Source organism: Celeribacter halophilus, from assembly GCF_018860305.1.
Classification (GTDB): Bacteria; Pseudomonadota; Alphaproteobacteria; order Rhodobacterales; family Rhodobacteraceae; genus Celeribacter; species Celeribacter halophilus_A.
Genome location: NZ_JAHKPE010000031.1, coordinates 338792 through 394180, shown reverse-complemented (window position 1 = coordinate 394180; position 55389 = coordinate 338792). Strand labels below are relative to the sequence as shown.

Sequence of the window (55389 nt, the reverse complement as noted above, 5' to 3'; positions counted from 1 at the left end):
CTTAAAACCCGCGCACCCGAGAACAAAAGAGATCACCATGAGCGCAGAGGCGCCGCAGTTCCAGTTGAAATTTGCCGAGACCCCGGCGGACCTGCGCGCAGCGCAGCGGCTGCGCTATCGGGTTTTTGTCGAGGAATTGGGCTCGGACGGGGCTTTGGTGGATCATGAGGCCGAGCTTGAGGCCGACCGGTTCGATCCGGATTACCAGCATCTCATGTTGATTGATCCGGCGCGCTCCGAAGATCCTCTGGAGCAGTGCATCGGCGTTTACCGGCTTTTGACCGGAGAGAAGGCCGCAGAACTGGGGCATTTCTACTCCGAAGGCGAATATGACCTGACGCCGCTCAAGACGTCAGGCAAGCGTTTGCTGGAGCTGGGCCGGTCCTGTGTGGCGCGAGAATATCGCGGCGGGCCTGCGCTGTTTCACATGTGGGCGGGGCTGGCGAAATATGTGATCGAAGAGGGCTATGACGTTTTGTTCGGCACGGCTTCGTTCTTTGGGGCCGATGTGTCGCGCCATGCCGAGGCATTGTCGCTTTTGCATCACCGCCATCTCGCGCCGGTCGAATTGCGCGCCCGTGCCCTGCCGGAGCATTTCCAGAGCATGAATCTGGTCGCGGAAGACCAGATCGACCGCAAACGCGCCATGTTGGCGATCCCGCCGCTGATCAAAGCCTATCTGCGGATGGGCGGCACGGTGGGCGAGGGGGCCTTTGTGGATACGGCCTTCAACACCGTGGATGTGTTGCTGATTCTCGACACGGATATGATTTCGGAGCGTCAGCGGGCGCTTTACGGCAAGGGTCTTGTGAGGAATGCCAAATGAGCGGTCCTCTTTGGGACAGCCGCATTCCCCCGCCTGATCCCGCACCGGTGCGCTGGGGCACATGGCGGATGATCCGTCGGGGCCTGCCGATTGTGCTGATGATCCTGATCTGCATGATTCTGATGCTCGCCACCCGTGTGGTCGAGCGCTTGTTTTACGGGCCGCGCCGACCGTGGACCTCTTTTTTCCCGCGCTTTGTGTCCCGCAATGCGCTGCGCCTTATGGGGATGGGGCTAACGGTCATAGGCAAGCCGATGCAGCACCACGGTGCGGTTGTGGCGAACCATTCGACATGGCTTGATATTTTCGTCCTCAATGCGGTGCAGCGTGTGTTCTTTGTCTCCAAGGCGGAGGTCGCAGGCTGGACCGGTATTGGCGCGATGGCCAAGGCGGCAGGGACCGTGTTCATCAATCGCGACCGCAAAGAGGCCGCCGAACAGAAACGCCTGTTCGAGGAGCGGCTGAAACTCGGCCACAAGCTGTTGTTCTTCCCCGAAGGCACCTCTTCGGACAGTCTGCGGGTCCTGCCGTTCAAACCGACGCTTTTTGCCGCCTTCTTCGCGCCGGAATTGCGCGACGAGGTCTGGATCCAGCCTGTCACCACCCGCTACATCGCGCCGGAGGGGCAGGATGTCCGGTTCTACGGCTGGTGGGGCGATATGGAGTTCGCGGGCTCTTTGGTGCAGGTGTTGAAAGCCAGCCCGCAAGGGCGGGTCGAGGTGATTTTCCACGATCCGATTGCGGTGAAAGATGTGAAAGATCGCAAGGAAATGGCAGCGCGCTGCGAGGCGGCTGTGCGTTCAGGGCTACCGGAAATTCCGGCGGCTTATGTGGATGTGTGAAGCGGATTTGCAAGGGCCGCCCCTGAGGGCGGCGCTATTATCCCATCGCGGCGATCAGATCGTCTAGGGCTTTGACCGGATCATCGCTGGACCAGATTTCCTCGCCTACGGCAAAGAAATCGGTGACGGGAGCCAAATCCTTCACGATCTCAACCGAGAGCGCGCCTTCGGCCACCACCGGCACTTCAATCATCAGCGACCACCACTCGAACAGATCACGCGGCGCTTTGGTGCCGTCGCCAAGCTCGGTGTCGCCCACGGGACCGAAGGCCACATAATCCGCGCCAGCCTCGCCCGCGGTCATGCCGTCATGTTTCGACGCGCCGCAATAGGCTCCGACAATGGCGTCATCTCCCAATAGTTTGCGCACCTTGCGGATCGAGCGCGCCCCGTCGGTGAGATGCACCCCGTCCAGCCCGTGCCGTTCCGCCAGCGCTACATGGTGTTCGATGACAATGGCCACATCGCGGGCATGGCAGACCTCGCGGCAGGCATCAGCCGCCTTGCCCAGAATATATTCGTCCTTGGAGGCCAGCGCGAGACGCACACAGGCCACCTCATGCGCGTCCAGCACCGAGGCCAGCGCGGTCGGGAAGGTCTCGACATCAAAGGCACTCGGGGTCAGCAGGTAAATTTGTGGCAGTTCTTGTTCCGGCTCGGACATCTCTTGTTCCCTCAAATCGGCTTTCGCCTCCTATAGCGTCTTTGGCGGGCGGGGCAAAGCCTTGCTCGCAGGAACAAATGCCGCTAAATCCTTTCGCAATTCACTTGCGGCACAAGTTGACTGTGGAAGGCCAGTTCCATCAATACGTTGTGTTGCATCTCCCGAATCCTGTGGCTCGGGTTGTTCGTGAAACGCTTTAATCGGCTGCAAGGCTGAAAGGAAACGCCCCATGTCCAATGCTCCGACCGATCCGCGCCCCACGGGGCCTACGCCTGCCATCATTCTGGTGCGCCCGCAGATGGGCGAGAATATCGGCGGTGCGGCGCGTGCGATGTGGAATTTCGGTCTCGACCGGATGCGGATCATCGCCCCGCGTGACGGCTGGCCCAATCAGAAAGCCGTGGCGATGGCGTCGGGGGCCGGACGGCTTCTGGACGAGGCGGGGCTGTTCGACACGGTGCGCGAGGCGGTGGCCGATTGTGATTTTGTCTTTGCCACGACTGCCCGTATGCGCGGGATCACCAAACCGGTGATGACGCCGGAGCGTGCGATGGAGCACGCGCGTGCCTTGGTGGGCGAGGGCAAGAAGGTCGGCGTGATGTTCGGGCCGGAGCGGGCAGGGCTTGAGAACGAAGATGTGGTGGAGGCCAATGCCATTGTCACCGTACCGGTGAACCCGCTTTTTGCTTCTTTGAACCTCGCGCAGGCGGTGTTGCTGATGTCCTATGAATGGGGGCGGCAGACCACGGACACGCCGCCGGAGGTGATGGAAATGGCCAAAACCGAGTGGGCCGGTCATGTCGAGGTCGAAAAACTTGGCGACCATTACGAAGATATGATGGATCAGGCGGGGTTCTTCTTTCCCGAGCACAAGGCCGAGAATATGAAACTCAACCTGCGCAACCTCTGGTCGCGTATGCCGTTGACGCGCGCCGATGTGCAGATGCTGCACGGGGTGATGCGTCAGATGAAACGCTGGAAAGAGCGCGGATAACCCGTGGCGCGTTCAGCCTGAACCACAGCTTTTCCTCCGCGCTCTCCCATGTGCCTACGCTCATGTGCCTGCCGCTTACGGGCGGTGCGGCTTGTCGCTATGTTGCGCCGGAGCAGACTTCTGCGCCTGAGGGGCCGAGTCGGTCAGGTAGTTGGCGAAGACCCACAACAGCTTGCCTGCGTCGGTTTTGACCTGTGCCCAGTCGCCCTGACGCTTCACCACGCTCAGTTTTGTTCCCGGTTGGAAAGCGGCGATCTTGCCGAATTTCGTGCCCGGACCGGAGCGGGCATTCAGGGTGACGCCGGGTTTGACATAGAAGGCGCTCTGCGTCTGTTGTTGGGCGGCGGGCTTGTTTTGCGCGAAACCGGCCACAGGGGCGGAGACAAGCAGGCCGCTCAGAGCCGCTGCGAACAGGGATTTCGGGATGAATTTCATAATGTGTCCTTTCTGCTCGGACAGGCTTGATCTGCCTGTCTTCAGGAGGTGATACGCAAGAGCCGGCGCTTTCTGTCTCAGGGGATGCAAAAAACTGCGTGAATAGAGGTGTCACGAGCGGATTTGCGCGGTGATCCGGCTTGCCCTTGCCGCTTTGCCTGCCTAGGTTTCAGCGCGATGGCAACGAAGGGGCGGCAGATGGCGCAAAAACGCAGCATTTTCGAAGAGGTGGGCACAAACGAGGTGTCCAAACCCGCACCCAAAGGCGGGCTGATCGAAAAGGGCAGAAAAGGCGCACGCAAAGGCATCCGTGCCTGGCTTGTGGTGATTTTCGCACTGGTCATGACCATGATCGCCGTGGGCGGGCTGACACGTTTGACGGACAGCGGTCTGTCGATCACCGAATGGAAACCCGTCACGGGCGCTGTGCCGCCGATGAACGAGGCCGCTTGGGTCGCGGAATTCGAGAAATACCAGCAGATCCCCGAATATGTCTTGCAGAATGAAGGCATGAGCCTTTCGGAATTCAAATCCATCTACTGGTGGGAATGGGGCCATCGCCAGTTGGGCCGCGTGATTGGTATGGTCTGGGCTTTGGGCTACGCAGGGTTTGCGCTGGCCAGAAAAGTGCCGACCGGTTGGCACAAGCGCCTGCTTTTTATCGGCGTGCTGGGCGGGCTTCAGGGCGCGATCGGCTGGTGGATGGTGTCATCGGGGCTTGTGGGAGAGCGGCTTGATGTGGCCTCCTATCGTCTGGCGACCCATCTGGGGCTGGCCTTTGTCATTCTGGGCTTTATCGCTTGGTATGTGTTCCTCTTGGGCCGTTCCGAGGCGGAGCTGCTGCAAGCGCGTCGCAACAAGGATGCGAAACTGTTCAGCATGTCCACGGGAATGCTGCATTTCGCCTTTCTGCAAATCCTGCTGGGTGCTTTGGTGGCGGGGATTGATGCCGGACGCGGCTATACCGACTGGCCGCTGATGGGCGGGCAGGTGTTGCCGCCAGATCCGTTCTACATCGACCCTCTGTGGCGCAACTTCTTTGAAAACCCCGCTTTGGTGCAATTTATCCACCGCGTTGCCGGTTATCTTCTGTTTGCGTTCGGTGTTGTGACATGGCTCAAGGGGCGCAAATCGGCCAACAAGGCCACGGCGGGTGCGTTTAACCTGATGGGGGCCTTGCTCTTTTTGCAAGTGGTTCTGGGCATTGTCACTGTGCTCCACGGTGCCCCTCTGGCACTGGGGCTTGCGCACCAGCTTGGGGCTGTTGCGCTCTTTGTCGCCATTTCCCGCGCCCGCTTCCTGAGCCAGTTTCCGAAAACCCAATCGGTCCGGGAGGGCCTGTGATGTCTGCATTTGATGATCTGATGATGTTCACCCGCGAGACCGAGGCGCTCGGCGCCATTATGGGGCGTCTCAACTGGGATCAGGAAACCATGATGCCGCGCGGTGCGGCCGAGCAGCGCGGGGAGGAATTTGCCGCGCTGGAATCAGTGCTACACGCCCGCAAGACCGACGCGAGGATCGGGGGCTGGCTGGAGCAGATTGATGCGGAGGCATTGGATGAGGTCTCCCGCGCGCAACTGCGCCATATCCGGCGCTCCTATGAGCGCAACACGAAAGTGCCCGCGCGCCTCGCGGCCGAACTGGCCAAGGTGACCTCTGTGGCTCAAGGCATCTGGGCAGAGGCCCGTGCCCGCGATGATTTCGCGCATTTCGCACCGACCTTCAAAGAGGTCGTCCGCCTGCGCCGCGAAGAAGCGGCGGCCTTGAAAGAGGGCACGGATTACGACCTCTGGGACGCGCTGCATCAGGATTACGAGCCCGGCTCCACAGGTGCACAGCTTGATGCCATGTTCGGTGCGCTACGCCCGCGACTTGTGGCGCTGCGGGACAAGATCATGGGAGCCGATCAGCCCAAGGGCCTCTCCGGTACCTATGACGAGGCCAAGCAAATGGTCCTGACCGAGGGGCTCGCCGCCGCCTTCGGCTATGATTTCGCCTATGGCCGGATCGACAAGGCGGTACACCCGTTCTCAAGCGGCTCGGGCCTTGATGTGCGGATCACCACCCGCACCAACCCTGAAGACCCGCTTAATTCGATCTACTCGACGATCCACGAGACGGGGCATGCGTGCTACGAGCAGAACATCTCCCGCGACTACCTGTTGACGCCTCTGGGCGAGGGCGTCTCCATGGGCGTGCATGAGAGCCAGTCGCGGATTTACGAGAACCAGCTTGGCCGCTCGCGCGCCTTCACCGAATATCTCTACGGGGAGATGCGCGAGACCTTCGGCGAGATCGGCGTGAACAGTGCCGAAGACTTCTACGCTGCGGTCAACCGCCTGACTCCGGGCTATATCCGCACCGAGAGCGACGAGGTGCAGTATAACCTGCATGTGCTGTTGCGCTTCGATCTGGAGCGCCAGATCATCGGCGGGTCTTTGGACATCGACGATCTGCCCGAAGCATGGGACAGCCGGTTCGAAGCGGATTTCGGCGTCAAGGTGGACAAGGTCTCCAACGGCTGCCTTCAGGATGTGCACTGGCCCGTGGGGCTTTTCGGTTATTTCCCGACCTATTCCTTGGGCAATGTCTATGCCGGATGCCTGCACAAGGCGCTGCGTGCCGAGGTTTCCGATCTGGATGCGCAACTGGCCAAGGGTGACACATCGGCCGCGACCAGTTGGCTCAAGGACAACCTGCAACAGTTCGGCGGGCTCAGAGAGCCGCGTGACACGATTGTGCATGCCTGTGGCTTTGAACCCTCAGAAGCGCCGCTTCTCGACTATCTCGAAGAAAAATTCGCGGGCATTTACGGATTTTGAGTATTTATGGCAGCAAAGGAGACGCCGCGACCACTGGCGGGAAACGCGGGGTTTCCTTGGCTGTTGAAACACTTAAAGAGCGCCGCGCATGGTGAACCACGGTTCGCATTTGGCGCGGATATAAGGCCAGAGGGCCGGACAGCCGCGTGCGATCTTGACGCCGATCCGGCTGTCGAGTTGGTGCAGTTTCACATCATAGGTGCGCCATGAACCGCCATCATCGGCGAGGTTGTGCAGCACAGGCTGGCAGCGGTCGATGGATTTGGCATAGATGGCGGTCGGGGTTTGGGCGGCTTCGAATTCGTCCCAGATTGCACGGAAGCTTCGCGCCTGAGCATCGGGCAAAAGTCCGAAAAGCCGGTCTGCCGCGCGTTGTTCGGCGTCTTCCTGCGCTTTCATGGCTTCGGGTGTGACGGCGCCGTGAATGGGCGTGTCGCCTGCGTCCACTTCGACAATGTCATGCAGCAGAAGCATTTTGATCGCCAGAGACAGATCGACATCGGCGCCAGCGTGGTCGGCCAGTGTCAGGGCGTAGAGCATGATGTGCCAGCTGTGTTCGCCGGTGTTTTCCTTGCGCGAGCCATCGGCGATCGGGGTGGCACGGTAGACCGATTTGAGCCGGTCCGCCTCGCACCAGAAGGCAAAGCGTCTGGCCAGATCGCCTTGCGGCATTTCGCCTGCGAAAGCGGCTTTGGTGAAGTCGAACAGGTCCGGCAGGATGTCTTTGGTCTTCACCGCGCGGCCACGGCGCAGGTTGCCAGCGACGATTTCACGTTCTTCCTCAAGCTGTACGGGCGCGCCGATGCTTTGCAGGGCGGGGGCGAGGTAGTCGACCGCTTTGGCAAAACGTGCGGTCTCTGTTTCCATCGCCTCGAATTCGTCCCATGTGGCGCGGAACCGTGTGGCGAGGTCTTCGGGCAGAAGGCCGTAGATGCGCTCTGCGGCTGCGGCTTCGCGCGCGGCAATGTCCTCGGTGTCGTAGAGGATATGGATCGGGTGGTCGCCCGCGTCCACTTCGACGATATCATGGAGCATGAGCATTTCGATGGCGCGGTCGAGATCGGTGCCTTCAGAGGCCAGAGGGGCCATCAGAAACGCCAGAAGACAGGCGTGCCAGCTATGTTCGGCGGAGTTTTCGAACCGCGAGCGATCCATGAGCTGATTGGCGCGCTCCACCGTCTTGAGCCGGTCCGCCTCCATCAGGAAGGCATATTGGGCGTCAAGGCGGGGGGAGGCGGTATCTTTTGGCATGGGCTCAGTATTCTATGTCATCTTCGGAGCCGGGTGGCGGGGCGGAGGCCGCCTGTCCGGCTTTGGCTTCGGCAATGCGTTTTCGCAGGTATTCTCTTGCGCGCGCCTCGGAAAGGCGCACGCGGGCGGCGGTGAGGAAGGCTTCCTGCGTGGTGACGGAAGAGGCCCCGATCACGCGGGCCACGTCCTGAATCAATTCCTCGCTGCCGACGATGTCCAGCGCTGCGATGGTTTCTTTCGCCAGATCGTCGGCGAGATCTTCCATGATCCCCATGAGGCGGCGCTCCCTGGTTTATCGTGTCGTTTCGGTCAGGCGACGGCGGACATACTGGTCGACCGAGCCGATCATCTCTTCCATATAAGGGTCTTCGAAGAAGTGTCCCGCACCTTCGATTTCCTGATGGGTGATGGTGATCCCCTTTTGCTCGTGCAGTTTGTTCACAAGCGTATGGGTGTCCTTCGGCGGCGCGACACGGTCGGCGGTGCCGTTGATGATCAGCCCCGAAGAGGGGCAGGGTGCAAGGAAGGAGAAGTCATACATATTGGCCGGCGGTGCGACCGAGATGAAGCCGGTGATCTCCGGACGGCGCATCAGCAGTTGCATGCCGATCCACGCGCCAAAGGAGAAGCCCGCAACCCAGCAATGTTTCGCATTCGGGTTCAGCGACTGGAGATAATCCAGCGCGGAGGCTGCATCCGACAATTCGCCGACGCCTTGGTCGTATTCGCCCTGAGAGCGGCCCACGCCACGGAAATTGAACCGCAGCACGGTGAAGCCCATGTTGTGGAAGGCATAGTGCAGGTTATAGACCACGCGGTTGTTCATCGTGCCGCCGAATTGCGGGTGAGGATGAAGAATAATGGCGATGGGGGCGTCTTTTTTCGGCTGCGGATGGTAGCGGCCTTCGAGCCGACCCTCGGGGCCGGGAAAAATCACTTCGGGCATAGTCGTCCCTGTCTCCTCATGTCGCAGCGACCCTGTAGGGCTATAGGTCGCGGCGGTCTTTGTCTGGCAGGCCCCTGTGAAAAGCGGTCTGCATTCATATGATCGCGGATGGCCTTTATAGTTGACGAATTCTCTCGCCTAATTTAGAAACGTTCTAAATTGACCGAACTCAAGGCCGACGCGTGTGGTATGGAGGTAAGGCTCCCGCGTGCGCACGTCAATGTTTTTGCGTTTGTTTTTCTGTGTTCCGGTGACGGAATCACGCAAAGCACTGTAAGGGCAGGGGCGAAGTGTCGAAAAGCGCGTGGTTTGGCCGGTGGTTTGCCGGAAGCCGCAAAGGAGAACGCAGATGAAACTGTCTACTAAAGGGCGTTACGCCATGGTGGCGCTGGCTGATCTGGCGCTGCAAAAGGAAGGAAGCCTGTTGTCTTTGGCCGATATTGCCAAGCGGCAGGATATTTCGCTGCCCTATCTCGAACAGCTTTTTGTCAAATTGCGTCGTGCCGAACTGGTGTCGTCCGTGCGGGGACCGGGGGGCGGTTACAAGCTTGCCAAACCTGCCTCCGAGATTCGGGTTTCCGACATTATGGAGGCTGTGGACGAGACGGTGTCAGCCATGCACACGGGCGCGGGCGCATCCGGCGGGATTTCCGGTTCGCGGGCGCAGAGCATGACCAACCGCCTGTGGGAAGGTCTTTCCGCGCATGTCTATGTGTTCCTGCATCAGACCCGCCTGTCGGATGTGGTGAAGAACGAATTGCGGCCCTGTCCGGCGGTGCCGAACATTTTCGCCGTTGTGGATGACGAGTGATCCGCTCTTTTTGAGCATTTGAACAGCAAAGGACATCCCGTGAATACCTCCCGCATATATCTCGACTGGAACGCCACCGCGCCGCTGTGTCAGGCTGCGCGAGAGGCGATGATTGCGGCGATGGACGTGGTCGGGAATCCGTCTTCGGTGCATGGCGAGGGCCGTGCGGCGAAAGGGTTGATGGAGCGCGCACGGGCGCAGGTGGCCGAGGCTTTCGGGGCGCAGGGTGCGGATATTGTCTTTACCTCCGGCGCGACCGAGGCGGCGGCTTTGGCGCTGTCGGGGCGTGGATTGCACTGTGCACAGATCGAGCATGAGGCCGTGTCGTCATGGTGTGCTGTCGATTTGCCTGTGGATCGTGCGGGGCGGGTGACGGTTGCGGAGCCGCAAAACAGCGCGCTTCAGTTGGCCAATTCGGAGACCGGAATTCTGCAAGACCTGCCCGAAGGGCTGGCGGTCTGTGACGCGACGCAAGGGTTCGGGAAAATCCCGCTGGCGTTCAACTGGTTGGGCTGCGATATGGCGCTCGTGTCGGCGCACAAGCTGGGCGGGCCGAAAGGCGTGGGCGCTTTGGTGCTCAAGCAGGGGCTGGATGTCGAGGCCGGTATCAAGGGTGGTGGTCAGGAGATGGGGCGCAGAAGTGGCACCGAGAACCTGATCTGCATCGCGGGGTTCGGCGCGGCCGCCGAGATGGCGGCGAAACGTCTGGCGGACGGGCTTTGGGACGAGGTTGCACAAAAACGCGATTATCTCGAATCCCTGATTGCCAACGAGATCGAAGACCCCATCTTTGTGGGGAAGGGTGAAAAACGTTTGCCCAATACGACGAGCCTGATCACGCCCGGCTGGAAGGGCGAGACACAGGTGATGCAGATGGACCTTGCGGGGTTCGCGGTCTCTGCGGGCTCGGCCTGTTCCTCGGGTAAGGTCAGGGCCTCGAAAGTGCTGACCGCGATGGGATATGCCGAAGACGAGGCGGCAAGTGCGCTTCGGGTGTCGATCGGCCCCGAGGTGACGAAAGAAGAATTGGAGCGGTTCGCCACGGCTTGGCTGTCCGCACATGCGCGGTGGAAGAAACGCGCAGCATAAGATGAGGGCCAAACGGGCCCCGCAACGCACATGAGGGGCGCGAGCCTCCAAGACTACGGTAAGGAGTGATCCCATGGTGGATGACGTACAGTTGAAAGATCAGGTCAAGGAAGGCGTCGAGGAAGAAACCGTTGCCGCCGTTCAGGCACTGGCTGGCAAGTATAAATACGGCTGGGACACGGAAATCGAGATGGACTACGCGCCCAAAGGCCTGTCCGAAGATATCGTGCGTCTGATTTCCGCCAAGAACGGAGAGCCGGAATGGATGCTGGAATGGCGTCTGGAGGCCTATCGCCGCTGGGTCACAATGGAAGAGCCCGACTGGGCGATGATCGATTATCCCGAGATCGATTTTCAGGACCAGTATTACTATGCGCGTCCGAAGAGCATGGAAGAAAAGCCCAAGTCTCTGGACGAGGTGGATCCGAAACTTCTGGCGACCTATGAAAAGCTCGGCATTTCGCTGAAAGAGCAGATGATCCTTGCCGGTGTCGAAGGCGCGGGCGAGGTGCCTGCGGACGGGGACAATTCCGAGCGCAAGGTGGCGGTTGATGCGGTGTTTGACTCCGTCTCTGTCGGCACGACCTTCAAGGCTGAGCTGGAAAAGGCCGGCGTTATTTTCTGTTCGATCTCGGAAGCGATCAAAGAGCATCCCGAACTTGTGAAGAAATACCTCGCCTCCGTGGTGCCGGTCTCTGACAATTATTATGCGACGCTCAACTCGGCGGTGTTTTCCGACGGGTCGTTCGTCTACATTCCGCCGAACACGCGTTGCCCGATGGAATTGTCCACCTATTTCCGTATCAATGCGGAGAACACCGGCCAGTTCGAGCGCACGCTGATCATCGCGGACAAGGGGTCCTATGTCTCCTACCTCGAAGGCTGCACCGCGCCGCAACGTGACGTGGCCCAGCTTCACGCCGCAGTCGTCGAGATCGTGATCGAGGAAGACGCCGAGGTGAAATATTCCACGGTGCAAAACTGGTTCCCCGGTGACGAAGAGGGCAAGGGTGGCATCTACAACTTTGTCACCAAACGCGCCGATTGTCGCGGTGACCGCTCCAAGGTGATGTGGACGCAGGTGGAAACCGGCTCAAGCGTGACGTGGAAATACCCGTCCTGCATCCTGCGCGGGGATGACAGTCAGGGTGAATTCTATTCCATCGCTATCACCAACCACCACCAGCAGGCCGATACCGGCACGAAGATGATCCATCTGGGCAAGAACACCCGTTCGCGGATCGTCTCCAAAGGTATCTCGGCTGGCGTGGCGCAGAACACCTATCGCGGTCAGGTCTCCATGCACCCGAAGGCGAAAAACTCGCGCAACTATACGCAATGCGACAGCTTGCTGATCGGCGACAAATGCGGGGCGCATACGGTGCCTTACATCGAGGTGAAGAACAATTCCTCGCGTGTGGAACATGAGGCCACCACTTCGAAAGTGGATGACGAGCAAATGTTCTACTGTCGCCAGCGTGGCATGGACGAGGAAGAGGCCGTGGCGCTGATCGTCAACGGCTTTGCCAAGGAGGTGCTGCAAGCCCTGCCGATGGAATTCGCTATGGAAGCGCAGCAGCTTGTGGCGATTTCTCTGGAAGGGTCGGTTGGCTGATGGCCGGTCCTTGGAAAGGCAAAGGAGATCAAACGATGATCACCACCACCACGCCTTCGGTCGAAGGGCATAAAATCACCACCTATCATGGCATCGTCACCGGCGAGGCCATTATGGGTGCCAATATCGTGCGCGATCTCTTTGCGCAGGTGACCGACATCATCGGCGGGCGCTCCAACGCCTATGAGTCGAAACTCGCCGAAGGGCGGGACACGGCGCTCAGCGAGATGCAGGACAAGGCGCGGGCCATGGGCGCGAATGCGGTCGTGGGGATTGATCTGGATTACGAGGTGATCGGCCAGATGCTTATGGTGTCGGCCTCCGGCACCGCTGTGACGGTGGAGTAAGCAGATGCGTTTCGATCTCTTCCCCATGTTTCTCGCCAGTTCCGCCGGTATCGGCCTTGGTGTCTTTATCGGCGTGTTCATCGGTCTTCTGATGCGTGTGAAGGCGGGCAAGCGGGAAGGGTTGATCATGAACTCTGTCGCGGCGACGTCCTTTCTCGCTTCTGTTGCGGCGCTGGTGCTTTCCGCGCTGATCAAACTCGTGAGCTATTCCGGCTGACATGACCTTGCAAGACGCACATATCGCTTTTGGCTCTCAGGGGCCTGAACTGACCTTCCCCGCGGAGGTCAGGGCGTTTCTGTGCGCGCAATATGATGCGGCGGATGTGATCGTGGAATATGGCTCCGGCGGCTCGACCGCATACGGGGCGGCGCAGGCGGGCAAGACGCTGTATTCCGTTGAAGGCGACAAGGCGTGGCACAAGGCCATGCAGGCGCATTTTGACAGCCATCCGCCCAAGGCCGATCTGCATCTGATCCATGCGGATATTGGCGAGACGGGAGAATGGTCATGGCCCAAGGGCAATGGCAAATGGTTCCGCTATCCGGATTATTGCTTTGGCGTCTGGCAGCGTGAAGACCTCAAATCCCCTGATCTGGTGTTGATTGACGGGCGGTTCCGCACGGGCTGTTTCTTCGCCACGATGACGTCGATCACACGCCCTACGCGGGTTCTGGTCGACGATTTTGTGGGCCGCGAGGACAAATACGGGTTGATGACGGAATTTGTGACCCCGACCGCTTTCCACGGACGGATGGCGCAGTTCGATCTGGAACCGGTCACCACATTGCCTGCGGACAAGCTCTACAGCCTGCTCAAAGCGTTTCAGGGGAAAGCATAATGATGTTCGCCGTCCCCTCCACGCAGAACCTGCCCGATTTTTGCCATGTTTCCTTGGTAAACGGAATGCTTACAAAGTGTTTTAACGGGTATTGGCATGGATCAGAGCCAGGATTTTGTAAGCCGTATGCATCGCGCCTCACGGAGGTCGCGCAAAGGGATCGACGTGGTCGGACCCGCGCAGACACGCACACACGCACGCAACCAGAGGCTCGCCGAGATCCTCGAACGGCATCGCGCAGAGGGCGTGCATCGTGGTCGCTACGAGGAACCGCATCTGAAGATCACACGGGTCGTCTCCTATGTGATGGCCTTCGCTATGGGCGGGCTTGCGGCGATGATCGCACGGGTCTTGCGCTATCAGATTTCCGGCGCGGAGCTTCAGGCCACAGGGGATATGGACTTTGTGATCGACGTGGTCTTTGCCATTTCGATTGCCTTTCTCCTGCGCGAGATCGTGTCACTGTCCGCCGTCAAGCGGATGGGCACACAGCTTGCCGGAATTTTGCTCGCCATCATGACCATGCACAATATGGTCCATGCGATGCCGGAGACCTTCTCGCGTCTGTTCTCGGCGCAATGGGTCGAACATGTCACCGCGACCACGGAACCGAAGACGCTCTATTTTCGCGGGCACAGCTATCACATCTGAACGGCGCGTCTGCGGCGCGGCGTTTGGCTGACGTAAGGTCAGCGGGTTTGGGCGCAAGAATGCCCATGCCGTGCCATGATCTTTCCCAATTTGCCGACCAATCTGCCTTTGACGACAAGGGGATGGAAAGGCAGGGACAAGATGCATCACCAGCACGCGCAATTTGCCGACAGGATCAAGCGGATCGAGGCGGGAGGGGAGAACACCTTTGCGACGGTCTACACGGGGCTTCAGGATGTGAACACGCCGAAGGGCAAGCGGATCTCCGGTGTCAGTCACGGGGCCGTGGCGCAAGACGACATGCCGCGCGCACGATCCCTTTTGCTGGCGGGGCTCAAATCCGGCCTGCTCAAACTCGTCGCCTTGGGCGCGGGACTTCTGGTCTTTCTGAATTTTTCGGGCATCTAAAGCCTTTCGCGATCTCCTCTGACACGGGGTTTTCGGAAACCGCTTTGATCCGATCTGATACGGCGCATCAAAGCGCCTTCGCTTTCAAATCTACAAACGCACAGGCGCCTGCCGGGGGTATATCCCCGTGCGGGCCCTTTTCCGTGAAAGGACAATAATATGTTGGAAATCAAAAACCTCCACGTCAAACTTGAAGAAGAGGACAAGCAAATCCTCAAAGGCGTCGATCTCAAGGTCGGGCCGGGTGAAGTCCATGCCATCATGGGGCCGAACGGCTCGGGCAAATCGACGACCTCCTATGTCATGTCGGGCCGCGACGGCTATGAAGTGACCGAGGGCGAGGTGCTGCTTGACGGGGAAAACCTGCTGGAGATGGAGCCGGAAGAACGCGCCGCTGCGGGTCTGTTCCTTGCTTTCCAATATCCGGTCGAAATTCCCGGCGTGGGCAACATGACCTTCCTGCGCACCGCTGTGAACGCACAACGCAAAGCGCGCGGCGAAGAGGAAATGTCTTCCACGGAATTTCTCAAGGAAATCCGCGCCAAAGCCAAGTCCCTCAAGATCGATTCCGATATGCTCAAACGTCCGGTGAACGTGGGCTTCTCGGGCGGTGAGAAGAAGCGTAACGAGATCTTGCAAATGGCGATGCTGGAGCCGAAGCTCTGCATCCTCGACGAAACCGACTCCGGTCTTGATGTGGACGCGATGAAACTTGTCTCTGACGGTGTGAACGCGCTGCGCGACGGCAAACGCTCTTTCATCGTGATCACCCACTACCAGCGTCTTCTGGATCACATCAAACCGGATGTGGTGCATATCATGTCCAATGGCCGGATCATCAAGACGGGTGGTCCCGAGTTGGCGCTTGAGGTCGAGCATAACGGATATGCCGATCTTCTGGCCGAGGTGGAGGGCGCCTGATGAAACGTGCCGAATTGAAACAACGCAAACTGGACGCCACTAGCGCCCGTGTGGAGGGCATGAGCCTGCCCGCAGGGGCTCCTTGGGCTGATGCGCTGCGTCAGGACGCCTTGAGCCGTCTTCTGGCTATGGGCCTGCCGCAGGGGCGTGACGAATACTGGCGCTGGACCCGTCCTGACACGTTGATCTCCGACGTGCCGACACCTGCTGCGGTGTTTACAGCGACAGAAGCACCGGTGTTTTCCGGTCTTGACCGGATCAAGCTGGTCTTCGTGGATGGTGTTTTTGATGCCGAGGCCTCTGACGCGCTTGAAGGCGTGGGGCTTGAGATCATGCGCCTCACCGATGCACTGTCGAGTGACATCCATTGGGTGAAAGACGCGTACGGCGTGCAGGAGAAAAAGGCGCAAGATCCGGTCGAACGTCCGCTGGCGACGCTCAACACCGCGTTTGCCACCGATGGCGTGGTGATCCGCGCCACAGGCAAGGTCGCGAAACCTGTGTCTCTAGTCTATCTGCATAAGAGCGAAACCTCGGATGCGATTTTGCACCATGTGATCCGCGTGGAAGAAGGTGCCGATCTGACCGTGCTTGAAAACGGTCCGGCGGCGGCACGGTTCAACAAGGTGATGGAAGTCGAAGTGGCCGACAAGGCGGGTTTCCACCACATCCGTGCGCAGGGCCGCGACCATGAACGCCGCGCTGTCACCCATGTCTTCGCCACAATCGGTCGGGAGTCTCTCTTCAAGAGCTTCACCATGACCGCCAATGGCGTGCTGACCCGCAACGAGGTGGTCATCGACATTCAGGGCGACGACTCGATGGCCCATGTGGCCGGTGCGGCGATGGGCGACGGTGATTTCCACCATGACGACACGGTGTTCATCACCCATGACGCCGAGCACTGTGAAAGCCGTCAGGTCTTCAAAAAGGTGCTGCGCAACGGGGCGAAAGGCATTTTCCAAGGCAAAATCCTTGTAAAAGCCGGCGCGCAGAAAACCGATGGCTATCAGATCAGCCAAGGGCTTTTGCTCGATGAGGACAGCCAGTTCCTTGCCAAGCCGGAGTTGGAGATCTACGCCGATGATGTGGCCTGTTCGCATGGCTCCACCGTGGGGGCGATCGACGAGGAGGCGCTGTTCTACCTGCGCTCGCGCGGTGTGCCGACAGGCGATGCGACAGACCTTCTGACGCTGGCCTTCCTTGCCGAAGCTATCGAGGAGATCGAGGACGAGACCATCGCCGAAGACATCCTGAACCGTCTTGAAGGCTGGCTGAAACGCCGCCGCCGGACATGACGGGCTGATGGGCGTCGTTATCGACATTGCGAAAAGTTACCGCGCCCCGCGCGCGGTGCTACGCCACAGGCTTGCAGCGGGGGAGAACGAGGGCAGCGCCCTTGTCACCCTCATGCTGGCCTGCGGGCTGATCTTCGTCGCGCAATGGCCGCGTCTGTCGCGTCTGGCCTTCGAGACCGGTCAGGAGGTGCAGATGCTTATGGGGGCCACGCTGTTGAGCTGGCTCTTCATCATGCCCTTGGTGTTTTACACCCTTGCGGGGGCGATCGGCTTTGTCCTGCGTGCGCTCAAACGTCCGGCGACAGGGTTCGAGACCCGCATGGCGCTGTTCTGGGGGCTGCTCTGTGCCGCCCCTCTGTGGCTCTTGTGGGGGCTGACCGCAGGCTTCGTCGGCCCCGGTGCCGCCACCACGCTGGTGGGCGTTCTGGCGCTGGCTGCATTGATCTACTTCTGGGGCGTTCTGCTTGCCGAAATCGCCCGGAAAGAAACCTGAGAAAGACATTTGACATGTTTGACGTGAACGCCATCCGCGCCGACTTTCCGATCCTGTCCCGCGAGGTCAACGGTCAACCTCTGACCTATCTCGACAACGGGGCCTCCGCGCAAAAGCCGCAGGTGGTGATTGATGCGATCACCAAGGCCTATTCCGATGAATATGCAAATGTTCACAGGGGCTTGCACTACCTCTCCAACCTTGCGACGGACAAGTATGAAAGCGTGCGTTCCAAGGTTGCACGGTTTCTGAACGCAGGGCATGAGGACGAGATTGTTTTCAATTCCGGCACCACCGAAGGGATCAACATGGTCTCTTACGCTTGGGCCGCGCCGAGGCTTGAGGCGGGCGACGAGATTGTGCTCTCTGTCCTCGAACATCACGCCAATATCGTGCCGTGGAACTTCCTGCGCGAACGGCAGGGTGTTGTCCTCAAATGGGTTGATTGTGCGCCTGACGGATCGCTTGATCCGCAGGATGTGATCGACGCTATGGGACCGAAAACCAAACTCGTGGCCATCACCCATATGTCCAATGTGACCGGCACGCGTGTGGATGTGAAAACCATCTGTCATGCGGCGCGGGAGCGCGGGATTGCCACATTGGTGGACGGCTCGCAGGCCTCTGTCCACGGCCCCGTCGATGTGCAGGACATCGGTTGCGACTTTTATCCGGTCACCGGCCACAAGCTCTACGGCCCCTCCGGCTCCGGTGCGATCTATATCCGTGCCGAACGTCAGGCGGAGATGCGCCCCTTCCTCGGCGGCGGCGACATGATCGATACGGTGACGAAAGATGCCGTGACCTATGCCAAAGCCCCGCTGAAATTCGAAGCGGGCACACCGGGGATTGTCCAGACCATCGGCATGGGGGTGGCTCTGGATTACCTCATGAAGATTGGCATGGAGAACATCGCCGCCCATGAGGCCATGCTGGCCCGCTATGCGGCGGAGCGGTTGCAAAACCTCAACTGGCTCACAGTGCAGGGTACGACAGCGGACAAGGGCGCGATTTTCTCCTTCACGATGGAAGGGGCACATCCCCATGATATTTCCACCGTTCTGGACAAAAAGGGTGTCGCTGTTCGTGCTGGCAGCCATTGTGCCATGCCCCTGATGGAGCATCTCGGCGTCACCGCCACCTGCCGCGCCTCCTTTGCCATGTATAACACCACCGAAGAGGTGGATCGTCTGGTCGAGGCGCTGGAACTTTGCCGCGAGTTTTTCGGGTAGGCCCGAAACCGTCATAGAGGCGCGGAAAACAGATTGCGCGCCTCTTCAGCATCGCCTATAGACGGGGCCACCGAGACATCGGTCAGTGCACCTTTAGCTCAGCTGGATAGAGCGCTGCCCTCCGAAGGCAGAGGCCAGAGGTTCGAATCCTCTAAGGTGCACCACTTCACTTCTCCCGCCGGTGTAAGATGTCCGCGATGACTTCTTCGAAGTTCAATGGCGCATAGCCTGTCTGTTCGACGCTCACGCAGAGATGCTGTGCGGTCGGTGCGGGTTTGTTGTGTAGATGGCCGTGGATGTTGGTGTCAAATCGTGCTCCCAATCCGCTGCGGAGGGAGAGGTCGATGGGCAGATGGGTCAACACGATTCCCGCATCATCCATAGCCTTCCAGAGCGAAATGGTTGTGAATGTGCGCGCCAGAGCAGGGCACAACGGGTTGTCGTGATTGCCGAGGAGCAAGTGCTTTTTCCCGTTGAGACGTGCGAGCATGTCGCACCCGTCTCCGATACAGACATCCCCGAGATGTAGCACCTCATCGTCAGGGCCAATACATGTATTCCAGTTATCCGCCAAGCATTCATTCATCTCGCTCACGGTTTCAAAGCCGCGTGCGGTTTTTCCTTGAGCGAGGCCGGAACCGATCAAGCTGCCGTCTCCGAAATGCGTATCGGAGATAATCCATGTTGTCATGTTCTGTTCCTCAAGGCGTTTCGGAGCGTGTGTTTCCGTGCGGGCTGGGCTGTTCCGAAGGTGTCAGTCTGCATCGGGTTTGGAACCGGCGCGCAGTTTTTTGGTGAGATACTTGGCAAGTTTAGCAGCTGCGGGGGACAGGGTTCGCCCGTGCAGCTTAACCAGCCGGACATTTGCCGGTTTCATTTTCCTGATCCTGAGCAGGACCACATTGCTGGCCTCATCTTCTTCACTCTGTTCATAGAGCGAGAGGCCAAAGGTGATGAGCCCGCCGTTTCGACAGGCACCAGCGATGGAGGCGTAGGTGTTGCTCTCGACGGCGGGGGTCAGATAGACGTTCTCCAAATTGGCTTGTCGATCCAGCATGAGCCGCAGTCCGGAACCTTGCGGTGGCAAGACAACACGGTGCTTGGCTATCTCGGCAAGGCTCACCTCTCCAGCGCTGGCAAGCGGGTGCGTCGCAGAGACCACGGCAAAGATTTCCTGTTCGGCCATGCCCAGCACCGAGAGATCCGCATGGTCTGGCAGGTTGAGACAGAGACCGATGTCGGAATGGAACTCTTGGAGGTCCGTCAGAGCGCGCGCCGAAGATGAATGGTTGATCGCCACGGTCACTTTCGGGTTCTTCAACTGGAATCTTGCCAGATGCACGGGAAGGAAACTTTCCAGCACCGATTGACTGGCGCAGATGCGCACATGGCCGCTGGTGGCTTTTTTGATCGCCTGCAATTCGCTGCGCAGTTTCTCCATCTCGGCAAGCTGGCTGCGGGCATAAACCGCGAGATATTGCCCCGACGGGTTGAGGCGCAGGCCCTTGGATGTGCGTTCAAACAGGTCCACGCCGAAATGCGCCTCAAGCGCCAGAATTTTGCGACTGAGCGCGGAGGGTGTCAGCGACATGTGCTCCGCCGCCTTGCGGATGGAGCGGAACTGCACAATGGCGTCGAGGATTTTCAGGTCATTGAGGCTTTGCATGGGCGTGCGTCTCGTTAAGCCGACAGGGGCACGACATGTTCATGCGAAATGCGCAATTCGATGTGCTCCACAGGCGCAGGCCGCGTTTCGGAAAAGAACGTAAGGCTTTGCCCCTGCGTCTCGACCTTGATTTCAAAGCGGCCATCGATGAACACCATGTCTTGAAACCGCGCCGTTATATCGCCGTGTTCCGGCACGATGTGCAGGGCGTTGCGCGGCACGAGAACCCAGTCTGTCTCCCAAGCCTCTGCAAATGAGGCCCGCGTGCCTGTGGTCAGAACATCGCGCGGCACGATATTGCCCGCGTTCACGAATTTGGCGATGCCGACGGTCTTGGGCTGGGAGAAGATGTCCAAAGGTGCACCGACTTGTTGAATCTGACCGCCTGCCATGACGGCGATCCGGTCGGAGAGGATCTGCGCCTCGCGCCGGTCATGGGTGACGTTGATACAGGTCAGGCCGAACTGTTTGGCCAGTTTGCGGATTTCATGCCCCAGATCGTCGCGCAGGTTTGAATCGAGGCTGGCGAGTGGTTCGTCGAGCAGGATGACCTTGGGCGACAGTGCGAGCGCACGGGCAATCCCGACACGCTGACGTTGGCCGCCGGACAGTTGGCGAGGATATTTTCCCGCATGGGCCGACATTTGCACTTGCCCCAGAACTTCCGCCACGCGTGGAGCAATATCGTCTTTGGCCCAGCCATAGCTGCGCAGAGGAAAGGCGATGTTTTCGTCAATGGTAAGATGCGGCCACAGCGCATGGTCCTGAAAGACGAAGCCGAACTGACGCGCTTGGGTGGGGACAAACCGGCTGTGCGCGGGCTCATCCAGAGCCGTGCCGTTATAGGTAAGGCGCCCCGAGTCTGCGTGCTCCAGCCCTGCGATGATCCGCAGCAAGGTGGATTTCCCACAGCCGGATTCGCCCAGAAGGGTGACAAATTCCCCCTCCATGATCTCCAGATCAATGCCTTTCAAAATCTCGGTCTGTCCAAAGCGTTTACGCAGGTTCTGAATATGGATCACGGGTCACTGACCTTTCTCTGATCGGAAACGGTTGAGGGCATGGCCCAGAGCAATGAAGCTGCCGGAAATCGTAACCGAGACAATGCTCATTGCCATGGCTGTATTGACAGAGCCTTGGTCGAATTGGTGGAAGACAAAGGTGGAGACGGTCTCGAACCCCGGCGGTGTCAGGAGCAACGAGGTCACAAGCTCGCGCGAGGCGATGGAAAACACGATAAAGCCGGAGGCCACCGAGACGCCGAGCAGGGCCGGACCGTTGACGCGCAAGATCACGCCCAGATCACTGGCGCCATAGACCACGGCGGCGTCCTGCATCGACATGGGCAGTTGGCGCAGGGTGCTGGTGATCATACGCACCGGATAGGGCAGCATGATGCAGGTATAGGCCAGAAGCATCACCCACCATGTGTTGTAAGGCGTCCAAGGCCAGAACGCCTGATTCCAGACAAGGATCAATCCGACAGCTACGGTCATAGCGGGGATGGCATTGGGCAGGGTCAGTAGAAAATCCAGAGGCCCCGAGAGCACCGTGCGCCATCTGACGATGAAGAACGCCGCCAGAATACCGATGCTCACGGTGACAAGCGCGGTGACACTCGCCAGATGAAGGCTTGTGCCGATTGCGCCGAGGGCTTCTTCATGGGTGGTGAACAGTTCGATAAAGGCTTTGAAGCTCAGATTGGACCGGACCAGCCCGCCGGACATGCGCTCCATCATCGCGCTGAGCAGGATGGACAGAAGTGGTAGCGCGACGGCGACAAAGGCGAGTATGCCAAGGGCGATGTGACTTGCCACAGTGCTCAGCGGGCCAAGTTGTGACCGGTGCGAAGGGTTTTGCACCTCGTCCACGGATGTGGCGACCCTTTGTGTCAGGCGCAAGTGCAGATAATAGGCGCAAAGGGCGATGGCGATGAGGATCAGCGACAGCACAGACGCGCCGGGCAGGTCAATCGGCCAATCGCTGAGTTTTTCGTGAATATAGGTCACGACAAAATCGATGCCGACCCGCCGGCCGAGAATTTCGGCGGTGCCGAATTCTTCGACGGTCATGATGAAGACCAGAAGATTGCTCGATACAATGGCGGCGCCCACAAGTGGCAAGACGATGCGAAAAAGGCGGCGCAGGGGATTGGCGCCGAAGACGCGCGCCACGTCGTCATATCGCTGCCCGACGATCTGCAAGGCACTGGAGGTCGTGAAATAGACAATCGGGAAGAGGTTGAGCGCCATGACCATGACGATGCCGAAAAAGCTGTAGAGCACGGCGCTAAGGTTGAAACCGAGGATTTGTTCGACGAAACCGTTGCGCTGGCCCAGCTGGATCCATGCAAAAGCGCCGGTAAAGGGCGGGATCAGGAAGGGCACAAGGAACAAAACATCCCAGACCGCGCCGCGCCGCCCGAGCCGGACGCGCAACAGGGCGGCAGAGACAGCCAGCAGGGTCGAGAGCGCGCAAACGCAAAGCGCGAGCGAGACAGAATTGAACACGGCTTGCACAAGGCGCGGATCATCAAGATGCGGTGCGAGGTTGCTGAGGGCGCCGACAAAGGACAGGGCATTCAGTTTCGGGAAAATGGCAAAAAGAATGATCGCCAGAATGGGCAGGGCGACGATGACAAAGGCCAGCCCCATCGTGGCAAGGAAAAGGGAGGCGCGTATTGCGCCTCCTGTCGTTTTATGTGCCGAGGCAGGCGTCATCACTCAACAGCCGCTTTGAAAGCCGCGATGGTGTCTTCGGACTCGGCTGCCGCTTTGACGTAATCGAAATCGATCAGCGAAAGCTCGTCCCAACCGGCGCGTTTGGAGGAGATGTCGGTGCGCGCAGGCAGGATCATGCGATCGGCAACCAGTGCCTGACCTTCGTCGGAGAGAACAAAGTCCATGAACTGCTTGGCTTCATCGGCTTGGTCGGTGGTGGCGGGGATCATGATCGGACGCGGGGCCAGAACAGTGCCGCTTTCGGGGTAGACCACTTCAATGGCTTCCCCTTTGGCTTTCTGACCGAGGGCGATGTAGTCCACGGCACCGAACACAACGCCGCGCGCGCCGGAAAGAACGGGGTTCAGGGCCGCTGCGTTCGCGCCGGGGACGATCATGCCGTTGTCTTTCAGTGCGCCCATCAGCGACCATGCCGCATCGGCGTCCTGACTTGCCAGACCTTGCACCAGAGACAGCGCCGCACCGGAGGCGGAGGGATCGGGCATGGTCACCATGTCTTTGTAAGCCTCATCAGTCAGATCGGACCATTCGGCCGGAGCGGGCAGACCCAGCGAGGTGTTGTAGACCATCGCAATCGCGGCGGCACCCTGAGCAACATAGTCTTCGGTTTTCAGCGACGCTGGCACCGTGTCGGCGTTGGGCGAGGTGTAAGGCAGCAATTCTCCCGCATCACTGAGGGTGATGGCATGGCCCCATGAGGCGGAGATCAGCACATCGGCCTGAGGGTTGGCTTTTTCGGCTTCGTAGCGGGCCATCACCTTACCGGAGGTGGACTGGAACAGGTTGACCGTGATGCCGGTCTTGGCGGTAAAGGCTTCTGCCAGAGCAGCAGACAGGGGTTTCGGGCCTGCGCTATAGACGGTCAGGTCGTCGGCAGAGGCGGCGGCTGCGGCCATCATGACAATGGCGGATGTCGCGATCTTTTTGAACATGGGTAGGCTCCTTCGAGAGGGAAATGAGAGGAAACAGGTCTCGGCTCGTTGCGCCTTTGCTATGCGAAACGCCCCCGTGTCTCGCAATATCAGGCATCAGGGAATTCGGCGTGGATCGTCCCGAAAATCGGGACAGAGAGCGTTTCCAATACCACCGGAATGTAACAGGGGTTTGAAGAAGTCTGAGGAAATGCAGGAGTTTTACGCGATTCTATTCATTGAACCGCACAGCTTTGTGTGCGTTCCGAAGAGGGAGCGCACGCGCGCCTGTGCCGATTTTTGTGACAGTTTTGTGATGGTGGCCGTGCACGCGCGGAGAGGTCCGCCGCAAGGCGCGAAGCCAGGCCGCAGATGTGGCGAATGGCGCGGCGCGTTCAGACAGATACCGAAAAACGCTCCGGCTCAGACCTCGGGATGAAGCAGCTCGTCTATATCGATCCCGCGCTTTTCGGCGCTTTCTTTGAGTGCTTGTTGCAGGGCCGTGCTGCGCTCCAGAAGGCGGCGGAATTTCTGTTCGTTGAGCCGCAAAAGTGTGGTGGGCGCGATGGTGCGGACATCGGCGCGGCGGGCTTTGTTGCGTGTCATGGCCATAAGCCCGAACATATCTCCGCGCCCGAGCCGCCATGTTTGCGCGGCCCTTTGAAGTTCAACCGCACCGGAGGCGATAAAATAGACGCTTTTGTCGGCGCTGTTCTTGCGCAGGATGATCTCTCCGGCCTTGGCGTAGCGGGTCTGGAAGGCGCGGGCGAGGGTCTTGATCTCGGCGTCATCCATTTCGGAAAAGAGCGGGAATTGCCGCACCAGTTCGATCCGCTGCAAGGCGATGTCGAGCGTGGGGCGTGCCTCGTCTTTTGCGCGTTTCTCTGCGAGATCCTGCATCAGCTTGGTAAAAACCTCGGCCCCGATCATCCCGTCTTCGCGCATGGCGGTATATTCCTGCTCCTCAAGGCGCAGCGTGGTGCGGCGGATAAACCGGCGTTCCAGTTTTTCGGCATAACCGGGGTATTGCAGGCGCAGCCCTTCAAAGGCGGTTTCCATTGTCTCCACCCGTCGCGCCAGCATCTCGCGCAGCAACTCGGCAATGCGTCGCCCGTGAATCCGGCGGATACGACCGCTGATGAACCGGTCCATGTCACGCAGAACCAGTCTTTGGGACAGGAGCAGTTCGAACCGGTCTGCGGTCATACGTGCGAGCGGGCCCGAAATCTGCAAGCGATTGTGCAGGAAGTCCGCCACGCGAAAGCCGGGGCCGTAGGCAATGCTGCGTTTTGCGGCTCTTTGGTAGCCGTTGCGGCCTCCGACGCGGGCGTTTTCGATGAGTTGATCGGCATCGCTCAGCAGTTGTTCGGCCATGCGTGCGGAGATCGTTTTTTCGCGCAGACGTAGCAAAATCGTGTCGCGCTCGTGACCGGCCAGCGCGATCAGGCCGAGCGTGACGCGGTCTTTGTCCAGAATGTCGGCCCCGTCTTCGGTGGACTGGATGGCCTTTTCAAGACGCCCGCCAAACCGTTTGGCCTCCGCGCGCACAATGTCCTGACTCAGGTCGTAATTGCTTGTGATCTCGGCAACTTTCTCGCGCACGGTCTGGAGCGAGACTGCGACAACCTGACGGGAGAGTGCTTCGTCAATCGGTGAGAGCTGATCCAAACCGAGCTTCTTGATGACCCAGCGCAGGGTTGTCCCTTGCACGACCAGCGTGAACAGGGTGAAGCCGGTGGCAAGGATGCCGACGAGACGCTGGATGTCGTCGGGGACGCGCAGGCTTTCGGTCACGGCCAGCGCAAGCGCCAGCGTCACAGCACCACGCAGCCCGCCCCAGAGCATGGCCACGCGGTAGGGGCGTTCGACCACGGGGGAGAGTTTCAGGAAGGACAGCAGCGGCAGCAGACCATAGAGGATCAGGGCGCGGGCGACGACGGCGGCAAGCACCACCACGCCGATCAGGGTGATGTCCGAGAGCCGCACTTCTTCGAGCAGGCGCGGGATCAGCAGGGCGGCAAGAATAAAGATCAACGCACCCGCCCAATGCGCCAGAATGTTCCAGAGTTCGCGCAGATTGGCCCATGACTGCGGCGGTAGCCGTCCGGGGGCGGTGAGGTTGAGGGTCAGCCCTGCTGCGACCACCGCAATCACACCGGAGGCTCCGACGCTTTGTTCCGCTCCGATATAGACGAGATAGGGCAGGGCGACGGAGATCGAGAGTTGTGCTAGTTCGTGATTGGCAAAGATCGCCATAAGCCAGACCGCAACCCGCGCCAGAATCCAGCCAGTCAGCGCGCCGCCGACGATCAGGACGGGAAACTGGGCAAGGGCATCTGACAGTTTCGGGTCGGGCTGACCCAGTGTTACAAAGCCCATGAAGAGGCCGAAAAGGGCGATGGCGGCGGCGTCGTTGAGGAGGCTTTCGCCTTCGATGATGCGGGCGAGGCGGCGCGGGGCGGAGACGGAGCGGAAGATCGAGACCACCGCCGAAGGGTCTGTGGTGGAGACAATCGCGCCGATCAGCAGACAGGCCGCCAGTGGCATGGAACTGACCATCGACAGCGCATAGCCGACGCTCAAGGTGGCCACGACCACCGCGACGATGGCAAGCATCAGAATGGGCACCCAGTCGTCGATCATCCGGCGCAGGTTCATCCCCAGCGTGGCCTGAAACAGCAGGGTCGGCAGGAAGACGTAGAGAAAGACGTTGGAGCGGATCGGCAGGGCTAAAATCGCTTCTGCAACGGGGTTTAGCGCATCTGTGAGGTCCGTGCGCAGAAAGAAAATCGCCCCCATACCGATCAGAATCCCCAAGGCCGCGAGGATCACACTGAAGGGCAGACGCAAGCGCACGGCGAGGGGTTCGGCAAGACCGATGACAAGAAAAAGCGCAGAGATAATGGCGGTGATGAGAACGATATCCATAGAATCTGAATAGCAGATTGAGCGCCGTGTGCATGTGAAAAATCCGGCAGTTTCACATCTGTGAAGACAGTTTTTTCGCAGACCTCCCGATGCCGGTTGCACAGCCTTGAAGCGGGCCTGAAGGACGGTCTGATTTGTGTCGGCTTCGCGTCGGACACGTGTCGGGCATTTTGTCGGGTGCGGGAGCGATCCGGGACGGCGGGCAGAGATCGAAATCCGCACCTCAGACCCGCCCCAGAGCACCCATACCGCGCGGGATGTGAACATAGGATATGAACACAGCAAAAAGGGCGCGCCATGACGGCACGCCCAGAGATCATAAAGCTCGCATCACGGATGAGCCGCAGCGCGTGGCCGGCCCTCTCGTGGAACCGCTCAGCTGTCCACAAAGTTGCTGGGATAGAGCGCACGCATCGACGGTTCGTCGCCAGGGGTCTTGAAGGTCTCGCCCTCCGCGATCTTGTAGGCTTTTTCCACGGCAGGGCGCGCGTTGATGGCATCGAACCAGCGTGCGACCTCGGGGAAACGGGCCAGCCCTTCGCCGCCCAGAACGCGCGGTGCACGGATGGCCCAGCCCCATGCGGAAATATCCGCGATGGAATAGCTGTCGCCCACAATAAAGTCGCGGCCTTTCAGATGGTCGTTGAGCACCTGATAATGGCGCTCGGTTTCGCGCATGTAGCGGTTCTTGGCATAGGGCAGGTCTTCGGGGGCCATGTGGTGGAAATGCACGCACTGGCCGGAGAAGGGGCCAAGGCCGGTGCCGATGAACATCAGCCACGAAAGCAATTCGCCGCGCAACTCGGGGGCCACGCCGAATTGGCCGGTCTTGTCGGCCAGATAGAGCAGGATCGCGGTGCTGTCGAAGACGCGCACACCGTCATCCTCGATGGCGGGCACCTTGCCATTCGGGTTGATCGCGCGGAACTCCGGCGTGTGCTGCTCGCCTTTGGCGGTGTCCACCGGCACCAGCTCGTAGGGCAGGCCGGTTTCCGCCAGATAGAGCGCGATTTTCAGCGGGTTCGGCGTCGGGTGGTAATAGAATTTCAACATGATGTGTCCTGTGCGTGAGAGATTATGCCTTGCCTTCGGGCGCAAGCTTGTCTTGGGTTTTCAGATCGAAATCCGAGGCGTCGTGGCGCTCGTGCAGTTGTTCGTTCAGGGGGCCAAAGGTCCGGTTGACGATGCGGCCACGCTGGACGGCGGGACGCGCAAGGATGTCTTCGGCCCAGCGGCGCAGATGCGTGTAGCTTTCCACATCGAGAAACTCGCCCGCGTTATAGGCATTGCCCAGCACGAGATTGCCATACCACGGCCATGTGAGCATATCCGCGATGGTGTAGTCATCGCCGCCCAGATAGCGGTGCTCGGCCAGTTCGCGGTCCAGCACATCCATCTGGCGCTTTACTTCCATCGTGAACCGGTTGATCGGATATTCGAATTTCTCCGGCGCATAGGCGTAGAAATGGCCGAAACCGCCGCCAAGATAGGGCGCGGACCCTTGCAGCCAGAACGCCCAGTTCATCACTTCGGTGCGATGCGCGAGGTCTTCGGGCAGGAACGCGCCGAATTTCTCCGCCAGATACAACAGGATCGAGCCGCTCTCGAACACGCGAATCCCCGTGTCACGGTCAAACATGGCGGGAATTTTCGAATTCGGGTTCACGTCCACGAAACCGGTGGAGAACTGGTCACCCTCGCCAATGCGGATCAGGTGGGCGTCATATTCTGCACCGGATTTGCCAAGGGCGAGAAGCTCCTCAAGCATGATCGTGACCTTCTGGCCGTTGGGCGTGCCCAGAGAATAGAGCTGGATCGGATGTTTGCCGACGGGCAGGTCCTTGTCATGGGTGGCACCTGAGATGGGGCGGTTGATCTTGGCCCAGTCGCCGCCGCTCTCGGCGTCCCATGTCCAGACTTTCGGGGGGATATATTCGGCCATATCTGTTGTCCTTATCTTGACTTTATGTGTCTTGGCGCAGGGCTTCGATCTCGCGGGCGAAATCCTCGGCCAGTGCGGTGATGTCTTCGGGATCGGTGCCCAGATGCAGCTCGAAGCGGATCGCGGAGATCGAGGCCTGAAACCGGCGCGCGAGCCGTGCGCAATCGGCGTCAGGGGCCAGTTCGCCCTCGGCCTTGGCGCGTTCGAATGCGGCGGTGAATGCCTCGCGGATACGTTCCAGATAGGCTTTGGTCCGTGCCGCGATTTCGGGGTCTGTGTTGGTGGTGTCCACCAGCGTCTTGGTCAACATGCAGACCTGACGGGCGTGGTCCTGTGGCGGCATTTTTGCAAAGCCGCGCAGGTGGTCGGCCAGCCCTGTGAGCGCGGAAGGGGCCTTTTCCATGAGGTCCTGAAAACGGGTCAGCGAGCGGTCGAAGTAGCGGTCGAGTGAGAGCAGGTAGAGATTTTCCTTGCTGGAGAATGCCGCATAGATGCTGCCCGGTTTCATCTCCAGCGCGGATTCGAGATCCTTGAGCGAGGTGGCGTGATAGCCTTTTTGCCAGAAGACCTGCATGGCGGCTTCCAGGGCGGTGTCACGTTGATATTGGGTCGGGCGGCTCATGGTCTGTCTCTTCATGCAAACGGGGTGATGAAGGGACGATATGGGGTCTTGAGTGATTGTTCAAATAATATTTGAGTGATCGTTCAAGTTATCGCTTGCCGTTCTTCTTTGCCAATGTCTTTGGCCATTGTCTTGGGCAGCCGCGCCTCTGTTGGGGAGGCGCGGCCTGTGGGTTGTATCAGGGGGCGGATTTGTCCTCGGTCTCGATCGTGGGTATATCCGTACGGGATTCCTTTTCACCGCCTCGCAGCAGGTCTACAGCGCGGTCGGCGGCGTCCTGAAACGGTTCAAAGACGGTATCGGCACCGGCTTGCAGCAGGTCCTGCGTGTCTTGCGTGGCGTGTGATGTGGTGGCGATGCGGCCTTGGAAACCGGCGGCGCGCACCAGTTGCAACAGGGTGCGGCGGCTGTCTTCGTAGCTTAGCCCTCTGGGGTGGATCGGGATGGTGGAGACCACCCATCCGGCCCGTTGCATCGGCAGTTCCGCGATAAATTCGGGGTCGGTGGCGTCTCCGAATTCCGCGTCCATCCCGAGATCACGCCAGCGGCGCACGGCATAGGGGTTGAAATCGACGCCCAGCACCGCGATCCCGTGTTTTTTCAGGCGCAGACCGATGGCGGTGCCGAACCGCCCGAGGCCGAAGATGATGATGGCATAGCTGTGCTGGCTATGGGCGCCGGTCTCGCTCGGCTCGCGCGGGGTGCCCTTGCGCTCGAATATGCCGATCAGCGGTTCGCAGGCGGCGTAGAGCTTGTGGGAATAGGTGATCATATAGGTCGACATGGCGATGGTGACGAGGCCGACGAGCGTGACCAGCCCCAAGGCGTCCTCCTGCACATGGCCCAAGGAGACGCCCATAGCGACGAAGATCAGGGAGAACTCGCTGATTTGCGCCACGGTGAGACCGGCGAGAAAGCCTGTGCGTTTGCGGTAGCCCATCGCGCCCATGATGGCGAGCACGATCAGCGGGTTGCCGATCAGCACGAAGAGCGACAACAGGATGGCGCCCAACACATGCGCGCCCAGCAGCGACAGGTCCAGCGTGGAGCCGAGCGCGATGAAGAAGAACAACAGCAGGAAATCCCGCAACGGGGCGAGCCGCGCGGCGATGGTTTCGCGGTAGGGGGTGGAGGCCAGCGAGATCCCCGCCAGCAGACCGCCGACTTCCTTGCCCAGCCCCGTGAAATCGCTGATCGCGGCAAAGATGGCGGCCTGTGCGATGGCAAAGATCACCAGAAGCTCCGGCGCGCGGGCCAGTTGCTCGGTCAGCGGATTGGCGACATAGCGCACAAACAGGACCACCAGCGCCACCAGAGCGATGCCGGAGGCCAGCACCGCCAGCACCGATCCGCCGCCATGACCGCCCGCCTCGCTGCCGATGCCGATGGCGGAGAGCACAATCATCGCCAGCACCACGACCAGATCCTGCACAATCAGAAAGCCCAAGGCGATCTGCCCGTGCAGCGAGTCGATCTCGCGCTTGTCCGAGAGCAGCTTCACAATGATGATGGTGGAGGAAAAGGTGAGCGCCACCGCGATATAGAGGCTGGTGACATGGCCCAGCCCCAGCAGAAGACAGATCAGATAGCCGAAAACCGACGTAAAGGCGACCTGTCCGAGACCGGTCAAAAGCGACACCGCCCCCAGAGAGCGGATGAGCTTCACATCAAGTTTGATGCCGACCAGAAACAGCAACACCGCAATCCCCAGTTCGGAAAGCAGGAGGATCTGTTCGCTCGACTGGACCACATCCAGCACGGAAGGACCGGCGATCAGACCGACCGCGATGAAACTGACGATGAGCGGCTGTCTCAGAAGCAGGCCGAAAAAACCGATCACGGCCGCCATAACAAGAAGAATGGAAACTTCGCCGAAGGTGGATTGAGCAATGAGGTCCATCAAGAGTGTGTCGCCTTGAAATATCAGGTGGAAGGAAAAACTGTGTGCCCAGAGACCAGCCTTTTGTGCCGCGCCTGTTTGCGCCGGAACGGGATCGCTTCCGAACCTGCATCGCCAAGCCGGCTCAGCCCCGATACGGGCAGGGCGCAGGTCGGACATCTCTCGGTCCGCAAAGGCATTTTGACAATCGTGTCCGGTCGCATAAAGGCTGTGTCTTCGGGTCTGGTTGAAAGGGGTCCAACCAATATAGGGACAGAATTCGGATTGGAAATAGACACCCCGCGCGGGCGGTGAAATCGATGCGGTTTTTCGTGTCTTTTTGCAGTAGAAAATTGCTGTAGAAAATTACTGTAGCAAAGGCGCGACCCGTAGAGAGGTCACGCCTTGTTTTACCGGTTTCGGCCCTGTGTTATGCCTGTTCGGGCCATGCGCTGAAGGGTTGTTTTTCCAGTTGCATCGTGCCGTCTTCGGCTTTGGAGATGTTGATCCATGCCTCCCAGTTCTCCGTGTCCATTTCCGTATAATCCAGACGGTAATGGCTGCACCGGCTTTCGGTGCGCATGAGCGAGGCGCGCAGTTTCATTTCCGCGCTCAGGATCATGTTGCGGGTCTCGTGGGCCAGTCGCAGTTCGTGCATATTGGCCGCGCGCAGCATCGGGGCGTGGTGGTCGCGCAACTCCTCGATATAGGCAAGTGCGGCCTGCATCATGCTCTGTTTTTTGACGTAGAGCACGAAATTGGGGATCATCACGCCCTGAAGCGTTTGTGTGACCCATGCCGGACCGTAGCCCGCCTCGCGTTTGAGCGGGGCGAGGATCTCGTCGGTGATGGTGGCAAGCGTCTCGGCGGGGATCTCCACAAGCGGATGTGCGGCGGCGTATTCGGCGGCGGCTTCGCCTGCGATGGCGCCTTGCACGGCGGAGCCTGCCAGAGAGGAGCCGATCTGGGTGTAGATGCCGCCGGACATATGGCTGCCCAAGGCGTCACCGGCGGCATAAAGTCCCGCGACATTGGAGGCGCAGCGGTCATCGACGGGGACGAGCCCTTCGGATTTGTGAATGGCCATGCCCGCAGAGGCCCCGCCCAATGCAAAGCCGCGCTGGGTTCCGCCGCCGGGAGGTCCGCCCTCCGGTCCGCCATCTGGTCCACCACCCGGACCACCGGGAGGCGGACCGCCCGCAGGACCGCCCGACGGACCGTCGTGTGAGCCGCCGCCGGGAGGTGGCCCGCCAGCAGGTCCGCCTTCGCCCCCCGCCGGAGGGCCGGAGCGTTGAAACTCGCTCGGGGTGACAGGGCCGCCCTCGACCATGGTCTGTTCCGCATCGGGCGGGGTGCCCGGTCCCATGTTGATCGGGTTGCCCTGCATATAGGCCTGATAGTTCACGTCGACGCCCAGATCGTGATGCACCTCGACGGAATTCATGCTCGGCGTCAGTTCGAACATATCGCCCCAGCCGTCATAGCAGGCGGCGGGGTTGACGGAGCGGCCGGTGTGTCCGTCGTTCCATTCCTTGCCGGTGATCTTCGCGCCGATCTCATAGGCCATGATGCTGCCGTCATGGGTGAGGTCGCAGACGGGGAACCCGCTGGGTTTGAACCCGCCCGCGCCGGTGCACAGCACGATGGATTTGGCGGCGATGGTCACGGTTTTCTCGGCATCCAGCAGGAAACCGGCGGCACCGGCGATGCGCCCGTCTTCCTTGATGAGGCGGGTGATCATCAGCCGTTCGACAATCGGGATGTTGCGGGCCTCCAGCGGCACCATAAAGGGGCGGTGCGCCAGTGTGGTGTCGAAGAATCCCCAGTCCTGCAACTCCTTGGCCCGCGCCAGAGAGTTTTCGGCAAGCTGGCGGGTGTAGACGGGGTTGTTGGTGCGATAGGCCGAGCGTGAGACTTTTTCGACAAATTCGTCGATGCTCAGGGTTTCCTTGTCGGGGTCATAGGCGAAATAGCCCTTGGCAAAGGGTGTCAGGCCGGAGGAGCCGACGCGGCCCTTGGAGGCGATCATCACCTTGGCCCCTGCGTCATGGGCTTTCACGGCGGCAAACAGCCCCGCCATCCCGCCGCCGATCACGAGGACATCGGTCTGGTAGGTGGTGTTGGTCAGGGTGGTGACGTCGATCTCGACATCGTTCTGCGCCCATCCGGCAAGGCCCATGGAGCTTAGGCCCGCCACGGCACCGCCCATGGCCATAAAGCTGCGGCGGGTCGGGGAGGTGAGGGGATTGGTGGTTTTCTCGGTCATTGGGCTGGTCATTGGGGATGTGCCTCCGCCTTATGGAATTTTGCGCCGATGGATTTGCCGACTGATGCGAACGGGATGCGGTCCGGATAGAGCCGTGCCAGAAGGACAAGGCCCAAGGCGAGTGCGGCGCAGAAGTAGATCGCCAGTCCGAGGCTCATGTGTCGTCCGAGCATGATCACATGGAACAGGGCGGGCAGGATGAAACCCAGCACCAGCACCGCATGAAGCCCGCGCCAGCCGCGATATTTCTTGCGCATCTTGCGCATGACCTTGCGGCGGAAAAACGCGGTGATCCCGACCGCCACCAGCACCAGCCACGCGAGAATGCCGCTGAGGATGCCGATGTTGGAGAATTGCGTGAGCATGGTGACAAAGGCGGTCCACGGCTCGACCCCGCCTTCAAAATAGCGCGGGACGACGATGAGATAGGGATGCGCGAGGATCACGACGATTGCGGTGTAGGCGAGGTATTTATGCAGTTTTTGCACCAATGCGGGTTTGAATTCCTGCGTCACCGGCGTGTTGCCCCGCGTCAGATAGAATTGCGCGATGAGCAGGGAGAAAGCGACAAGCGTCAGAAGCGACAGCGCGTCCTTGAAAGCGGAGCGGAAAGGCGCGTCGCTGAGCATGTAGAAAAAGACCGGCACACCGATGGCGGCGACAAGGCCGGTCACGATGAGGGCGAAAGCTTTGCGGGACATGGACCTACCCCCAGGAGACGATGACGGGGATGGATTTCTCCGGCGACATCTCGATGGCGTCGACAGGGCAATACATCCGGCAGAGGTGACAGATCTGGCAATCGGCGGGGTAGGTGATCTTGGCCTTGCCGTTCTCCATCCGGATCACGTCGCAAGGACAGGATTTCACACATTCCTCGCAGCCGATACAGCCGTGAATGCTTTTAATTGTCATTGGCTACTCCGTTTGCTCGTGAGGGGCTTAAAAAAGAAACGAACCGGTGTAAAAATTCCGTCGGTCACGAAAAATTCATTGAAATTTGCGACGGAAACGATCTGTTCATTCGATAAATATTGAAACCTGCTTTAACCAGTTCGAGAAATCGGCCTCTCACAACGGACCCCAAAATGCGCACAGTCACAGCTATCACTGCCTCAGCCATCATTCTCGGAGGCGCGTATGTTCTGACCTTCGGTGTGCCCGCGCCCCTTCAGGGTGTGCTCGGATCGGAAGACGCCCGTGTCACCGGACCGGCGGGGGCAGGAGGGGCCGGACCGCGGCAGCGCGGCGGGGCGACCACGGTGATCGCACAGCCTTTGGCCCTGCAACCCTATGAGGATGTGATCCGCGCCGTGGGCAGTGCGCGGGCGCTGCATCGGGCGAATGTGACCACGGAATCCGCGGGCGAGGTGGTCGCCACCTATCTGGGCGCCAACCGTCTGGTCGAGGCCGGAGATGTCTTGCTCGAACTGGACCCGCGCGCCCAGCAGCTTGCGCTGGATCTGGCGCGGGCCAATCTCAAACAGGCGCAGCAAACAGTAGACCGCTACGAACAGCTGCGTGCCAATGGCAACCTTACCTTGACCGAAGTGGCCCTGTCGGAGGCGCAGATCGCGCAGGAACAGGCCAAGATCGAGGTCGAGATCGCGCAGGTCGCGCTGGAGGATCGGACGGTGCGCGCGCCGATCTCGGGGCGGTTGGGGCTCAGCGAGGTCGAGGTGGGCGATATTCTGTCGAGCAACGAGGAGATCGTCTCCATCGACGATCTGAGCGCCTTGCTCGTCCAGTTCGAACTGCCCGAACGCGCCATCGGCCTGTTGCAGAAGGACACAACCATCCTCGCCAGCACACCAAGCTTTACCGGCAAGGTGTTTGAAGCCGAGATCGAAAGTTTCGACAGCCGTCTCGACAGTGTCACGCGCTCCATCACCGTGCGGGCGCAGATCGACAATTCCGACGGGCTGCTCTGGTCCGGCATGACTTTTTCCGTGCGGCTGATCCACGAGAGCGAACCTCTGCCCGCGCTGCCCGCCACGGCGATCACATGGTCGCGTGCAGGCTCGAACATCTGGATCGAGGAAGACGGCAAGGCCAAAGCAGTCCCCGTGGTGATCCTGCACCGGCGCAATGAAACAGTCTGGATCGACACCGATCTGGAACCCGGCACAATGGTGATCACCGAAGGCGCGCAAAAGCTGCGCGAAGGGGGCGCTGTGGAAATTCTTGGCGCTGTGGTCGAGGGGGCCTTGTCCCAGTCTGACGCCGAAAACAAAGCCGAGGTGCCGTCGTGACAAAGACTCCGCAAGAGCCGACGCCCGCACCCGAAACCGACGCCGCCGCGCAAGAGCCTGCGCAGGTAGAGCGTGCCGGTCTGGCCAATCTTTTCATTTCACGTCCGATTTTCGCCATCGTGATCAACCTTCTGGTGCTGATCGCGGGGCTGGCGGCGCTCAACTCTGTCGATGTGCGCGAGATGCCGGATGTGGACCGTCCGGTGCTCTCCGTGCGCACAAGCTATGACGGCGCGGTGCCGGAGACCGTGGACCGTGAGGTGACACAGGTGCTTGAAGAGGCGCTGAGTGCCTTGGATGGCGTGTCCTATATCGAGAGCACCTCGTCGAGCGAAAGCAGCCGGATCACCATTGATCTGTCCGATGGCACCGATATTGACGTGGCCGCCAACGAGGCGCGCGAGATCGTGTCGGAAACCGTGCGTCAATTGCCCGATGACATTGACGACCCGACCGTGACCAAATCCGACACCAACGGCGATGCGATCATCCGGCTTGCGGTTCTGGGCGATGTGCCCTTGGCGGAACTCACGCAGATTGCGGAGACCACGGTCTATGACCGGCTGTCGCTGATCGACGGGATTGCGGAGATCAACATTCGCGGCGACCGGTCCAACGAATTTCGCGTTCTGGTCAATATGCCCTCGCTGTTGAGCCGTGGCCTGACCATGTTCGACGTCTCCGACGCGCTGGAAGCGCTGCGTGACGACACGCCTCTGGGTTCTCTGGACACCTCGTCGCAAAGCCTGTCGCTGCGCGTGGGCAACGAGGAGGTGACACCGGAGATCATCGGCAACCTGCCGATCAACGCCTATACGCGGGTCAATGACGTGGCCTTTGTCCAATACGGGCCGGAAGAGCGCGACACCTCTGCGCGGGTGAATGGCAAAACCGCCATCGGCATCGACATCACGCGCCAGTCTGTCGGCAACACGCTCACGATCTCCAAGGATGTGCGCGCGGCGGTGGCGGAACTGGCCGGAGACATGCCCGAAGGGGTGGAGCTATTGATCACCTCGGATGACGGGGTGTTTATCGAAAGCTCGATCAACGAGGTGGTCAATTCCATCGGTCTGGCCACGCTGATCGTGGTGTTTGTGATCTTTGCCTTCCTGCGCTCCGTGCGTGCCACGCTGATCCCCGCTCTGACCATTCCGGTGGCGCTGGTGGGGACGATTGCGGCGATCTGGATCACCGGCTTTTCGGTCAACACCATCAGCCTTCTGGCCTTGGTTCTGGCGACGGGGATGGTGGTGGATGACGCCATCGTGGTGATCGAGAACATCGTGCGCAAACGCAAGGAGGGCATGGGGCCCTTCGCGGCGGCTGCGGCGGGCACGAACGAGGTGTTCTTTGCGGTGATCTCGACCACGGCCACGCTGGCGGCGGTGTTTATCCCGATTTCCTTCCTGCCCGGACAGGCGGGCGGCGTGTTCAGCGAATTCGGCTTTGTGCTGGCTTTCGCGGTGACGCTGTCCTCGATCACGGCGCTGACGCTCGCGCCGGTTCTGGCGGCCTTTCTCGATCCGGGCAAGGCCGAAGGCGTTCTGGACGAGGATGAGGCGGACAAGCGCCCCTCATGGGCCATGCGGGCCTTTGACACGGTTATGGACCGCGCCATACGCGCGCCGCTTGTCGTGATTTCGATTGCGGGCGCTATGGTGATCATTGCGCTGGGCTCGGCCAGCACCCTGTCGTCGAGCATCACGCCCGCGGAAGATCGCGGTTTCTTCCTGATCTTTGCCCGCGGGGCCAGCGATTCCACCGTCGATTATGTCGAGGAGCAGGTGCTTGAAATCGAGGATATTCTCGAACCTTACCGCGCCTCGGGCGAGGTGGATGCGGTGCAGAGCATCATTGGCATCGGCAATGGCAATGCGCTTGTGATCGTGCGACTGGCGGACTGGAACGACCGCGCCCGCAGCCAGCAGGAGATCGCCGCCGAGTTGAGCCGCTCTGTCTCGCGTGTGCCGGGGATTCAGGCCTCGGTCCGCTCGACCAACAGTCTCAACATTCGCGGCGCGGGGCGGGGGCTGACCTTTGCGGTGACAGGCAACAATATCGAAGAGATGACCGCCGCAGCCGAAGAGCTTGTCGCGGCCATGTCCGCCGACGAGATGTTCCTCAATCCGCAACTGTCGGATGATGCGGTCTCCGCCGAGATGGAAGTGGTGATTGACGACCAGATGGCGGGGGCCTTCGGGTTGAGCAAATCCGAGATCACCGGTCTGGTCAGCGCGATGGTGCAAGGGATTGTGCCTGTGTCGGTCTTCATCGACGACACCGAAGTGGATGTGAACCTGATGTCCGGCGGTGCGCCGATTGATGATCCTACGGATATTGAATCGATCTATCTGCAACTGGACAATGGCGAATTCGTGCCGCTTTCGGCGGCGGCGAAGCTGGAAATGTCGGTGAGCCAGTCCACTGTGAGCCGTCAGGCCGGTGCGCTTGCGGTCAGTGTGCAGGCCAACCTTGGCGAAGGGGTCAGTCTCGGAGAAGCCGCCAGCCGTGCGCAGGAGCTGGCGTCCGAGGTGCTGCCCGACGACATGGGCATCGTGCTGACCGGCGAGGCGGCGAGCCTGAGCAGCAGCCAGCACGCCATGTATATGGTCTTTGCCGTGGCGGGGATTGTCGTGTTGCTGGTGCTGGCGGCGCAGTTCGAAAGCCTGACAAGCGCGGTGGTGATCATGCTCACCGTGCCCTTCGGGATTGCGGCGGCACTGATGGCAATCAAGCTCAGCGGCGGCTCGCTCAACTATTACAGCCAGATCGGCCTTGTGATGCTGATCGGTGTGATGGCCAAGAACGGGATTCTCATCGTCGAATTTGCCAACCAGCTGCGCGAGGCGGGCCAAGACATCGACACGGCCATCCGCAACGCGCTGCGGCTGCGTATCCGGCCCGTGATGATGACCATGATCTCTACGGTCTTCGGCGGGCTGCCCTTGGTGCTGACCTCCGGTGCCGGTGCCGAGGCACGGATTGCCGTGGGCTGGGTGATCGTCGGCGGGCTGGGCTTTGCCACCGTTTTTACCCTGTTCCTCACGCCAGTGTTCTACCGTCTTCTGGCGGGCTATGGCGGGCTTCCCGGTGGGGCGAAGAAACGTCTGCATCTGGAACGCGGCGCGTTTTTCGGCGCGGCGAAAGGTGCGGCCTCCGGTAATGCTTGACACAGCGGGGTTTGGGGGTGCCCCCCGAGCCCTTTTGCTACGGGCGCTATGGCGATGGTGTTTGCCATGGATTTGCGGTAACTTGGGCGGGTTCGGACCTTATCCGTTTGTGCCGTGATGGCGTGATCCTCACGCGCACGGGCAGGAACACAGGCAGGATATTTGACAGGATCGTGGAATAGTTTGCTTCGCTTTTGTCACTTGGTATAAGGCCGTTCGATCAAAGGATGCGAAAACCATGGCTGGCAAGAAAAAAACAGGAGCGACATCGGGGCGCGGTGCGCGCGATTTGCGTGTGAAGGTGAAGTCTGCGCGCGGGCGCAAACTCAGCTCGACGCTATGGTTGGAGCGGCAGTTGAACGACCCCTATGTGAAACGCGCGCGCGAAGAGGGCTACCGTGGCCGTGCGGCGTTCAAGATTCAGGAAATCGACGACAAGTTCCGCTTTCTCGTGCCCGGTGCGCGGGTGGTCGATCTGGGCTGTGCCCCTGGCGGCTGGTGTCAGGTGGCGGTGAAGCGGGTCAACTCGCTGGGCGAGAAGTCCGGCAAGAAGATCGGCACCATTCTGGGCGTCGATCTGCAAGAGGTCGAACCGATCCCCGGCACGGAAATCCATCAGCTTGATTTCATGGAAGACGGCGCGGACGATCAGGTCAAGGAATGGCTGGGCGGCGAGGCGGATGTGGTCATGTCGGACATGGCTGCGGCCTCGTCAGGCCACAAACAGACCGACCACCTGCGGATCATGGCGCTGTGCGAAGCGGCCGCCTATCTGGCCTTTGACGTGCTCTCGCCGGGCGGCACGTTTGTCGCCAAGGTTCTCGCGGGCGGGGCCGAGGGCGATTTGCAGAAATTGCTGAAACAGAAATTCCAGAAGGTGCAGCATTTCAAGCCGCCTTCATCGCGTTCCGACAGTTCCGAGAAATTCGTCGTGGCGACAGGGTTCCGTGGATAATTCCGTGCTGCGGCTCAAGGCCGGATCGCTTGATCTGGCGTTTGATCCGGCGGTGGGCAATATCCGGCAGTTCTCGGTTGCGGGGCGCGGGATTTTGCATCGCGCCCATTGGGTCGGCACGGAGCAGGCACAGGCCGCAGGCAGCGTCATTGACGCCCATCTGGCGGGGGATTTCCTCGCAGCGCCTTTCGGGGCCTCCGATCTGGTGAATGATCCGCCCCATGGCTGGAGCGCCAATTCGCCGTGGGCCTTGCAGTCGCACAACCAGAGCGCAACGGATGCGCAGATGGTGTTGACGCTGGAGCGCCCTGTGATGGGGGCGCAAATCACCAAAGAGATCACGCTGCGCGCCGCCCATCCGGTGCTGTATCAGCGCCACAGGATTGCGGGCGGGACAGGCGGACTGACCTTTGCGCATCACCCGATGATCCGCGTCTCCGGCGGCGATCACATTGCGGTCTCCCCGAAACGGGCGGCGCTGACGCCGGAGGAGCCGCTGGAACCGGCGCATCTTCTGGCCTGTCCTGCGCGCAGCACGGAGTTGACGCGATTTCCGAGCAAGGACGGGCAAGCTATTGATTTGTCATATTATCCGCAGAGTGTAGGTCACGAGGATTTCGTCACGCTTGTAGAGAGTGACACGGAGGGTCTCGGCTGGACCGCTGTGTCGCGGGCGCGTGACGGCGACATTGTGATCTTTGTGAAAGACAGCCGTGTGATGCCGGTCACGATGTTCTGGATGTCGAATGGCGGACGGGGCTATGCGCCTTGGGACGGGCGGCATGTCGGTGTGTTGGGCGTCGAGGACGGTTGTGCTGCGGGGGCTGCCGGCCATCGCGCGGCCCTTGGTGATAATGCCGTGGCGCGTGAAGGCGTGGCGACGGCGTTGACGCTTGGCGCGGGTGTGGAGCATGTCCTGCGCCACGCAATCGCTGTGATCGCGCAGCCGGAGGGCTGGCGCGGGGTGGCGGATATTCGCTTTGAAGATGATCGGATGCGGATCATCGGGCAGGGCGGCGAGGTGCTTTTCTTGCCCTTCGAGACCGCCTTTTTCGCGTCCTGAATTTTGCGCCCTGAAGTATCCTGAGACTGTCCAAGCTGAGGGGCGGGGTGTCGGGGGACTTTCGCTGGTGACGGGCAACCCTTTGGCGTGGTGCGGCTTTCGCATTTTTCGCGGGGCTCAGGTCAATCGCGACAGGATTTTGCTTTCTGATCCAGATCAACGTCACGGAACCGCGAGGTTTTGTAAACCTGCCGCGTAACTTTGTGCCACTGTTTGTCCTGACGGAGACCACCTGCCATGCGTCTGACGATGAGAACCAACCTCGCCATGCGCGTGCTGATGGCCTGTGCCGTGAACGACGGGCGGATGGTCCGCCGTGCGGGCATTGCCAAGGTGGTCAATGCGTCGGAAAACCATCTGGCGCAGGTGGTGCATCTTCTGGCGAGCGAGGGTTATATCGTGACCACGCGCGGACGTGCGGGCGGGATCGTTCTGGCGCACCGGCCCGAAGCAATCTCCATCGGTGAGGTGTTCCGGCATTTCGAGGCCCATGTGCCCTTTGCCGAATGTTTCGCGGAGACGGAGAACACCTGCCCGTTGAAAGAGACCTGCCGCCTGAGAGTGGCGCTTCATGCCGCTGTGGAGGCATTCTATGGCGTGCTGGACGATCTGACGCTGGCCGATCTGGTGGCGGACAATGGCGGGCTTGAGGCGCTGTTGCACATGCCGGACCCCGACATGATGTTTCCGAAAGCGGGTTGTGCGGCGGGGCGGCTCAACTGAGCGTGCGGATCAACGTCTGGCCTTGCGCAGATGGGGCTGGTCCGGCTCTTTGAGCGCAAGGATCGCCAGCGCGGAGAGGCCGAGGCAGATCGGCACGGTGGAAAGCGCCACCGCGTGTTCATTGCCGGACAGGTCTAAAAGCCAGCCCACGAGAGGCTGGAACACCAAGGCCGCGCCGATCCCGACCATGTTGACGAAGGCGGTGACCGTGCCCACCGTGCTCTGGTCCTGACCTTCTTTCGCCATGGCATAGGTGAGCATCTGTGCGCCGCAGAACATGCCGCCGAGAAACAGCGCCGCCGAGAGGGCTAGCATATCGCTGCTGCCGCCGAGGATCACCCAGCCCCATGCGAGCATTCCCGCCACGGAGCCTGCGAAAATGATCCATTTGCGGTGTCCCAACGCATCCGAGACCGCGCCCCAGAGCACCGACCCCAGCGCCATGCCCCAGAACACCATGGAGACGGCGGTTTCGGAAGCCACGGCTGAGAGGGCGTGATCGGCCACCAGTTCTTCGTTGCCCCACAGCCCGCCATAGACATTGATCGGCATGTAGATGAGCGCGCTTACAAGCGACAAAAGCCAGACCTGCGGGCTTTTGACGATCTGTTTGAGCGGGCCGATCGGATTCGGGTGGGTGTCCGTGTCTCCCGCCGACGGGGCGTCGCGGTAGAACAGCAGCGCGAGAAGGAACAGCACCGCACCGAAGGCGCCGATGGTGAGAAAGGCGGGGCGCCAGCCGATGTGATGGGTGAGTGCGGTGAGCCAGACCACCCCGACCGCCGTGCCCAGCATCCCGACCGCATTCACAAGGCCGGAGAGCATGGCAAAGCGTTGCGGGGCGAACCAGTGGTTGACCACATAGAGCGCACCGACAAAGGCAAAAGAGGCCCCGAAGCCTGTCATCACACGCGCGATTGCGGCGATGGCCAGATTGGGCGCAAGCCCTGTCAGGGCCGTGCCTCCGGCGCAGAGCGCAATCGCCGGCACGACAAAGCGCCGCGCGCCCCAGCGGTCGAGCAACAGGCCGACCACGATCTGCATCGGTGCATAGACCCAGAAAAACAGCGAGGAATACACGCCCAGACCGGCGCTTGTGAGGCCGAGGTCATCGGAGATCAGGCTGGTCGCGGTCGATGGGGCGATGCGAGAGATGAATTCGAACAGGAAAAACAGCGCCGCCAGCGTGAAGGCGAGCGGGCCGGTCCATTGTTTCATGCCGTGTTTCATGCCGTGAGGTCTTGTGTCGCGGGGCCTGTCCTGCATGGGGGCTTTCTGCTGTGTTTTACGGTTGCGCGTGTCGGGCTTTGTCCTTGGACCATTCGCTCAGGCAGCACAAGAGGGGCGGGAGGAGAGTGTAGAGGCTCAGAACTCCACGCCTTTCTGGGCTTTGACACCCTCCTTGAACGGATGTTTCAGCAGAGTCATCTCGGTCACCAGATCGGCCGCTTCGATCAGCTCCGGCTTGGCATTGCGCCCCGTCAGGCAGACATGGGTCATGGGTGGTTTCTGGGTCAGCAGGAAATCCACCACCTCGTCAATGTCGAGATAGTCATAGCGCAGCGCGATGTTGATTTCGTCGAGTAGGACGAAGGAGATGGCGGGATCAAGGATTTGTTCCTTGGCAATGCGCCAGCCGTTTTGCGCCGCTGCCACATCGCGTTCGCGGTCCTGGGTTTCCCATGTGAACCCTTCGCCCGAGACAAAAAACCGCACCTCGTCGGGGAATCGTTCACGCAGGAATCTGCGCTCGCCGGTTTCCCAGTTGCCTTTGATAAACTGTACCACGGCGGCGGGCATGCCGTGGCTGATGCAGCGCATGATCATGCCGAAACCGGAGGAGGATTTGCCCTTGCCCGCGCCGGTATGCACCATGATGAGGCCCTTTTCCTCGGTCTTTGTGGCCATCATCCTGTCGCGGGCCGCTTTGATCTTGCGCATCTTTTCATTGTGGCGGGCGGTGAGGGCATCGGTCATGGGAAGCGGCCTTTTCTTGACAAGTCGGGAATTTGTCTGGCATCTGGCATCATGCTGGTGCCTGTGTAAACAGGTGAAAAGGGAATGCCGCGCCGAATGAGGCCAAGGCAGCCGCCCCCGCGACCGTGACCGGAGAGGCTTGCGCACCACTGACCCATCGGGGTTGGGAAGGGCGCAGGACCGACAATCGGGTAAGCCGATTGAAATCCGCAAGCCGGGAGACCTGCCAGCGTGAACCGAATGTTACCGGACGGGGTGTGCCGGGTGACGGGTCATGCCTCCGGCCTGTGCCGCTTGCAAAACCTGCGCCCCCTTCCTCCCGTGTCCGGCCCTGAATGCTGTAAACCCCGTGGGAGGGACGCGATGACGATGCAAAAGCCCGAGACGCAAAGGCGGCTCTGTGATCCGCTTGGTCAGTGTGATGCGCTGTGTGAGCTGTGGAGCGACCTGTCGCGCGGGCGGTGCCGTCATGGCTGACACCGAACTTCTGGTCTGTGTGAAATGCCGCAAAGGGCAGCAGGGCGCAGACGACATACGCCCCGGCCAGCGCCTCTTTAACACCCTGTCGCGCCATGCGCTGCCTGAAGGGCTGCGGCTGCGGGCGGTGGAATGTCTTCAGAACTGCAACGCGGGCTGCTCCGTGGTGCTGCGCGGGGGCAACCGCTGGACCTATGTCTATGGCGGGCTGGATGCCGAGAGTGATGCGCCGATGCTCCTTGACGGGGCGGCGCGCTATCACGCGACTGTGGACGGGTTGATCCCGTGGCGCGAACGCCCCGACCATTTCAAACGCAACTGCGTGGCCCGTGTGCCGCCGCTTGATTTTCCGGATGTAACCTCAGAGGCCGAGACATGACCGAACTTGCAAAACTGCCCGTCACAGTAATCACCGGATTTCTTGGCGCGGGCAAGACCACGCTGATCCGTGAATTGATGCAGAACCCCGGCGGCAAGCGCCTTGCGGTGGTGGTCAATGAATTCGGGGATGTGGGTGTGGATGGCGAAATCCTCAAAAGCTGTGCCATCCCCGACTGTCCGGCGGAGAATATCATGGAACTGTCCAACGGCTGTATCTGTTGCACTGTGGCCGATGATTTCATCCCGACCATCGAGGCGCTTATGGCGCTGGAGCCGCGCCCTGATCACATCCTGATCGAAACCAGCGGTCTGGCCCTGCCCAAGCCGCTGCTCAAGGCCTTCGACTGGCCGGATATTCGCTCCAAAATCACTGTGGACGGGGTGATTGCGCTGGCCGATGCCGAAGCTGTGGCCGCAGGGCGGTTTGCGCCCGATGTCGCCGCCGTCGATGCCCAGCGTCAGGCCGATGACAGTATCGATCACGAAACGCCGCTCTCCGAAGTTTTCGAGGACCAGATCTCCTGCGCCGATATCGTGCTTTTAACCAAGCCCGATCTGGCAGGGCTGGAGGGCGTGGCCAAGGCCAAGGCGGTGATCGCCAGCGAGGCGCCGCGCCCTGTGCCGGTGATCGAAGTGGCCGAAGGGGCGGTTGATCCGCGTGTCATTCTGGGGCTGGAGGCCGCTGCTGAAGACGATATGGATGCGCGGCCCAGCCACCACGACGATCACGGCGAGCACGAGCATGACGATTTCGACAGTATCGTGGTCGATCTGCCGGAACTGAGCGATCCGCAAACACTGGTGCGTGCCATCGAAACACTGGCCAAGGCGCATAACATCCTGCGTGTCAAAGGCTATGCCGCTGTGGCGAGCAAGCCGATGCGGCTTCTGGTGCAGGCTGTGGGCGCGCGTGTGCGTCATCAGTTCGACCGTCCTTGGGCGGCAGATGAGGCGCGGCAGGGGCGTCTGGTGGTGATTGCGGAACATGACGACATCGACAGGGAGGTGATCGAAGCCGCCGTTGGTGCTGTGCCGCAGTCAGTCGGGTAAGAGCCGCGCCATGCATGTCATCTTTCGTGAAAGTCACGGGTTGGAGGAAGGCGACACGCCGATGGATCTGGGGCAGACGCCCGCAGATCTTGTGGTGCTGTCCTATTCCGACAGCGACCTCGGGGCTTTCGCGCAGGCATGGCGGCAAGGCGGGGGGTGCACGGAGTTGCCTTCGCTGCGGCTGGCCAATCTGGTGGCGCTGCGCCATCCCCTGTCGGTGGATACCTATGTGGAGCAAACCCTGACGGGGGCCAAGGCCATCCTCGTGCGCCTGATCGGAGGTGTGTCCTACTGGTCCTACGGGGTGCAGCATCTGCGTGCTCTGGCACAGGAAAAGGGCATGGCTCTGGCGTTCCTGCCCGCAGACGGGCGCGTTGATCCGCAACTGGACACGGCATCGACCCTGCCGCTGCCGGTGCTGCGGCGTCTGGCGCATCTGTGCGATACGGGCGGCGCGGTGGCGGCAAAGGCGGCTCTGGAGGAACTGGCCCGTGCGGCGGGGCTGTTCTCTGTGCCGGAGACGGGGCCTGTTTCGGAGACGGTCACGGGGCTTGTCACGGGGGCAGAGACCTTGCCCGCCACAGGCGCATGGTCGCCGGAGCGCGGGGTGTATGATCCGTTGGATTTGCCACCCGCGTCCGGCCCGCGGATTGTGCTGAGCTTTTACCGTTCCTACCTTGTGGCCGCAGATACGGCCCCGATCGAGGCTTTGTTGCGTGCGTTTGCGGCGCGGGGCTATGAGTGCATCGCGCTTTTTGCGCCTTCGCTTAAAGCCGCAGGTGCCGCAGACTGGCTGCGGGCGCGTATCCGCCATCTGGCCCCCGATGCGATCGTGAACGCCACCGCCTTTTCGGGGCGCGGGGCAGGTGGCGCTGACGGGGAGGAAAGCGCCTCTCCGCTGGACGTGGGCGGGGTGCCTGTGTTTCAGGTCGCGCTCTCTACCGCACGGCGCAAGGCATGGGCAGACTCCGAGCGCGGCCTGTCTGCGGGTGATCTGGCGATGCATGTGGTGTTGCCGGAAGTGGACGGGCGGCTCATGGGGGGCGTGGTCTCATTCAAAGAGCCGGAGCGGCGTGATCCGGAGCTGCAATATGCCCGCTTTGCCCACAGGCCGGAGCCGGAGCGCATCGCGGCGGTGGTGGCTCGTGTTGATGGCTGGCTCAAGCTGGCGCGCTGTGCTGTCTTTGAGCGCCGCGTTGCGCTGATCCTGTCGACCTATCCGGGCAAGGACTGGAACATGGGTCATGCGGTAGGGCTGGATGCACCGGCCTCGGCCCTTGCCATGCTGGAAGACCTCAAAGATGCGGGCTATGACGTGAGCCAAGCGCCGGAAGACCTGACGCAGGCGCTGGGTGCGCGGTCTGTGTCTTTCTCCTTGGCGGACTACCATGCGGCACTGGCGCGTTTGCCGGAGAGGCTGCAAGAGGCGCTGGAGGCGACGTGGGGTGCGCCGGAGACGGATGCCGCGTGCCGTGACGGGGCCTTTCATTTCGCCGCCATCCGCCTCGGCAAACAGTGGATTGCGCTACAGCCGGAACGGGGAAGCGCAGAGCAGGCACGGGCGGAGGAGTATCACGACCTCTCGCGCACCCCGCGTCACGCCTATGTGGCCTTTTACCTCTGGCTGCAAAGCCGGTGCGATGCGCTGGTCCATATCGGTGCCCATGGCACGCTGGAATGGCTGCCGGGGAAATCCGTGGCGCTGTCCAGGGACTGCTGGCCGGAGGCGCTGACGGGGGCCTTGCCGGTGATCTACCCGTTTATTGTCAACGATCCGGGAGAGGCGGCACAGGCCAAGCGCCGGATCGGGGCGCTCACACTGGGACATATCCCGCCACCGCTGAAACAAAGCGGCACGCCGGAGCGCCTGTCGCATCTTGAGGCCTTGCTGGACGAGTTTTCCAATGCCGACGGGTTGGACCCGCGCCGCCGTGACCGGTTGCAGGGCGATATTCTGGGAGAGGCACAGGCGCTGGGCCTTGACGGTGATCTGGGCCTGTCCGGTGCACAGTCCTCGGCAGAGGCGATCACGCGGATCGACCGGTTTGTCTGTGACATCAAGGACAGCCAGTTCGGCGCAGGGCTGCATATCTGGGGACGTATGACGCAGGCAGAGGCAACAGAAGCCACGGAAACGGAGGCGGCGTTCGACATTGCGGCCGCTGTGGCGGCAGAGCGGGCCGCGCTTCCGGCTGCCCTCGACGGGCGCAGGATTGCGGCGGGGCCATCCGGCTCTCCCTATCGGGGCCGTGTGGATGTATTGCCCACAGGGCGCAATATGTTCACCACCGACCCGCGTGCCGTGCCGACGCGCTCTGCCTTTGCCCAAGGGGAGCGGTTGGCGGATGAGATGATCCGGCGGCATTTGCAGGACGAAGGTGACTGGCCGCGCGGGGTGATCGTCGATCTATGGGGCTCGGCCACCATGCGCACCGCAGGCGAGGAGTTTGCCATGGCGCTGGCGCTCTTGGGGGTGAAGCCGGTCTGGGACAAAGGTTCCGAACGGGTCTCCGGTATCGAAGTTGTGCCGCTGGCCGAAATGGACCGCCCGCGTATAGATGCCACCCTGCGGGTCTCCGGCCTGTTCCGCGATGTCTTTCCCACGCTCACAGCGATTTATGCGCAGGCGGTGCGGGTGCTGTCCGCGCGTGACGAGGCCCCCGACATGAACCCGTTTGTGCAAGGCAGGGAGACGGCGCGGGTCTACGGGCCTGCTCCGGGGGACTATGGTCTGGGCATGTCCGCGATGCTGGATGACTATAGCGAGGAGAGCCGCACTGCCGCAGGGCAGGCGTGGATCAAAGCATCCTCTTGGGCTTTGGATGGTGAAGGGGCCATATGCGACGAGGACGGGCTGCGCGCGCGTCTGGAGGGGGCGGATACATTCGTGCATCTTCAGGATCTGCCGGAAACCGATCTGTTGCTGGCCTCGGACTATGCGGCCCATGAGGCGGGGTTTGCTGCGGCCAAGGCACAGGTCGGCGGGGCAGGTGACGGCAAGGCGGCGCTCTGGCATCTTGATAACACCGACCCCGAGAGACCGCGCACACGCAGCCAGAGAGAAGAGATCGCACGGGTGGTTCAGGCTCGTGCCGCCAATCCCGACTGGATCGCGGGGATGCGCGCCCACGGGTTTCGCGGCGCGGCGGAGATCGCGGCGATCTTGGAGCATATGGCTGCCTTCGCCCATTTGTCCGGAACTGTCGGGCCGCATCTCTTTGATCTCTACTATGAGGCCACCTTGAATGATGCGGCGACGCGAGATTTTCTGAAAGAGGCGAATCCGGAGGCTTATGCGGCCATGCGCACACGGTTTCAGGCGCTCATGGAGGCGGGGCTCTGGCAGACTCGGCGCAACTCTGTGCGTGCGGGACTGGAGGCGGAAGAATGACAACACCAGAGGTCAAAGGATGGTGCCCCGGTGCCCACAGGCCGATGATGTCGGGCGACGGGCTTGTGGTGCGTATCCGTCCGCGCTTTGCCCGTTTGACGCCTGCGCAGGTGCTGGGGCTGTGTGATCTGGCGATGCGCTTTGGGACGGGGTTTCTTGATCTGACCAATCGCGCCAACCTACAACTGCGCGGCCTCAAGCCGGAGGATCACGAGGCGGTGTTGCACAGTCTCGGGGCGCTGGATCTGTTGGATGCCGACCCAAAGATTGAGAGCCGCCGCAATATCCTTGTGTCGCCGTTCTGGGAGAGCGGTGATGACACATATGGCCTGACGCAGGCGCTTTTGGCCGCGCTGGGCGAGATGCCGGAGATGCCCGCCAAGGTGGGCTTTGCGGTGGATACGGGCGTGGCGCCGGTGTTGACGGCGGCCCCTGCGGATTTCCGTTTCGAACGCTCGGAACAGGGGTTGATCCTGCGTGCGGACGGGGCGGAAAAGGGCCGCAAGGTGCGCCAAGAGGACGCCATGCCTGCGCTTTTCGAGATGATCGACTGGTTCAACGCCCGACGCGGGCTGGAGCGGCGGCGGATGGCCGCTGTGGTGGCGCAGGAGGCGCTGCCCTCCGCGTGGCAGGCGGTGCCGCCGCGCCCTTCAGCACCTGTGCCTGCCTTGGGGGCGCATCCCCTCGGGGCGCTCTTTGGGGCAGGCTTCGGCCAGATTGATGCGGCGGCGCTCAAAGACAGCCTGCTTGCCAGCGGCGCGGTGGCGCTGCGGGTGACGCCGTGGCGGGCGTTCCTCTTGGAAGGGGCTAAAGCCGGTTTTCAGGCCCCGTTCATCACCACGCAGGATGATTCGCTGCTCAGGGCACGTGCCTGTGCGGGGGCGCCGTCCTGTCCGCAGGCCACGGTCGAGACCCGCGCACTGGCGGCTCAACTGGCGCAAACCCTTTGCGGCGATCCCGCAGGCGGGGTGCATGTGTCGGGATGCGCCAAGGGCTGTGCCCTGCCGCGTGCGGCGGCGGTGACCTTGGTGGGGCGTGACGGCGTGTTCGATCTTGTTCTCAACGGTGCCCCTTGGGACACTCCGGTGCAACGCGGGTTGACCCCCGCCCAATGTAGAGATGTGAAGTATCCAGATGCCCTACAGCTATGAAAAAGACGGCGCGGCGATTTACCGCCAGAGCTTTGCCACCATCCGGTCCGAGGCGGATCTGGCAGGGTTCACGGCGGAGGAAGAACAGATCGCGGTGCGGATGATCCACGCCTCCGGCATGGTGGGGCTTGAGAAACATATCCGGTTTTCTTCCGGCTTCGCTCAGGCCGCCCGCAGTGCGCTGGAGGCCGGTGCGCCGGTGTTATGCGATGCGCGGATGGTGTCCGAAGGGGTCACACGCGCCCGCCTTCCGGCGCAGAACGAGGTGATCTGCACCCTGCAAGACCCGCGTGTGCCGGAGATGGCCCGCGAGATGGGCAACACCCGTTCGGCGGCGGCGCTGGAATTGTGGCGTCCCCGTCTGGCGGGCGCTCTGGTGGCCATCGGCAATGCGCCTACGGCCTTGTTTCATCTGCTCAACATGCTCGAAGACCCCGACTGCCCGCGCCCTGCGGCGATCATCGGCTGTCCGGTGGGCTTTGTCGGCGCGATGGAGAGCAAGGCGGCGCTTTGGGCGGACCAGCCGGTGCCCTGCGCGATTGTCGAGGGCCGTCTGGGCGGCAGCGCGATCACCGTGGCCGCCATCAACGCAATTGCAAGCCGTAAGGAATGAACAGGCAATGACGACGGGAACGATCTACGGCTTGGGGCTTGGCCCCGGTGATCCGGATTTGATGACGGTGCGCGCCGACCGTCTGTTGCGCAAGGCCCGCCATGTGGCCTTTTTCCGCAAGGCCGGACGCAAGGGACAAGCGCGCCAGAGTGTCGAGGGGCTGATCCCCGAAGATGCGGTGGAATATCCGATGGAATATCCGGTGACCACGGAAATTCCCTTTACCGATCCCGAATACAACCGCCTTCTGGCGCAATTCTACGAGACCTGCACCGCGCGGCTGGTGGAGCTTGCGCGTGCGGGCGAGGATGTTGTGGTGTTGTGCGAGGGCGATCCGTTCTTCTACGGCTCTTTCATGCATCTCTACATGCGGCTGCTCGATCAGGTGCCGGTGGAGGTCGTTCCCGCGATCACCGGCATGTCAGCGGCATGGACCGCGACAGGGGCGCCGATCACTTGGGGCGATGATGTGCTGGGCGTATTGATGGGCACGCTGCCCGAAGCGGCGCTGGTCGAAGGGATCAGCCGCTCTGACGCGGTGGTGATCATGAAGATCGGCCGGCATATCGACAAGGTGCGGGCCGCATTGCGCGCCGCCGGTAAATACGAGCAGGCGTGGCTGGTGGAATATGCCTCCATGCCGCAGCAGACGGTGCAGCGTCTGGCCGAGGTGGAGGGCAAGGTCACGCCCTATTTCTCGATCATCATTGTGCATGGCAAAGGGCGGCGGCCATGAGCGGGGTGGCACAGGGCGGCTGGCTCGTCATTGCGGGGCTGGGGCCGGGAGACTGGCGGCTGGTGACGCCGGAGGTGGAGGAGGCTCTGGCCGAAGCCACGGATATCATCGGCTATATCCCCTATGTGGCGCGGGTGCCGGACCGTGCGGGTCTTGTCAAACATGCATCCGACAACCGCGTGGAGATCGACCGTGCGCGCCATGCGCTTGAACTGGCGGCAAAGGGTCGGCGCGTGGTTGTGGTGTCTTCGGGCGATCCCGGTGTCTTCGCAATGGCCTCGGCGGTGTTCGAGGCGTTGGAAGCGGGGCCGGAGGCATGGCGGGCGCTCGATCTGCGCGTCCTGCCGGGGATCACCGCGATGCTGGCTGCAAGCGCCCGCGCCGGTGCGCCCTTGGGCCATGATTTCTGCGCGATCAACCTGAGTGACAATCTCAAACCTTGGGCCCTGATCGAAAAGCGCCTGCGCCTTGCGGTGGAGGGGGATTTTGCGATGGCCTTTTACAACCCGCGCTCGAAATCCCGCCCCGAAGGCTTTGCGCGGACGCTTGAGCTGCTCAATGAGACCTGCGGAGACCGGCGGCCTGTGATCTTTGCCCGTGCCGTGTCCACGCCTGACGAAGAGTTGCGCGTGGTGCCCTTGCCGGAGTGCACCCCCGAAATGGCAGACATGCGCACGGTGGTGATTGTCGGCTCCTCGCGCACCCGTATCATCGCGCGGGACAAGGCGGGTGGTCGCGGCCCGATTGTCTACACGCCAAGATCGGTGCCGGTATGAAGCCAGTCCAGAGCCGCCTCCACATCATAGACCTCGCGCCGCTGCGGCAGGGCGGGACGGTCGATCATCACCACCGGCAGGCCAAGCTGACGCGCGGCGGTGATTTTGGCCACAGCACCCGTGCCGCCCGCATTTTTGGAGACGACCATCTGTATGCCGTGCTCTTGCATCAACCGCGTGTCGGCCTCCACGTCAAAGGGGCCGCGATCGATGATGACGTCTGCATGGGGCAGGGGCAAGGGCCTGTCGGGCGGATCGACGAGGCGCAACAGGTAGTGATGCTGCGGCTGGCGGGCAAACTCCGCCAGATGCATCCGTCCCACCGCCAGCATGACCCGCAGGGGCGGGCGGTCCAGTGCGGCTACAGCGCCCTCCATGTCGGGCACATGCACCCAGTGATCGCCGGACACCGCCTGCCACGGGGCGCGGGTCAGGGCGAGCAGCGGCACGCCGGTCTCTGCGCAGGCGATGATGGCGTGACGGCTCATCTGCGCCGCAAAAGGATGCGTGGCATCAATCACATGGCTGATCTTTTCGGCCACAAGGTAGCTGCGCAGCCCCGCCACCCCGCCAAACCCGCCGCTGCGAACGGGCAGGGCGCTGGCCTTCGGACGTGCGACACGGCCTGCAAGCGACAGGGTGGCGTTCAGCCCGAGCTCGGCCACGCGGGCGCACAGGGCTCTGGCTTCCAGCGTGCCACCCAAAATCAGGAGGTTCATGGTCATGTCTGAGCACCCTTGGCTGACGATCATCGGTCTGGGCGAAGATGGACCGGATGGTCTCTCGCCTGCAAGCCTTGCCGCGCTGGAAGCGGCGGAAATTGTCATGGGACCGCCGCGCCACCTGTCGCTTCTGCCCGATCTCCACGGCGAGACGCGGGTCTGGCCCGTGCCCTTTGCCGATGGGGTGGCGCAATTGCTGGCTTTGCGCGGGCGGCGCGTTGTGGTGCTGGCCTCCGGTGATCCGTTCTGGTTCGGCGCGGGCCGCGTTCTGTCGCGAGAGCTTGCGCCGCAGGAATGGCGGTCCTTTCCGAACCTGTCCTGTTTCGCGCTGGCGGCCAACCGGCTCGGCTGGGCGCTGGAGACTACCTCCTGCCTCGGATGCCACGCCGCACCGATCAGCCGCCTGCGCCCGCATCTTCATGACGGTGCGCGACTGATCGTTACCCTGCGCGACGGGACGGGGCCGGAGGCGCTTGCGGCCTATCTGGGCGCAGAGGGCTTTGCCGAGAGCCGTCTGCATGTGATGGAGGCACTGGGCGGTCCGCGCGAGCATGTCACCTCTTGGACGGCTGCGGAATTGGAAGAGCACGCGGAGACCGAATTCACCGCGCCGCTCTGTGTGGCTGTTGCTGTGGCCGGAGCGGGCAGGGTGATGCCCAAAGCCGGCGGCCTGCCGGATGACTGGTTCGATCATGACGGCCAGATCACCAAACGTCCGGTGCGTGCCCTGACGCTTTCCACCCTCGCGCCGCGCCCGATGGAGCACCTTTGGGATATTGGTGGCGGGTCCGGCTCTGTCGCGATTGAATGGCTTTTGGCCCATCCCATGACCGAGGCCACAACGGTGGAGATCGACCCCGCACGCGCCGCGCGGATCACCCAGAACGCCGCGCGTCTTGGTGTGGATCGTCTGCGGGTAGAGCAGGGCGATGCCTTGGAGGTGATCGACCGGCTCGCCCCGCCGGATGCGGTGTTTGTGGGCGGCGGTCTGACCGAAGCCCTGTTGCAGCGTCTGAGCGAGCGGGCCAAAGGGGCGCGATTGGTGGTCAATGCGGTGACGCTTGAAAGCGAGATGCTGCTCACCCAATGGCAGGCGCGTCTGGGCGGGGACCTGCTCCGGCTGGCCCTGTCCGAGGTCACGCCTTTGGGCCGCAAACGCGGGTGGCGTTCGTCCTATCCCATCGTGCAATGGAGCGTGATGCTATGAGGGACACAGGACGGAGTGCCTCGGAGCGTCCGGCGGGCGTCATCGCAGGGTTCGGGTTTCGCACCGGCGCATCTGTGCAGAGCTTCGAGGATGCTTTGGCGCAGGCAGCACAGGGGCGAGAGGTCACTGCCATCGCTACGCTGTCGGATAAGGCCGCGACGCCCGCGTTTGCGGCCTTTCTTCGCGCCACGGGCCTGCCGCTTTATTGCGTCTCGCAGGAACAGGTTCAGCGGATGGGCACCGCCACACAGAGCACCGCCTCACAGGCCGCGCGCCAGACCGGTAGCGTGGCCGAGGCCGTGGCCCTTGCCGCCGCAGGGCGCGGGGCGCGGCTTTTGGGCGCGCGTGTGGTTTCGCAGGACCGCAGGGCGACCTGTGCGCTGGCTGTGATCGAAGCATCAGAGACCTGTGCACCCGACAAGACAACTTCTGACACAACAATCCCTGACAAGAAAACCTCCAACGCGTTCAATCAAGGAGAGATATCATGACCGTTCATTTCATCGGGGCCGGCCCCGGAGCGCCCGATCTTCTGACCCTGCGCGGGCGCGATCTTATCCATGCCTGCCCCGTCTGTCTCTACGCCGGATCGCTGGTGCCGGAGGCGGTTCTGGCCCATTGTCCCGAAGGCGCGAAAATCGTGAATACCGCGCCGATGGACCTCGACCAGATCATCGCGGAAATCCGAACCGCCCATGCGCTGGGGCTGGACGTGGCGCGGTTGCATTCCGGCGATCTCTCGGTCTGGTCGGCCATGGGCGAGCAAATGCGGCGGCTCAAGGCGCTTGGCATTCCCGTCTCCGTCACCCCCGGCGTGCCGTCCTTTGCGGCGGCTGCGGCGGCTCTGGGCACCGAATTGACCCTGCCCGGTGTGGCGCAATCTGTGGTGCTGACGCGGACCTCGGGGCGGGCCTCATCGATGCCGGAGGGCGAGACGCTTACGAATTTTGCCGCCACGGGGGCGACACTGGCCATTCACCTGTCGGTGCAGAACCTTGCGCGTGTGGTCGAAGAACTGAGCCCCGCCTATGGGGCGGATTGTCCGGTGGCTGTGGTCTATCGGGCAAGCTGGCCTGACGAACAGATCATTCGCGGCACGCTGTCGGATATTGAATCCCGTCTGGGCGCGGAAATTCGGCGCACGGCCCTGATCCTTGTCGGACCGGCGCTGGCGGGCGAAGGCTTTGATGAGAGCTGTCTCTATGCGGTGGATTACGACCGCCGCTACCGTCCGCAAAGCGCCGACAGCCCGTGGTCGGGCTGGACGCCGGAAAAGGCATGACGATGCGCGGGCTTCTGA

54 protein-coding genes, 1 tRNA gene and 1 riboswitch (1 of these 56 running past the window's edge) are annotated in these 55389 nt (G+C 61.4%); of the genes, 34 read left to right on the top strand and 21 right to left on the bottom strand.

Going from position 1 to position 55389, the window contains the following annotated elements:
* Nucleotides 1–37: 37 nt before the first annotated feature.
* Nucleotides 38–826 (top strand): GNAT family N-acetyltransferase, encoded by a 789-nt coding sequence (locus tag KO492_RS13750; RefSeq protein WP_216045477.1) that lies wholly within the window; start codon nt 38–40, stop codon nt 824–826.
* Nucleotides 823–1668 carry a lysophospholipid acyltransferase family protein gene (locus KO492_RS13745; protein ID WP_354668243.1) on the top strand — a complete coding sequence of 282 codons (846 nt, stop codon included), beginning with the start codon at nt 823–825 and terminating at the stop codon, nt 1666–1668. Before KO492_RS13750 ends, KO492_RS13745 begins: the two co-directional genes overlap by 4 nt.
* Nucleotides 1669–1705: 37 nt before the next feature.
* Here KO492_RS13745 and KO492_RS13740 read toward each other — a convergent pair whose 3' ends face one another.
* Nucleotides 1706–2332: a thiamine phosphate synthase gene (locus tag KO492_RS13740; RefSeq protein WP_216045476.1), complete on the bottom strand. Its 627-nt coding sequence runs from the start codon at nt 2330–2332 to the stop codon at nt 1706–1708.
* A gap of 229 nt (nt 2333–2561) precedes the next feature.
* On the opposite strand from KO492_RS13740, the gene KO492_RS13735 reads away from it, so the two are divergent.
* Nucleotides 2562–3326, top strand: a complete 765-nt coding sequence (locus KO492_RS13735) for an RNA methyltransferase (protein ID WP_216045475.1) — start codon at nt 2562–2564, stop codon at nt 3324–3326.
* Between the two features lie 75 nt (nt 3327–3401).
* Here KO492_RS13735 and KO492_RS13730 read toward each other — a convergent pair whose 3' ends face one another.
* Nucleotides 3402–3761: an SH3 domain-containing protein gene (locus KO492_RS13730; RefSeq protein WP_216045474.1), complete on the bottom strand. Its 360-nt coding sequence runs from the start codon at nt 3759–3761 to the stop codon at nt 3402–3404.
* Nucleotides 3762–3959: 198 nt separating this feature from the next.
* Between KO492_RS13730 and ctaA the strand changes: the two genes are divergently transcribed.
* The gene (gene ctaA, locus KO492_RS13725; RefSeq protein ID WP_216045473.1) at nt 3960–5105 is read left to right on the top strand and encodes a heme A synthase; all 1146 of its coding nucleotides are present in this window, start codon (nt 3960–3962) and stop codon (nt 5103–5105) included.
* Nucleotides 5105–6586, top strand: coding sequence for a carboxypeptidase M32 (locus KO492_RS13720; protein WP_216045472.1), 1482 nt, complete (start codon nt 5105–5107; stop codon nt 6584–6586). Before ctaA ends, KO492_RS13720 begins: the two co-directional genes overlap by 1 nt.
* Before the next feature lie 72 nt (nt 6587–6658).
* Here the strand turns inward: KO492_RS13720 and KO492_RS13715 are convergent, their stop codons facing one another.
* From KO492_RS13715 to KO492_RS13705, 3 genes are read right to left on the bottom strand one after another with little or no spacing between them, the layout of a single operon-like run.
* Nucleotides 6659–7837, bottom strand: a complete 1179-nt coding sequence (locus tag KO492_RS13715) for an HD domain-containing protein (RefSeq protein WP_216045471.1) — start codon at nt 7835–7837, stop codon at nt 6659–6661.
* Between the two features lie 4 nt (nt 7838–7841).
* The gene (locus KO492_RS13710) at nt 7842–8111 is read right to left on the bottom strand and encodes a hypothetical protein (RefSeq protein WP_066607676.1); all 270 of its coding nucleotides are present in this window, start codon (nt 8109–8111) and stop codon (nt 7842–7844) included.
* Nucleotides 8112–8129: 18 nt separating this feature from the next.
* Nucleotides 8130–8783, bottom strand: a complete 654-nt coding sequence (locus KO492_RS13705; RefSeq protein ID WP_216045470.1) for an alpha/beta hydrolase — start codon at nt 8781–8783, stop codon at nt 8130–8132.
* Nucleotides 8784–9132: 349 nt separating this feature from the next.
* On the opposite strand from KO492_RS13705, the gene KO492_RS13700 reads away from it, so the two are divergent.
* The 13 genes from KO492_RS13700 to KO492_RS13640 all read left to right on the top strand — a co-directional run bounded on the left by KO492_RS13700 (nt 9133) and on the right by KO492_RS13640 (nt 18651).
* Complete coding sequence (locus KO492_RS13700) at nt 9133–9594, top strand: Rrf2 family transcriptional regulator (RefSeq protein WP_066607682.1); 462 nt, start codon at nt 9133–9135, stop codon at nt 9592–9594.
* Between the two features lie 39 nt (nt 9595–9633).
* Nucleotides 9634–10683, top strand: coding sequence for a cysteine desulfurase family protein (locus KO492_RS13695; protein ID WP_216045469.1), 1050 nt, complete (start codon nt 9634–9636; stop codon nt 10681–10683).
* A 73-nt stretch (nt 10684–10756) separates the two neighbouring features.
* Nucleotides 10757–12298 carry a Fe-S cluster assembly protein SufB gene (gene sufB, locus KO492_RS13690; protein WP_216045468.1) on the top strand — a complete coding sequence of 514 codons (1542 nt, stop codon included), beginning with the start codon at nt 10757–10759 and terminating at the stop codon, nt 12296–12298.
* A gap of 35 nt (nt 12299–12333) precedes the next feature.
* Nucleotides 12334–12645 carry a heavy metal-binding domain-containing protein gene (locus KO492_RS13685; protein WP_216045467.1) on the top strand — a complete coding sequence of 104 codons (312 nt, stop codon included), beginning with the start codon at nt 12334–12336 and terminating at the stop codon, nt 12643–12645.
* A 4-nt stretch (nt 12646–12649) separates the two neighbouring features.
* On the top strand, nt 12650–12862 hold the full coding sequence (locus tag KO492_RS13680) for a hypothetical protein (RefSeq protein ID WP_216045466.1): 213 nt from the start codon (nt 12650–12652) through the stop codon (nt 12860–12862).
* Nucleotide 12863: 1 nt separating this feature from the next.
* Entirely contained in the window at nt 12864–13484 is a 621-nt protein-coding gene (locus KO492_RS13675; RefSeq protein ID WP_216045465.1) for a hypothetical protein, read from the top strand.
* 96 nt (nt 13485–13580) lie between these two features.
* Nucleotides 13581–14135, top strand: a complete 555-nt coding sequence (locus tag KO492_RS13670) for a hypothetical protein (RefSeq protein ID WP_066607693.1) — start codon at nt 13581–13583, stop codon at nt 14133–14135.
* Nucleotides 14136–14276: 141 nt separating this feature from the next.
* Nucleotides 14277–14543 carry a hypothetical protein gene (locus tag KO492_RS13665; RefSeq protein WP_216045464.1) on the top strand — a complete coding sequence of 89 codons (267 nt, stop codon included), beginning with the start codon at nt 14277–14279 and terminating at the stop codon, nt 14541–14543.
* A gap of 159 nt (nt 14544–14702) precedes the next feature.
* Entirely contained in the window at nt 14703–15464 is a 762-nt protein-coding gene (gene sufC / locus KO492_RS13660; protein ID WP_066607697.1) for a Fe-S cluster assembly ATPase SufC, read from the top strand.
* Nucleotides 15464–16762 carry a Fe-S cluster assembly protein SufD gene (gene sufD, locus KO492_RS13655; protein ID WP_216045463.1) on the top strand — a complete coding sequence of 433 codons (1299 nt, stop codon included), beginning with the start codon at nt 15464–15466 and terminating at the stop codon, nt 16760–16762. Before sufC ends, sufD begins: the two co-directional genes overlap by 1 nt.
* Before the next feature lie 7 nt (nt 16763–16769).
* On the top strand, nt 16770–17255 hold the full coding sequence (locus KO492_RS13650) for a YIP1 family protein (protein ID WP_216045462.1): 486 nt from the start codon (nt 16770–16772) through the stop codon (nt 17253–17255).
* Nucleotides 17256–17269: 14 nt separating this feature from the next.
* On the top strand, nt 17270–18487 hold the full coding sequence (locus KO492_RS13645) for a cysteine desulfurase (protein WP_216045461.1): 1218 nt from the start codon (nt 17270–17272) through the stop codon (nt 18485–18487).
* Nucleotides 18488–18574: 87 nt separating this feature from the next.
* A tRNA-Arg gene (locus KO492_RS13640) sits at nt 18575–18651 on the top strand.
* Nucleotides 18652–18653: 2 nt separating this feature from the next.
* Here KO492_RS13640 and KO492_RS13635 read toward each other — a convergent pair.
* The 13 genes from KO492_RS13635 to KO492_RS13575 all read right to left on the bottom strand — a co-directional run bounded on the left by KO492_RS13635 (nt 18654) and on the right by KO492_RS13575 (nt 34357).
* The gene (locus tag KO492_RS13635; RefSeq protein ID WP_216045460.1) at nt 18654–19178 is read right to left on the bottom strand and encodes a metallophosphoesterase; all 525 of its coding nucleotides are present in this window, start codon (nt 19176–19178) and stop codon (nt 18654–18656) included.
* Between the two features lie 63 nt (nt 19179–19241).
* Nucleotides 19242–20153 (bottom strand): LysR family transcriptional regulator, encoded by a 912-nt coding sequence (locus KO492_RS13630; protein WP_216045459.1) that lies wholly within the window; start codon nt 20151–20153, stop codon nt 19242–19244.
* A gap of 14 nt (nt 20154–20167) precedes the next feature.
* Nucleotides 20168–21175, bottom strand: coding sequence for an ABC transporter ATP-binding protein (locus tag KO492_RS13625; RefSeq protein ID WP_216045458.1), 1008 nt, complete (start codon nt 21173–21175; stop codon nt 20168–20170).
* 3 nt (nt 21176–21178) lie between these two features.
* Nucleotides 21179–22873 carry an ABC transporter permease gene (locus tag KO492_RS13620; protein ID WP_252735569.1) on the bottom strand — a complete coding sequence of 565 codons (1695 nt, stop codon included), beginning with the start codon at nt 22871–22873 and terminating at the stop codon, nt 21179–21181.
* The gene (locus KO492_RS13615) at nt 22873–23826 is read right to left on the bottom strand and encodes an ABC transporter substrate-binding protein (protein WP_216045456.1); all 954 of its coding nucleotides are present in this window, start codon (nt 23824–23826) and stop codon (nt 22873–22875) included. The genes KO492_RS13620 and KO492_RS13615 overlap by 1 nt, the downstream gene beginning before the upstream one ends.
* Before the next feature lie 402 nt (nt 23827–24228).
* Complete coding sequence (locus KO492_RS13610; protein WP_216045455.1) at nt 24229–26733, bottom strand: cation:proton antiporter; 2505 nt, start codon at nt 26731–26733, stop codon at nt 24229–24231.
* A gap of 375 nt (nt 26734–27108) precedes the next feature.
* Nucleotides 27109–27786, bottom strand: a complete 678-nt coding sequence (locus tag KO492_RS13605; protein WP_216045454.1) for a glutathione S-transferase family protein — start codon at nt 27784–27786, stop codon at nt 27109–27111.
* Between the two features lie 22 nt (nt 27787–27808).
* Nucleotides 27809–28675 carry a glutathione-dependent disulfide-bond oxidoreductase gene (gene yghU, locus KO492_RS13600; protein ID WP_216045453.1) on the bottom strand — a complete coding sequence of 289 codons (867 nt, stop codon included), beginning with the start codon at nt 28673–28675 and terminating at the stop codon, nt 27809–27811.
* 22 nt (nt 28676–28697) lie between these two features.
* Nucleotides 28698–29297, bottom strand: coding sequence for a TetR/AcrR family transcriptional regulator (locus KO492_RS13595; protein ID WP_216045452.1), 600 nt, complete (start codon nt 29295–29297; stop codon nt 28698–28700).
* 178 nt (nt 29298–29475) lie between these two features.
* Nucleotides 29476–31197, bottom strand: coding sequence for a cation:proton antiporter (locus tag KO492_RS13590; protein ID WP_252735526.1), 1722 nt, complete (start codon nt 31195–31197; stop codon nt 29476–29478).
* Nucleotides 31198–31606: 409 nt separating this feature from the next.
* Entirely contained in the window at nt 31607–33442 is a 1836-nt protein-coding gene (locus KO492_RS13585) for an FAD-dependent oxidoreductase (RefSeq protein ID WP_216045450.1), read from the bottom strand.
* Nucleotides 33443–33450: 8 nt separating this feature from the next.
* Nucleotides 33451–34143 (bottom strand): ferric reductase-like transmembrane domain-containing protein, encoded by a 693-nt coding sequence (locus tag KO492_RS13580; RefSeq protein WP_216045449.1) that lies wholly within the window; start codon nt 34141–34143, stop codon nt 33451–33453.
* Nucleotides 34144–34147: 4 nt separating this feature from the next.
* On the bottom strand, nt 34148–34357 hold the full coding sequence (locus KO492_RS13575) for a 4Fe-4S dicluster domain-containing protein (RefSeq protein WP_066607733.1): 210 nt from the start codon (nt 34355–34357) through the stop codon (nt 34148–34150).
* Nucleotides 34358–34530: 173 nt separating this feature from the next.
* Between KO492_RS13575 and KO492_RS13570 the strand changes: the two genes are divergently transcribed.
* From KO492_RS13570 to KO492_RS13550, 5 genes are all read left to right on the top strand, one after another.
* On the top strand, nt 34531–35694 hold the full coding sequence (locus KO492_RS13570; RefSeq protein ID WP_216045448.1) for an efflux RND transporter periplasmic adaptor subunit: 1164 nt from the start codon (nt 34531–34533) through the stop codon (nt 35692–35694).
* Nucleotides 35691–38867, top strand: a complete 3177-nt coding sequence (locus KO492_RS13565) for an efflux RND transporter permease subunit (RefSeq protein WP_216045447.1) — start codon at nt 35691–35693, stop codon at nt 38865–38867. The genes KO492_RS13570 and KO492_RS13565 overlap by 4 nt, the downstream gene beginning before the upstream one ends.
* A gap of 238 nt (nt 38868–39105) precedes the next feature.
* On the top strand, nt 39106–39822 hold the full coding sequence (locus tag KO492_RS13560) for an RlmE family RNA methyltransferase (RefSeq protein WP_066607740.1): 717 nt from the start codon (nt 39106–39108) through the stop codon (nt 39820–39822).
* Nucleotides 39815–40885 (top strand): hypothetical protein, encoded by a 1071-nt coding sequence (locus KO492_RS13555; RefSeq protein ID WP_216045446.1) that lies wholly within the window; start codon nt 39815–39817, stop codon nt 40883–40885. The genes KO492_RS13560 and KO492_RS13555 overlap by 8 nt, the downstream gene beginning before the upstream one ends.
* A 237-nt stretch (nt 40886–41122) precedes the next feature.
* Nucleotides 41123–41608 (top strand): RrF2 family transcriptional regulator, encoded by a 486-nt coding sequence (locus tag KO492_RS13550; protein ID WP_216045445.1) that lies wholly within the window; start codon nt 41123–41125, stop codon nt 41606–41608.
* Nucleotides 41609–41617: 9 nt separating this feature from the next.
* Here KO492_RS13550 and KO492_RS13545 read toward each other — a convergent pair whose 3' ends face one another.
* Nucleotides 41618–42826, bottom strand: a complete 1209-nt coding sequence (locus KO492_RS13545) for an MFS transporter (protein ID WP_216045444.1) — start codon at nt 42824–42826, stop codon at nt 41618–41620.
* 147 nt (nt 42827–42973) lie between these two features.
* A complete protein-coding gene (gene cobO, locus KO492_RS13540; protein ID WP_216045443.1) occupies nt 42974–43585 on the bottom strand; it encodes a cob(I)yrinic acid a,c-diamide adenosyltransferase in 612 nt (203 codons plus the stop codon).
* Between the two features lie 38 nt (nt 43586–43623).
* A riboswitch (cobalamin riboswitch) is annotated at nt 43624–43830 on the top strand.
* 224 nt (nt 43831–44054) lie between these two features.
* Here cobO and KO492_RS13535 point away from each other — a divergent pair.
* Genes KO492_RS13535 through cobJ form a run of 7 tightly spaced genes read left to right on the top strand, consistent with a single transcriptional unit; the run spans nt 44055 to nt 52160 of the window.
* Nucleotides 44055–44441 (top strand): DUF1636 family protein, encoded by a 387-nt coding sequence (locus KO492_RS13535; protein ID WP_216045442.1) that lies wholly within the window; start codon nt 44055–44057, stop codon nt 44439–44441.
* Complete coding sequence (gene cobW / locus KO492_RS13530) at nt 44438–45493, top strand: cobalamin biosynthesis protein CobW (protein WP_216045441.1); 1056 nt, start codon at nt 44438–44440, stop codon at nt 45491–45493. Before KO492_RS13535 ends, cobW begins: the two co-directional genes overlap by 4 nt.
* 10 nt (nt 45494–45503) lie before the next feature.
* Nucleotides 45504–48884, top strand: coding sequence for a cobaltochelatase subunit CobN (cobN, locus tag KO492_RS13525; RefSeq protein WP_216045440.1), 3381 nt, complete (start codon nt 45504–45506; stop codon nt 48882–48884).
* Nucleotides 48881–50035, top strand: a complete 1155-nt coding sequence (locus KO492_RS13520; protein WP_216045439.1) for a cobalamin biosynthesis protein CobG — start codon at nt 48881–48883, stop codon at nt 50033–50035. Before cobN ends, KO492_RS13520 begins: the two co-directional genes overlap by 4 nt.
* Nucleotides 50019–50648, top strand: coding sequence for a precorrin-8X methylmutase (locus KO492_RS13515; RefSeq protein WP_216045438.1), 630 nt, complete (start codon nt 50019–50021; stop codon nt 50646–50648). The genes KO492_RS13520 and KO492_RS13515 overlap by 17 nt, the downstream gene beginning before the upstream one ends.
* Nucleotides 50649–50655: 7 nt before the next feature.
* A complete protein-coding gene (locus tag KO492_RS13510; protein ID WP_216045437.1) occupies nt 50656–51384 on the top strand; it encodes a precorrin-2 C(20)-methyltransferase in 729 nt (242 codons plus the stop codon).
* Nucleotides 51381–52160, top strand: coding sequence for a precorrin-3B C(17)-methyltransferase (gene cobJ, locus KO492_RS13505; RefSeq protein ID WP_216045436.1), 780 nt, complete (start codon nt 51381–51383; stop codon nt 52158–52160). The genes KO492_RS13510 and cobJ overlap by 4 nt, the downstream gene beginning before the upstream one ends.
* Here the strand turns inward: cobJ and KO492_RS13500 are convergent.
* Entirely contained in the window at nt 52133–52885 is a 753-nt protein-coding gene (locus KO492_RS13500; protein WP_216045435.1) for a cobalt-precorrin-6A reductase, read from the bottom strand. The two genes, cobJ and KO492_RS13500, sit on opposite strands and share 28 nt — an antisense overlap.
* On the opposite strand from KO492_RS13500, the gene cbiE reads away from it, so the two are divergent.
* The 4 genes in view from cbiE to KO492_RS13480 are tightly spaced (at most 2 nt apart) and all read left to right on the top strand, a layout consistent with a single transcriptional unit that may run on beyond the window.
* The gene (gene cbiE / locus KO492_RS13495) at nt 52884–54089 is read left to right on the top strand and encodes a precorrin-6y C5,15-methyltransferase (decarboxylating) subunit CbiE (RefSeq protein WP_216045434.1); all 1206 of its coding nucleotides are present in this window, start codon (nt 52884–52886) and stop codon (nt 54087–54089) included. The genes KO492_RS13500 and cbiE overlap by 2 nt on opposite strands.
* Nucleotides 54086–54580 (top strand): cobalamin biosynthesis protein, encoded by a 495-nt coding sequence (locus tag KO492_RS13490; protein ID WP_216045433.1) that lies wholly within the window; start codon nt 54086–54088, stop codon nt 54578–54580. The genes cbiE and KO492_RS13490 overlap by 4 nt, the downstream gene beginning before the upstream one ends.
* Nucleotides 54577–55371, top strand: coding sequence for a precorrin-4 C(11)-methyltransferase (gene cobM / locus KO492_RS13485; protein WP_216045432.1), 795 nt, complete (start codon nt 54577–54579; stop codon nt 55369–55371). The genes KO492_RS13490 and cobM overlap by 4 nt, the downstream gene beginning before the upstream one ends.
* Nucleotides 55372–55373: 2 nt before the next feature.
* Nucleotides 55374–55389 carry the 5' portion of a cobyrinate a,c-diamide synthase gene (locus tag KO492_RS13480; protein WP_216045929.1) on the top strand. The gene runs 1298 nt beyond the window's last position, so only the first 16 of its 1314 coding nucleotides appear in the window; it begins with the start codon at nt 55374–55376; its stop codon lies beyond the right edge, outside the window.

Excerpts from the sequence above, each read along its gene's own strand:
- KO492_RS13740 (WP_216045476.1), bottom strand. The coding sequence starts at position 2,332 with ATGTCCGAGCCGGAACAAGAACTGCCACAAATTTACCTGCTGACCCCG.
- KO492_RS13515 (WP_216045438.1), top strand. The coding sequence starts at position 50,019 with ATGCCCTACAGCTATGAAAAAGACGGCGCGGCGATTTACCGCCAGAGC.
- cobM (WP_216045432.1), top strand. The coding sequence starts at position 54,577 with ATGACCGTTCATTTCATCGGGGCCGGCCCCGGAGCGCCCGATCTTCTG.
- KO492_RS13610 (WP_216045455.1), bottom strand. The coding sequence starts at position 26,733 with ATGGATATCGTTCTCATCACCGCCATTATCTCTGCGCTTTTTCTTGTC.
- KO492_RS13545 (WP_216045444.1), bottom strand. The coding sequence starts at position 42,826 with ATGAAACAATGGACCGGCCCGCTCGCCTTCACGCTGGCGGCGCTGTTT.
- KO492_RS13520 (WP_216045439.1), top strand. The coding sequence starts at position 48,881 with ATGACAACACCAGAGGTCAAAGGATGGTGCCCCGGTGCCCACAGGCCG.
- yghU (WP_216045453.1), bottom strand. The coding sequence starts at position 28,675 with ATGGCCGAATATATCCCCCCGAAAGTCTGGACATGGGACGCCGAGAGC.
- KO492_RS13590 (WP_252735526.1), bottom strand. The coding sequence starts at position 31,197 with ATGGACCTCATTGCTCAATCCACCTTCGGCGAAGTTTCCATTCTTCTT.
- KO492_RS13535 (WP_216045442.1), top strand. The coding sequence starts at position 44,055 with ATGGCTGACACCGAACTTCTGGTCTGTGTGAAATGCCGCAAAGGGCAG.
- KO492_RS13615 (WP_216045456.1), bottom strand. The coding sequence starts at position 23,826 with ATGTTCAAAAAGATCGCGACATCCGCCATTGTCATGATGGCCGCAGCC.
- KO492_RS13620 (WP_252735569.1), bottom strand. The coding sequence starts at position 22,873 with ATGACGCCTGCCTCGGCACATAAAACGACAGGAGGCGCAATACGCGCC.
- KO492_RS13700 (WP_066607682.1), top strand. The coding sequence starts at position 9,133 with ATGAAACTGTCTACTAAAGGGCGTTACGCCATGGTGGCGCTGGCTGAT.
- KO492_RS13635 (WP_216045460.1), bottom strand. The coding sequence starts at position 19,178 with ATGACAACATGGATTATCTCCGATACGCATTTCGGAGACGGCAGCTTG.
- ctaA (WP_216045473.1), top strand. The coding sequence starts at position 3,960 with ATGGCGCAAAAACGCAGCATTTTCGAAGAGGTGGGCACAAACGAGGTG.
- KO492_RS13575 (WP_066607733.1), bottom strand. The coding sequence starts at position 34,357 with ATGACAATTAAAAGCATTCACGGCTGTATCGGCTGCGAGGAATGTGTG.
- KO492_RS13720 (WP_216045472.1), top strand. The coding sequence starts at position 5,105 with ATGTCTGCATTTGATGATCTGATGATGTTCACCCGCGAGACCGAGGCG.
- KO492_RS13750 (WP_216045477.1), top strand. The coding sequence starts at position 38 with ATGAGCGCAGAGGCGCCGCAGTTCCAGTTGAAATTTGCCGAGACCCCG.
- sufB (WP_216045468.1), top strand. The coding sequence starts at position 10,757 with ATGGTGGATGACGTACAGTTGAAAGATCAGGTCAAGGAAGGCGTCGAG.
- KO492_RS13745 (WP_354668243.1), top strand. The coding sequence starts at position 823 with ATGAGCGGTCCTCTTTGGGACAGCCGCATTCCCCCGCCTGATCCCGCA.
- KO492_RS13735 (WP_216045475.1), top strand. The coding sequence starts at position 2,562 with ATGTCCAATGCTCCGACCGATCCGCGCCCCACGGGGCCTACGCCTGCC.
- KO492_RS13710 (WP_066607676.1), bottom strand. The coding sequence starts at position 8,111 with ATGGGGATCATGGAAGATCTCGCCGACGATCTGGCGAAAGAAACCATC.
- cobN (WP_216045440.1), top strand. The coding sequence starts at position 45,504 with ATGCATGTCATCTTTCGTGAAAGTCACGGGTTGGAGGAAGGCGACACG.
- KO492_RS13580 (WP_216045449.1), bottom strand. The coding sequence starts at position 34,143 with ATGTCCCGCAAAGCTTTCGCCCTCATCGTGACCGGCCTTGTCGCCGCC.
- KO492_RS13510 (WP_216045437.1), top strand. The coding sequence starts at position 50,656 with ATGACGACGGGAACGATCTACGGCTTGGGGCTTGGCCCCGGTGATCCG.
- KO492_RS13645 (WP_216045461.1), top strand. The coding sequence starts at position 17,270 with ATGTTTGACGTGAACGCCATCCGCGCCGACTTTCCGATCCTGTCCCGC.
- cobJ (WP_216045436.1), top strand. The coding sequence starts at position 51,381 with ATGAGCGGGGTGGCACAGGGCGGCTGGCTCGTCATTGCGGGGCTGGGG.
- KO492_RS13705 (WP_216045470.1), bottom strand. The coding sequence starts at position 8,783 with ATGCCCGAAGTGATTTTTCCCGGCCCCGAGGGTCGGCTCGAAGGCCGC.
- KO492_RS13630 (WP_216045459.1), bottom strand. The coding sequence starts at position 20,153 with ATGCAAAGCCTCAATGACCTGAAAATCCTCGACGCCATTGTGCAGTTC.
- sufD (WP_216045463.1), top strand. The coding sequence starts at position 15,464 with ATGAAACGTGCCGAATTGAAACAACGCAAACTGGACGCCACTAGCGCC.
- KO492_RS13730 (WP_216045474.1), bottom strand. The coding sequence starts at position 3,761 with ATGAAATTCATCCCGAAATCCCTGTTCGCAGCGGCTCTGAGCGGCCTG.
- sufC (WP_066607697.1), top strand. The coding sequence starts at position 14,703 with ATGTTGGAAATCAAAAACCTCCACGTCAAACTTGAAGAAGAGGACAAG.
- KO492_RS13605 (WP_216045454.1), bottom strand. The coding sequence starts at position 27,786 with ATGTTGAAATTCTATTACCACCCGACGCCGAACCCGCTGAAAATCGCG.
- KO492_RS13675 (WP_216045465.1), top strand. The coding sequence starts at position 12,864 with ATGACCTTGCAAGACGCACATATCGCTTTTGGCTCTCAGGGGCCTGAA.
- KO492_RS13500 (WP_216045435.1), bottom strand. The coding sequence starts at position 52,885 with ATGACCATGAACCTCCTGATTTTGGGTGGCACGCTGGAAGCCAGAGCC.
- KO492_RS13715 (WP_216045471.1), bottom strand. The coding sequence starts at position 7,837 with ATGCCAAAAGATACCGCCTCCCCCCGCCTTGACGCCCAATATGCCTTC.
- KO492_RS13680 (WP_216045466.1), top strand. The coding sequence starts at position 12,650 with ATGCGTTTCGATCTCTTCCCCATGTTTCTCGCCAGTTCCGCCGGTATC.
- cobW (WP_216045441.1), top strand. The coding sequence starts at position 44,438 with ATGACCGAACTTGCAAAACTGCCCGTCACAGTAATCACCGGATTTCTT.
- KO492_RS13560 (WP_066607740.1), top strand. The coding sequence starts at position 39,106 with ATGGCTGGCAAGAAAAAAACAGGAGCGACATCGGGGCGCGGTGCGCGC.
- KO492_RS13490 (WP_216045433.1), top strand. The coding sequence starts at position 54,086 with ATGAGGGACACAGGACGGAGTGCCTCGGAGCGTCCGGCGGGCGTCATC.
- KO492_RS13550 (WP_216045445.1), top strand. The coding sequence starts at position 41,123 with ATGCGTCTGACGATGAGAACCAACCTCGCCATGCGCGTGCTGATGGCC.
- cbiE (WP_216045434.1), top strand. The coding sequence starts at position 52,884 with ATGTCTGAGCACCCTTGGCTGACGATCATCGGTCTGGGCGAAGATGGA.
- KO492_RS13585 (WP_216045450.1), bottom strand. The coding sequence starts at position 33,442 with ATGACCGAGAAAACCACCAATCCCCTCACCTCCCCGACCCGCCGCAGC.
- KO492_RS13650 (WP_216045462.1), top strand. The coding sequence starts at position 16,770 with ATGGGCGTCGTTATCGACATTGCGAAAAGTTACCGCGCCCCGCGCGCG.
- KO492_RS13665 (WP_216045464.1), top strand. The coding sequence starts at position 14,277 with ATGCATCACCAGCACGCGCAATTTGCCGACAGGATCAAGCGGATCGAG.
- KO492_RS13685 (WP_216045467.1), top strand. The coding sequence starts at position 12,334 with ATGATCACCACCACCACGCCTTCGGTCGAAGGGCATAAAATCACCACC.
- KO492_RS13595 (WP_216045452.1), bottom strand. The coding sequence starts at position 29,297 with ATGAGCCGCCCGACCCAATATCAACGTGACACCGCCCTGGAAGCCGCC.
- KO492_RS13570 (WP_216045448.1), top strand. The coding sequence starts at position 34,531 with ATGCGCACAGTCACAGCTATCACTGCCTCAGCCATCATTCTCGGAGGC.
- KO492_RS13670 (WP_066607693.1), top strand. The coding sequence starts at position 13,581 with ATGGATCAGAGCCAGGATTTTGTAAGCCGTATGCATCGCGCCTCACGG.
- cobO (WP_216045443.1), bottom strand. The coding sequence starts at position 43,585 with ATGACCGATGCCCTCACCGCCCGCCACAATGAAAAGATGCGCAAGATC.